At 42.6% G+C, this 57,671-nt stretch carries 49 protein-coding genes, 1 other RNA gene and 1 pseudogene (1 of these 51 running past the window's edge); 22 read left to right on the plus strand and 29 right to left on the minus strand.

Annotated elements, in window-relative coordinates; translation table 11 throughout:
• Positions 1 to 141 precede the first annotated feature (141 nt).
• Positions 142 to 807 carry an MgtC/SapB family protein gene (locus DEM91_RS03825; RefSeq protein ID WP_249858059.1) on the minus strand — a complete coding sequence of 222 codons (666 nt, stop codon included), beginning with the start codon at positions 805 to 807 and terminating at the stop codon, positions 142 to 144.
• Positions 808 to 954: 147 nt separating this feature from the next.
• Between DEM91_RS03825 and DEM91_RS03830 the strand changes: the two genes are divergently transcribed.
• Positions 955 to 2,160: an L-serine ammonia-lyase gene (locus DEM91_RS03830; RefSeq protein WP_249858060.1), complete on the plus strand. Its 1,206-nt coding sequence runs from the start codon at positions 955 to 957 to the stop codon at positions 2,158 to 2,160.
• Here the strand turns inward: DEM91_RS03830 and DEM91_RS03835 are convergent.
• From DEM91_RS03835 to DEM91_RS03845, 3 genes are read right to left on the minus strand one after another with little or no spacing between them, the layout of a single operon-like run.
• Complete coding sequence (locus tag DEM91_RS03835) at positions 2,157 to 3,707, minus strand: DUF5687 family protein (protein WP_249858061.1); 1,551 nt, start codon at positions 3,705 to 3,707, stop codon at positions 2,157 to 2,159. The two genes, DEM91_RS03830 and DEM91_RS03835, sit on opposite strands and share 4 nt — an antisense overlap.
• 45 nt (positions 3,708 to 3,752) lie before the next feature.
• Positions 3,753 to 4,388 carry a LolA-like putative outer membrane lipoprotein chaperone gene (locus DEM91_RS03840; RefSeq protein ID WP_249858062.1) on the minus strand — a complete coding sequence of 212 codons (636 nt, stop codon included), beginning with the start codon at positions 4,386 to 4,388 and terminating at the stop codon, positions 3,753 to 3,755.
• Positions 4,389 to 4,402: 14 nt separating this feature from the next.
• Positions 4,403 to 6,865: an FtsK/SpoIIIE family DNA translocase gene (locus DEM91_RS03845; RefSeq protein WP_249858095.1), complete on the minus strand. Its 2,463-nt coding sequence runs from the start codon at positions 6,863 to 6,865 to the stop codon at positions 4,403 to 4,405.
• 109 nt (positions 6,866 to 6,974) lie between these two features.
• On the opposite strand from DEM91_RS03845, the gene DEM91_RS03850 reads away from it, so the two are divergent.
• From DEM91_RS03850 to dapA, 4 genes are all read left to right on the plus strand, one after another.
• Positions 6,975 to 7,625: a 3'-5' exonuclease gene (locus DEM91_RS03850; RefSeq protein ID WP_036927251.1), complete on the plus strand. Its 651-nt coding sequence runs from the start codon at positions 6,975 to 6,977 to the stop codon at positions 7,623 to 7,625.
• Positions 7,618 to 8,802: a class I SAM-dependent rRNA methyltransferase gene (locus DEM91_RS03855; protein WP_275975243.1), complete on the plus strand. Its 1,185-nt coding sequence runs from the start codon at positions 7,618 to 7,620 to the stop codon at positions 8,800 to 8,802. Before DEM91_RS03850 ends, DEM91_RS03855 begins: the two co-directional genes overlap by 8 nt.
• A 40-nt stretch (positions 8,803 to 8,842) precedes the next feature.
• A complete protein-coding gene (gene tilS / locus DEM91_RS03860) occupies positions 8,843 to 10,207 on the plus strand; it encodes a tRNA lysidine(34) synthetase TilS (protein WP_249858063.1) in 1,365 nt (454 codons plus the stop codon).
• 165 nt (positions 10,208 to 10,372) lie between these two features.
• Positions 10,373 to 11,260 carry a 4-hydroxy-tetrahydrodipicolinate synthase gene (dapA, locus tag DEM91_RS03865; protein ID WP_249858064.1) on the plus strand — a complete coding sequence of 296 codons (888 nt, stop codon included), beginning with the start codon at positions 10,373 to 10,375 and terminating at the stop codon, positions 11,258 to 11,260.
• Positions 11,261 to 11,675: 415 nt separating this feature from the next.
• On the opposite strand, the gene DEM91_RS03870 is transcribed toward dapA, so the two are convergent.
• Entirely contained in the window at positions 11,676 to 13,127 is a 1,452-nt protein-coding gene (locus DEM91_RS03870; RefSeq protein ID WP_249858065.1) for a Do family serine endopeptidase, read from the minus strand.
• A 292-nt stretch (positions 13,128 to 13,419) separates the two neighbouring features.
• On the opposite strand from DEM91_RS03870, the gene rnpB reads away from it, so the two are divergent.
• From rnpB to DEM91_RS03890, 4 genes are all read left to right on the plus strand, one after another.
• An RNA gene (gene rnpB, locus DEM91_RS03875) (RNase P RNA component class A) lies at positions 13,420 to 13,828 on the plus strand.
• Between the two features lie 185 nt (positions 13,829 to 14,013).
• A complete protein-coding gene (locus DEM91_RS03880; RefSeq protein ID WP_249858066.1) occupies positions 14,014 to 15,369 on the plus strand; it encodes a YihY/virulence factor BrkB family protein in 1,356 nt (451 codons plus the stop codon).
• Between the two features lie 90 nt (positions 15,370 to 15,459).
• Complete coding sequence (locus tag DEM91_RS03885; protein WP_249858067.1) at positions 15,460 to 15,873, plus strand: YkvA family protein; 414 nt, start codon at positions 15,460 to 15,462, stop codon at positions 15,871 to 15,873.
• Between the two features lie 765 nt (positions 15,874 to 16,638).
• Positions 16,639 to 17,019 (plus strand): desulfoferrodoxin, encoded by a 381-nt coding sequence (locus DEM91_RS03890; protein ID WP_195253247.1) that lies wholly within the window; start codon positions 16,639 to 16,641, stop codon positions 17,017 to 17,019.
• A gap of 156 nt (positions 17,020 to 17,175) precedes the next feature.
• Here DEM91_RS03890 and DEM91_RS03895 read toward each other — a convergent pair whose 3' ends face one another.
• Entirely contained in the window at positions 17,176 to 18,888 is a 1,713-nt protein-coding gene (locus DEM91_RS03895; RefSeq protein WP_249858068.1) for an AMP-binding protein, read from the minus strand.
• 230 nt (positions 18,889 to 19,118) lie between these two features.
• Positions 19,119 to 20,366: an ABC transporter permease gene (locus DEM91_RS03900; protein ID WP_249858069.1), complete on the minus strand. Its 1,248-nt coding sequence runs from the start codon at positions 20,364 to 20,366 to the stop codon at positions 19,119 to 19,121.
• Between the two features lie 189 nt (positions 20,367 to 20,555).
• Here DEM91_RS03900 and DEM91_RS03905 point away from each other — a divergent pair, with 189 nt between their 5' ends.
• Together DEM91_RS03905 and DEM91_RS03910 are read left to right on the plus strand one after the other, a co-directional pair.
• Positions 20,556 to 21,053, plus strand: a complete 498-nt coding sequence (locus tag DEM91_RS03905) for a DUF4494 domain-containing protein (RefSeq protein WP_008122299.1) — start codon at positions 20,556 to 20,558, stop codon at positions 21,051 to 21,053.
• Positions 21,054 to 21,120: 67 nt separating this feature from the next.
• Complete coding sequence (locus DEM91_RS03910) at positions 21,121 to 21,789, plus strand: YggS family pyridoxal phosphate-dependent enzyme (RefSeq protein WP_249858070.1); 669 nt, start codon at positions 21,121 to 21,123, stop codon at positions 21,787 to 21,789.
• A gap of 93 nt (positions 21,790 to 21,882) precedes the next feature.
• Here the strand turns inward: DEM91_RS03910 and DEM91_RS03915 are convergent, their stop codons facing one another.
• Both DEM91_RS03915 and DEM91_RS03920 read right to left on the minus strand, forming a co-directional pair.
• Positions 21,883 to 23,652, minus strand: a complete 1,770-nt coding sequence (locus tag DEM91_RS03915; protein WP_249858071.1) for a M6 family metalloprotease domain-containing protein — start codon at positions 23,650 to 23,652, stop codon at positions 21,883 to 21,885.
• A 462-nt stretch (positions 23,653 to 24,114) separates the two neighbouring features.
• Complete coding sequence (locus tag DEM91_RS03920) at positions 24,115 to 24,504, minus strand: DUF1573 domain-containing protein (RefSeq protein ID WP_195254214.1); 390 nt, start codon at positions 24,502 to 24,504, stop codon at positions 24,115 to 24,117.
• A gap of 238 nt (positions 24,505 to 24,742) precedes the next feature.
• Between DEM91_RS03920 and aspS the strand changes: the two genes are divergently transcribed.
• Both aspS and DEM91_RS03930 read left to right on the plus strand, forming a co-directional pair.
• Complete coding sequence (gene aspS / locus DEM91_RS03925) at positions 24,743 to 26,503, plus strand: aspartate--tRNA ligase (protein ID WP_249858072.1); 1,761 nt, start codon at positions 24,743 to 24,745, stop codon at positions 26,501 to 26,503.
• A 147-nt stretch (positions 26,504 to 26,650) separates the two neighbouring features.
• Positions 26,651 to 26,947: a winged helix-turn-helix domain-containing protein gene (locus DEM91_RS03930; protein ID WP_249858073.1), complete on the plus strand. Its 297-nt coding sequence runs from the start codon at positions 26,651 to 26,653 to the stop codon at positions 26,945 to 26,947.
• A gap of 99 nt (positions 26,948 to 27,046) precedes the next feature.
• Here DEM91_RS03930 and DEM91_RS03935 read toward each other — a convergent pair whose 3' ends face one another.
• Entirely contained in the window at positions 27,047 to 27,442 is a 396-nt protein-coding gene (locus DEM91_RS03935) for a hypothetical protein (RefSeq protein ID WP_025072362.1), read from the minus strand.
• A 341-nt stretch (positions 27,443 to 27,783) separates the two neighbouring features.
• On the opposite strand from DEM91_RS03935, the gene lepA reads away from it, so the two are divergent.
• Both lepA and DEM91_RS03945 read left to right on the plus strand, forming a co-directional pair.
• On the plus strand, positions 27,784 to 29,565 hold the full coding sequence (gene lepA / locus DEM91_RS03940) for a translation elongation factor 4 (protein ID WP_195253239.1): 1,782 nt from the start codon (positions 27,784 to 27,786) through the stop codon (positions 29,563 to 29,565).
• 36 nt (positions 29,566 to 29,601) lie between these two features.
• Positions 29,602 to 30,201: a Crp/Fnr family transcriptional regulator gene (locus DEM91_RS03945; protein ID WP_103003663.1), complete on the plus strand. Its 600-nt coding sequence runs from the start codon at positions 29,602 to 29,604 to the stop codon at positions 30,199 to 30,201.
• Positions 30,202 to 30,299: 98 nt separating this feature from the next.
• Here the strand turns inward: DEM91_RS03945 and DEM91_RS03950 are convergent, their stop codons facing one another.
• The 5 genes from DEM91_RS03950 to dnaN all read right to left on the minus strand — a co-directional run bounded on the left by DEM91_RS03950 (position 30,300) and on the right by dnaN (position 36,660).
• Positions 30,300 to 31,937, minus strand: a complete 1,638-nt coding sequence (locus tag DEM91_RS03950) for a tetratricopeptide repeat protein (protein WP_249858074.1) — start codon at positions 31,935 to 31,937, stop codon at positions 30,300 to 30,302.
• A 57-nt stretch (positions 31,938 to 31,994) separates the two neighbouring features.
• Positions 31,995 to 33,656, minus strand: coding sequence for a DNA repair protein RecN (gene recN, locus DEM91_RS03955; RefSeq protein WP_249858075.1), 1,662 nt, complete (start codon positions 33,654 to 33,656; stop codon positions 31,995 to 31,997).
• Positions 33,657 to 34,571 carry a DUF4835 family protein gene (locus DEM91_RS03960; protein WP_249858076.1) on the minus strand — a complete coding sequence of 305 codons (915 nt, stop codon included), beginning with the start codon at positions 34,569 to 34,571 and terminating at the stop codon, positions 33,657 to 33,659.
• A 1-nt stretch (position 34,572) separates the two neighbouring features.
• Complete coding sequence (locus tag DEM91_RS03965; protein WP_249858077.1) at positions 34,573 to 35,433, minus strand: 3'-5' exonuclease; 861 nt, start codon at positions 35,431 to 35,433, stop codon at positions 34,573 to 34,575.
• A gap of 102 nt (positions 35,434 to 35,535) precedes the next feature.
• Complete coding sequence (gene dnaN / locus DEM91_RS03970) at positions 35,536 to 36,660, minus strand: DNA polymerase III subunit beta (protein WP_008122242.1); 1,125 nt, start codon at positions 36,658 to 36,660, stop codon at positions 35,536 to 35,538.
• Positions 36,661 to 36,829: 169 nt separating this feature from the next.
• On the opposite strand from dnaN, the gene DEM91_RS03975 reads away from it, so the two are divergent.
• Positions 36,830 to 37,243 (plus strand): DUF3127 domain-containing protein, encoded by a 414-nt coding sequence (locus DEM91_RS03975; RefSeq protein ID WP_195253235.1) that lies wholly within the window; start codon positions 36,830 to 36,832, stop codon positions 37,241 to 37,243.
• Between the two features lie 199 nt (positions 37,244 to 37,442).
• Here the strand turns inward: DEM91_RS03975 and hisC are convergent, their stop codons facing one another.
• A complete protein-coding gene (gene hisC, locus DEM91_RS03980; RefSeq protein ID WP_249858078.1) occupies positions 37,443 to 38,477 on the minus strand; it encodes a histidinol-phosphate transaminase in 1,035 nt (344 codons plus the stop codon).
• A 190-nt stretch (positions 38,478 to 38,667) separates the two neighbouring features.
• Here hisC and DEM91_RS03985 point away from each other — a divergent pair, with 190 nt between their 5' ends.
• A complete protein-coding gene (locus DEM91_RS03985) occupies positions 38,668 to 39,873 on the plus strand; it encodes a transglycosylase SLT domain-containing protein (protein WP_249858096.1) in 1,206 nt (401 codons plus the stop codon).
• Between the two features lie 44 nt (positions 39,874 to 39,917).
• Here DEM91_RS03985 and DEM91_RS03990 read toward each other — a convergent pair whose 3' ends face one another.
• Genes DEM91_RS03990 through DEM91_RS12650 form a run of 3 tightly spaced genes read right to left on the minus strand, consistent with a single transcriptional unit; the run spans position 39,918 to position 42,009 of the window.
• Positions 39,918 to 40,820, minus strand: coding sequence for a hypothetical protein (locus tag DEM91_RS03990; protein ID WP_249858079.1), 903 nt, complete (start codon positions 40,818 to 40,820; stop codon positions 39,918 to 39,920).
• A 23-nt stretch (positions 40,821 to 40,843) separates the two neighbouring features.
• Positions 40,844 to 41,617, minus strand: a complete 774-nt coding sequence (locus DEM91_RS03995; protein ID WP_249858080.1) for a TrmH family RNA methyltransferase — start codon at positions 41,615 to 41,617, stop codon at positions 40,844 to 40,846.
• The gene (locus DEM91_RS12650) at positions 41,614 to 42,009 is read right to left on the minus strand and encodes a transposase (RefSeq protein WP_410525620.1); all 396 of its coding nucleotides are present in this window, start codon (positions 42,007 to 42,009) and stop codon (positions 41,614 to 41,616) included. Before DEM91_RS12650 ends, DEM91_RS03995 begins: the two co-directional genes overlap by 4 nt.
• Before the next feature lie 473 nt (positions 42,010 to 42,482).
• Between DEM91_RS12650 and DEM91_RS04000 the strand changes: the two genes are divergently transcribed.
• From DEM91_RS04000 to DEM91_RS04010, 3 genes are all read left to right on the plus strand, one after another.
• Positions 42,483 to 43,097, plus strand: coding sequence for a tellurium resistance protein TerC (locus tag DEM91_RS04000; protein ID WP_249858081.1), 615 nt, complete (start codon positions 42,483 to 42,485; stop codon positions 43,095 to 43,097).
• The gene (locus tag DEM91_RS04005; protein WP_249858082.1) at positions 43,087 to 43,395 is read left to right on the plus strand and encodes a winged helix-turn-helix domain-containing protein; all 309 of its coding nucleotides are present in this window, start codon (positions 43,087 to 43,089) and stop codon (positions 43,393 to 43,395) included. Before DEM91_RS04000 ends, DEM91_RS04005 begins: the two co-directional genes overlap by 11 nt.
• 62 nt (positions 43,396 to 43,457) lie before the next feature.
• Positions 43,458 to 43,988 (plus strand): hypothetical protein, encoded by a 531-nt coding sequence (locus DEM91_RS04010; protein WP_249858083.1) that lies wholly within the window; start codon positions 43,458 to 43,460, stop codon positions 43,986 to 43,988.
• On the opposite strand, the gene DEM91_RS04015 is transcribed toward DEM91_RS04010, so the two are convergent.
• Together DEM91_RS04015 and DEM91_RS04020 are read right to left on the minus strand one after the other, a co-directional pair.
• A complete protein-coding gene (locus DEM91_RS04015; RefSeq protein WP_249858084.1) occupies positions 43,985 to 44,212 on the minus strand; it encodes a hypothetical protein in 228 nt (75 codons plus the stop codon). The two genes, DEM91_RS04010 and DEM91_RS04015, sit on opposite strands and share 4 nt — an antisense overlap.
• Positions 44,213 to 44,663: 451 nt before the next feature.
• Positions 44,664 to 47,591 carry a hypothetical protein gene (locus DEM91_RS04020; RefSeq protein WP_249858085.1) on the minus strand — a complete coding sequence of 976 codons (2,928 nt, stop codon included), beginning with the start codon at positions 47,589 to 47,591 and terminating at the stop codon, positions 44,664 to 44,666.
• Positions 47,592 to 47,625: 34 nt separating this feature from the next.
• On the opposite strand from DEM91_RS04020, the pseudogene DEM91_RS04025 reads away from it, so the two are divergent.
• A pseudogene (locus DEM91_RS04025) lies at positions 47,626 to 47,742 on the plus strand (IS982 family transposase); the annotation flags it as partial.
• A 151-nt stretch (positions 47,743 to 47,893) separates the two neighbouring features.
• On the opposite strand, the gene DEM91_RS04030 reads toward DEM91_RS04025, so the two are convergent.
• From DEM91_RS04030 to DEM91_RS04065, 8 genes are all read right to left on the minus strand, one after another.
• Positions 47,894 to 48,076, minus strand: coding sequence for a hypothetical protein (locus tag DEM91_RS04030; protein WP_249858086.1), 183 nt, complete (start codon positions 48,074 to 48,076; stop codon positions 47,894 to 47,896).
• 230 nt (positions 48,077 to 48,306) lie between these two features.
• Positions 48,307 to 51,219 carry a hypothetical protein gene (locus tag DEM91_RS04035; RefSeq protein WP_249858087.1) on the minus strand — a complete coding sequence of 971 codons (2,913 nt, stop codon included), beginning with the start codon at positions 51,217 to 51,219 and terminating at the stop codon, positions 48,307 to 48,309.
• A gap of 26 nt (positions 51,220 to 51,245) precedes the next feature.
• Positions 51,246 to 51,962, minus strand: a complete 717-nt coding sequence (locus tag DEM91_RS04040; RefSeq protein ID WP_249858088.1) for a Crp/Fnr family transcriptional regulator — start codon at positions 51,960 to 51,962, stop codon at positions 51,246 to 51,248.
• A 75-nt stretch (positions 51,963 to 52,037) separates the two neighbouring features.
• Positions 52,038 to 53,084 (minus strand): FAD:protein FMN transferase, encoded by a 1,047-nt coding sequence (locus DEM91_RS04045; RefSeq protein WP_410525621.1) that lies wholly within the window; start codon positions 53,082 to 53,084, stop codon positions 52,038 to 52,040.
• Positions 53,085 to 53,197: 113 nt separating this feature from the next.
• On the minus strand, positions 53,198 to 53,893 hold the full coding sequence (locus DEM91_RS04050) for a DUF6048 family protein (RefSeq protein WP_249858090.1): 696 nt from the start codon (positions 53,891 to 53,893) through the stop codon (positions 53,198 to 53,200).
• Entirely contained in the window at positions 53,844 to 54,323 is a 480-nt protein-coding gene (locus DEM91_RS04055; protein WP_025072346.1) for a DUF6452 family protein, read from the minus strand. Before DEM91_RS04055 ends, DEM91_RS04050 begins: the two co-directional genes overlap by 50 nt.
• Positions 54,311 to 55,273, minus strand: coding sequence for a glycosyltransferase family 2 protein (locus DEM91_RS04060; protein WP_025072345.1), 963 nt, complete (start codon positions 55,271 to 55,273; stop codon positions 54,311 to 54,313). Before DEM91_RS04060 ends, DEM91_RS04055 begins: the two co-directional genes overlap by 13 nt.
• 113 nt (positions 55,274 to 55,386) lie before the next feature.
• The gene (locus tag DEM91_RS04065) at positions 55,387 to 55,902 is read right to left on the minus strand and encodes a DUF4199 domain-containing protein (RefSeq protein WP_249858091.1); all 516 of its coding nucleotides are present in this window, start codon (positions 55,900 to 55,902) and stop codon (positions 55,387 to 55,389) included.
• Between the two features lie 174 nt (positions 55,903 to 56,076).
• Between DEM91_RS04065 and DEM91_RS04070 the strand changes: the two genes are divergently transcribed.
• Positions 56,077 to 57,671, plus strand: partial view of a sialidase family protein gene (locus DEM91_RS04070; protein ID WP_249858092.1) — the 5' portion only. The gene runs 301 nt beyond the window's last position; 1,595 of the gene's 1,896 nt are visible here — the first part of the coding sequence; it begins with the start codon at positions 56,077 to 56,079; its stop codon lies off the right edge, out of view.

Below are 57,671 nucleotides of genomic sequence, written 5' to 3' on the forward strand. Positions count from 1 at the left end.
TCTTTTAAGTTCTTTTGTCATATTATTTTACTTTTTATGAGGTTAATAATATGTCAAGCTATTTCAGTATAAGACAGTTAGTAGCGTTAAGTCAATAACTTCATTTTATAGGTGATTGCGAGTAACAAATCTGAAGATTTGTTATTCTATATTTTCAACGGTCACCCCGTCAAATTCAGAGATGAAATCAATAAAACCGTTGTCAAACTTACTTCGCTTCATCACCATTTCCATGCTGACATGGTAAGCCTCTTTGGCTTGAAAACTTTCAAGTTTTACACGGTATGAATGTAGAACAGCCTTTTCGTTTTTTAATCTTAAAAGAATTTCATCAATATGTGCTTTGTCTGGTGAGATAAAGGAAAAACTGATATGGCGTGTTCCAAAATGCTGTATCGTGTAGTTCAGAACCTCCAAACAGATAAGCACCAAAACCGTGCTGGCAACGGAAATGGTGAACAATCCCGCACCCGTAGCCAAGCCGATGGCGGAAGTAACCCACAAACCCGCAGCAGTGGTGAGGCCTCTGACTACATGTTTTTGGAAAATAATCGTTCCTGCTCCGATAAAACCAATACCGCTAACCACCTGTGAAGCAATGCGTGAAGGGTCTAAAGAGACGTTGGGTGAGGTCTCCAAAATGTGAGAAAAGCCATATTGTGAAACAACCATGAAGAGCGCACTACCAAGGGCTACCAAAAAATGGGTGCGAAAACCTGCTTCTTTGGCACGATATTCCCGTTCTATCCCAATCAGACCGCCTAAGATGCCTGCAATGAAAATCCGAATAATGAAGGTTAATTCCATAAATTACTTTTATCTTTGCGAAGATAAATAAATTTTAGTGAAAATACAAATGAGTATCGAAAAAAATCCATTATCTTTGTATAGCGTATTGAGTTGTTCATTTTTTATCGAACAATCTCAGGCTTTTTTTATAGGAATAACAGTGTTATGAAATCTCTAAAAGAACTATACAAAATAGGAAAAGGCCCTTCGAGTAGCCATACGATGGGACCGCAATTGGCTTCAAAAATCTTTTTGAATAAGTATCCTCAGGCAGACAGCTATGAAGTTACGCTCTATGGAAGTTTGGCAGCCACAGGGAAAGGTCACTTGACCGATGTGGCTATTGCTGGTGTTTTGGGCGAGCACAAGGATTTGGATATCGTTTGGAAACCGCAAATATTCCTCCCTTTTCATCCCAATGGCATGCTGTTTAAGGCTTTTGATGCGCATAAACAAGAAATAGGAGAGTGGACTGTTTATAGTGTGGGCGGTGGTGCTTTGTCCGAGGGCAAGGGCAAAGACGACATGTTCAACACAAAGAGTGTCTATGAAATGAATACCTTGGCAGAAATTATGGCGTGGTGCGAGGAGAATGGGCGCAGCTTTTGGGAGTATGTCGATGAATGCGAAGACGATGATATATGGGACTACTTGCTCGAAGTGTGGCAAGTGATGAAAGAAGCTGTGGAGAGAGGCATCAACCATGAAGGTGTCTTGCCCGGTCCTCTGAACTTGAGACGCAAGGCAGCCAGTTATTTCGTGAAAGCCAATGGTTACAAGAAATCACTTCAGTCACGGGCGTTGGTCTATGCCTATGCGCTGGCTGTGAGTGAAGAGAATGCTTCGGGAGGTACCATTGTGACCGCACCCACATGTGGATCATGTGGAGTGATGCCTGCTGTGCTTTACCATTTGTCGAAAGGACACGGCTTCAGTGATACTCGAATTGTGCATGCCATGGCAACAGCAGGCTTGTTTGGGAACATTGTCAAGTACAATGCTTCTATCTCAGGAGCTGATGTCGGTTGTCAAGGTGAGGTTGGTGTGGCTTGTGCGATGGTATCAGCAGCAGCTTGTCAACTATTTGGGGGCAGCATTGCTCAAATAGAATATGCCGCCGAAATGGGACTCGAACACCATTTGGGAATGACATGCGACCCTGTTTGTGGATTAGTTCAAATCCCTTGTATCGAGCGAAATGCCTTTGCGGCAACCAGAGCATTGGATGCAAACCTATACGCAACGTTCTCGGATGGTAAGCACCATGTGTCCTTTGATAAAGTGGTTCGGGTGATGAAAAAGACGGGTCATGATTTACCTTCCTTGTACAAAGAGACGAGTGAGGGTGGGTTGGCTGCCGAAATTTGTTAGCGAGAGGCTTGAAATCCCTCTAACAATTCGTACTTCTTGTGCATCATTCTGTTGTATATGTTGCGCAACCACCAAGGACTACTGCATACGAAAAGACTGCCAATGACGATGAGCAGGATATAAATCTGAAAATTGTTCAGGAAGATTTGCAACACCGACATGAATGACGGAGGAACTGTTACGCAGATGATGTTGATGAGCGGCTGTCGGTAGTTGTTGTGAGAGTAATTCTTATTGATAAACTTTTTGTTGAGTGGAATGCACTGTTTGTTGTACACAGCCAATTGAAAAAGCAAAAAGTATTGAAATCCTGCCGTGAAAACCGCATAAGAAATGATTTGAAGAACATCAAACTTCCCTGAAAAAAGGGTGGGAAGCATGAGTATCAACGGCATGATGAGCATTCCCACATAAAAGAGATATTTGGCTTTGAGTAAGCTGAGAATATTCTCTTTTTGTACCATGAGACAGTCGATGTAATTGCCCTCGTAGTCCATAATGCGTGAAAGCGACATCGCACCAAATACCACAAAGTTGTAAAAACTAAAGAAGTCGGTGTAAAAAGTCCCATCATAAACATCAGTGAAAGCCAACAATAAGGAAAAAAGTATGACAATTGACATGCTTCCAATGAACGTTTTGCGAGGGTTTTTATTACGAAGAATCGATTGAATTTCGAGTTGTAAATAAGTTCCTACATCCCCATAGTTTTCAAACAAAGAGAGTTTCTTAAGTGTAGACGCATTGGTTTTCTCTGTATTTTCCAGTTCGCTTGTGATATGGGTATATTGAATGTGGCGGTTCAGCACGATGAGCGCAATCAATAGTAACATGGAACCGAGGAAGGGGAGTGGGTTGTTCGCTTCTATAAGCGTTCCTATTGTGGCATAGACAGAAAGCAAATTCTCTATTCCCGCATTCTCTCCAATATACCAAGGTGACGCTAAAATGGCAAAAATGCCGATAGGTAACAGCCACCAAAATACAGAGTCTGTGGTCAAAATTCGTGTGATATCATAAACTTGTCGGTTCAGATAAATCAAGAGCGTGTAGAAGGCAAGAATCCCAAGGCTTATCCATATTCCAAAGCTAAACAGCACAGACATCAGCAAATAGGGGATGATGAAGGCGTACCAAATAAAGTTTGAGGCTTTGAAGAACGACATACCGATGAGGTTGTCTATGCAGGTGTATTTGGAAATGGGGAGGAGTATGTAGGGTTTTACTAATTGGGCAGGGGCTTCTTGGGTGGTTAAACTAAACATAAAGTCAGCCGCAAGAATGAAAGGAATGATGGAACAAATAAATTCCAACGATGTCATGGAGGTGCTGCCTTGTACAAGAAGAGAGAAAAGAATAGCCAAAAAAGCCATGTAAATCAGCCCAAAGACGATTCCTACCCACATCACAATTTGGGCAATTTTGTTTTGTTGAAAGCTCAAGCTACGCTTTTCTGCAAGTTTGCGATGCCGCCACATCATCTTAAAGAGTGCTATTCGCTGTTGGAAGTCTGTGGCAGATAAACAAAGTTTTGTTCGGTTCATCATGTTGTGGCTTGACTTAAATGGAGAAGGATGCGTTGGCTGGTTGGCTTATCTCAAATCAATCACTTCTGCAGAAGGGAAATCTCGTGATTTGAAAACAAACAAGTTGTTGGGTAAGTTCTTGGTACGGAAGTTACGAACTTGAATGGTAGACCATTGATTGCCTTGCTTGATTTTGATTTGTGCAGGGATGTAATTACCCTTATTGATTAAAATGTACATCTCGGAAATACTGCTTCGCTTGTTTTGAGCAACCATTCGTATCTGATAATTGTTTCCCACGGTTTTGCTATACAGTTGGTATCCAGATTTATACATATAGATAAAAGTATAAGGATTCATGGAAACCTGTTGCGTATGTGAAGGAGAGGAGATGTTCACTTCGTTGGTTTGCTTCAGGTAGCTCCACTGGGTTTTGCCATCGAACCACACCGTTGCCTGTGGCATACGTGCATAAAACTTTGCGCCTTTAATGGCAATAGAGCCATTGGTTTTACCCAATTTAGGATGCGAATAGGTGAAATTGGCACTCGCACCCGCCTTGTTTCCGATGATAGCAGCTGTCTTATCAAGAATTTTTCGTGCTTGTTGGTTGTTTTGAGCGTGAATTGAAATGGAAAAAACCAATGCAATAAGTACTGCTCCTGCTTTCAAAAATATATTCTGTAATTTACGTTGTTTCATATTGTTGATGTTGTTTATCCATGTATGTTACTGATGATAGCATTCAGAGACGCTTCATCTTGAACCAATACATCGCGCGGTTTACTACCTTGTGCTGGTCCTACGATTCCTGCAGCTTCTAACTGATCCATCAATCTTCCTGCACGATTGTACCCTATGGAGAAGCGTCTTTGAATCATACTTGTGGAGCCACTCTTAGAAGTGACAATGGCATGGGCAGCTTCTTCAAAGAATGGGTCGAGACTCTGAATGTCATTTCCTCCACCAGTAGTCCCCGTTTTCCCGTCAACGGCAGGTTCTGGCAGTTGCAAAGGTTCTACAGGACCGGGCTGATTTTCTATAAATTCGTTGATTCTTTCTATCTCTGGTGTGTCTACAAACGCACACTGAACACGGACAGGTTCGTTGCCATTTAAGAAGAGTAAGTCTCCACGACCCACTAATTGGTTGGCACCCGGTCTGTCTAAGATGGTTCTCGAATCAATCATCGCACTTACTTTGAATGCCATTCTGCCAGGGAAGTTCGCCTTAATATTACCCGTAATGATGTTTGCCGTAGGACGTTGTGTTGCAATAATCATGTGAATACCCACCGCACGAGCTAACTGTGCAATACGCGTGATAGGCATTTCAATCTCTCTACCAGCAGTCATAATCAAATCGCCATACTCATCAATGATGACAACGATATAAGGCATGTATTCGTGTCCTTTGGTTAAGTTGAGCTGATGATTGACAAATTTACGGTTATATTCTTTGATATTACGTGCTCCCGCTAATTTCAGCATGTCGTAACGATAGTCCATTAAGGTGCAAAGTGAATTTAACGTTCTCACCACCTTCGTTACATCGGTGATGATAGGCTCGTCATCATTCCCCGGAGCCGTTGCCATAAAATGATCTGTAATGCGGGAGTAAACACTAAATTCTACTTTCTTAGGGTCGATGAGGACAATCTTCAACTCATTGGGATGTTTCTTGTAGAGTAGTGAGGTGATGATCGCATTCAGTCCCACAGATTTACCTTGTCCTGTTGCTCCAGCCACTAAAAGGTGCGGAATCTTTGCCAAATCAACCATAAACACCTCATTGGTAATGGTTTTTCCAATGGCTAAAGGCAGTTCCATCTTTGACTCTTGGAATCTCTTGGAATTCAAGATGCTTTCCATGGACACAATGGTAGGCTTTTTGTTCGGCACTTCAATACCAATTGTCCCCTTCCCTGGAATTGGAGCGATAATACGTATGCCCAACGCAGCCAAGCTTAGCGCAATGTCATCTTCAAGGTTTCTAATCTTAGAGATACGTACACCTTCGGCTGGTGTTATTTCGTAAAGGGTGATAGTAGGACCTACGGTTGCCTTAATTTCACGAATGGCGACCCCAAAGCTGTTGAGCACTTCGACAATGCGAGCATTGTTGGCTTTTATTTCCTCCATATCCACTTGGGGTTTGTCTTCTTCGTTGTACTTCTTAAGCAAGTCCAATTGTGGATATTTGTAATTCAAGAACGGCTCTTTAGGATTGATAGGAGTCTTCAAAACCTCTTCTACTGTCAAGGTTTTACCCGTCGCTTTTTCTCCTTCTGTAGCCACCTCAACCGTTAAGTTGCCGTCATTGTCACCCTCGGCATTCGAAGATTGTGCCGATGTTTTCGGCGTTTTTTTACCTTCTTGCTTGTTTAGCATGGACACATCGGTGAGGTCTACCACTGTTGACGGTGCCTCCTCTTCAGGTTCTTCAGAAGGATTAACGTCCTCTTCTGCGTCTTCCTCGGGTTCCACTGTCGCTTCAGGTTTCGCATCGTTATGATGGGAAAGATTTGTCACCGTAAAGGGAATCTTACTTGTCAGATACTTCACGGGGTTCAAAGCCTTTCTGATGACCTCTATGGTTTCTGCACTCAGGTAGGTTAAGAACATGAGTGCCACTAACAATAACACCGCTGTTAAGCCGGGAGGACCTACCAAATTCTCTAATTGTTGGACACAAAAGACACCGTGGTTGCCGCCAGGATTGAAGACTTGGTCACCCATAATTGGAGTTGCAAACTTCGCTAAGGTGACAGAACTCCATATCATTACAACGGTACATCCAAGGAACCATTTCCAAAGATTGACATAGTAGGCTTTCATGAGCTTCAAACCAACCAAAATGAAAAATGCTGGGATGAGGAATGAAGGGATGCCAAAGTTGAGCGTGATGAGCGAGTAGGCGATGATAGCCCCTATACTTCCACAGTAATTTGCAAAGGATTGGTCGGCATTCATCCATTCTCTGGGACGCAAATCTTCAAGAATACTCTGATCTGCTTGACCCGTAGAAAAATAAGAAACCATTGCAATAATGACGTATATTGCAATGACTAATAAAATAACTCCTAAGAGGAAGTCCGTCTTCTCGTTACTCAATATATTTTGAAAGCCGACAGCTTCTCCTACATTTTTAGGCTTGCGTTCTGGCTTCTTTCTTTTCACGCCCATATTATATCCTGTGATTTGATTGCAAAAATAGTGTAAAAATGTCAGAATCCTTTATGTTTTCAGAACTTTTTTCTATTTTTGCAAAACATAAAAATAACGAACTATGATGCGAATACTTTATAGTAAATTTAACAAAGAAGCTATCCACGAACTTCCACAAGTTTTATTTACGGGTCGAATCATAGTCATCACCTCAGAGAAAAAGGCAGAAAAAGCGGTTGATTTTCTTCTCAAGCAAAGCATTTTGGGCGTTGATACAGAGACGCGCCCCGTGTTTAGAAAGGGGCAATCTTATAAGGTCTCTCTGCTTCAAGTGGCTACGCATGACACCTGTTTTCTGTTCCGATTGAATATTTTAGGCATCACTCCATCCATCAAACGATTGTTGGAAAATACAGAAACCAAGATGATTGGCTTATCTTGGCATGATGATCTCTTGGCTCTCCATAAGCGATCTGACTTTAAGAAAGGTAACTTTATTGATTTACAAGACATTATCGGAGATTTAGGAATTAAAGATTTAAGCTTGCAAAAGTTGTATGCAAACATTTTTAGGCAAAAGATTAGTAAGCGTCAACGACTCACAAATTGGAACAATGAAACGCTCTCAGAAAAGCAAAAGCAATATGCTGCCACCGATGCTTGGGCGTGTATTCAGCTGTATGAAGAAATCATGCGTCTCAAAGTGAGTGGGGATTACCAGTTAGTGCAGGTGGAGGAAGAATCTAAGAATAATGAAGTAAAGAATGATTAGTAAAACAATTCAACTGAAAAAAGGTAAAGAGGAGTCTCTCAATCGGTTTCATCCTTGGATATTTTCGGGTGCTATCCTAAAAAAAGATGATGACATTGAAGAGGGTGAAGTCGTGAAGGTTTACACGTACGACAAGCGTTTCATCGCCTTGGGGCATTACCAAATAGGCTCCATAGCGGTACGAGTGTTGTCGTTTAGTGACACAGAAATCTCGCTCTCATTTTGGGTCTCTCGTCTTCAGTCCGCATTCGACATGCGGAGAGCCATTGGACTTGCTGACCTTTCTGATAACAATACCTTCCGATTGGTGCATGGAGAGGGCGATAACCTACCGGGATTGATTATAGACTGCTATGGCACGACAGCCGTGATGCAAGCCCATAGCGTGGGAATGCATCGACAGCGGCATGAGATATGCGAAGCCTTAAAGCAGGTCATGGGCAACCGAATAGAAAGTGTGTATTACAAAAGTGAAACGACACTACCTTATAAAGCCGACTTGGGACAAGAAAATGAGTTCTTGTTAGGTGCCAGTAAAGATGATGTTGCCCTTGAAAATGGATTAAAATTTCATGTGGATTGGTTGAAAGGGCAGAAGACAGGCTTTTTCATTGACCAACGAGAGAATCGTTGCTTGCTTGAAAAATATGCGCAAGGTCGCTCGGTTCTTAACATGTTTTGCTACACTGGTGGTTTTTCTGTGTATGCCATGCGAGGCGGAGCTAAATTAGTACACTCCGTAGACAGTAGTGCCAAAGCCATTGAGTTAACCAATGCGAACATTCAAATGAATTTCCCAAATGACGAACGGCATGCTTCTTTTTGCGACGATGCCTTCAAATTCTTGGACAGTCATGATGCGCAATACGATTTAATGGTGTTGGATCCGCCTGCTTTTGCCAAACATCGAGGGGCTTTGCGCAATGCCCTAAAGGGTTACACACGCCTCAATCTGAAAGGATTTGAACGCATCAAGCCCGGTGGCATCTTGTTCACGTTCAGCTGTTCGCAAGTAGTTACCAAGGACAACTTCCGTAATGCCGTGTTTACAGCGGCTGCACAGGCAGGGAGGAATGTACGGATTCTGCACCAACTTCACCAACCTGCCGACCATCCTGTGAACATTTATCATCCTGAAGGTGAGTATCTCAAGGGATTGGTGCTATATGTAGAGTAGTGAGACGAATGGGGGTACGTGCCCTTCTCCTTGTTTCAAATTGACACAACCATCTGTAGTGAACGACTTTGAGCGACATATCGAGCAGTACATCTCCTCCTTGTCATTATTAAATAAGGAGGAGCTTTACCTCGTGGCTCTATCGGGCGGGGCAGATAGTGTGTGCTTGCTTCGATGTTTACAGAGCTTGGGTTATCGGTTGGAGGCGGTGCATTGCCATTTTCATCTGCGTGCAGAAGAGGCGGATAGGGATTTATCGTTTTGTCAAGACCTATGCGCCCAGTTGCAAATACCTTTCCATTCCACTCACTTCGATACCAAGACTTATGCCCAATCTCACGGGGTGAGCATAGAAATGGCTGCTCGAGATTTGCGCTATTCGTATTTCCGAAAAATGGTACAGGTTCGCCATGCTGCTGCTGTGTGCGTGGGGCATCACAGCGAGGACAGTGTAGAAACGATATTGCTCAATTTGGTTCGGTCGACAGGGATTCATGGATTGACGGGCATCTCACCAAAGAAAGGAATCATTGTTCGTCCACTTCTTTGTGTTAATCGTCTGAAAATCATAGATTACCTCCATTCCATTCAACAAAACTATGTAACCGATAGCACCAATTTTGTTGCCGATGTGCAGCGCAATCAAATGCGACTACAGGTCATTCCGCAATTGGAGAAAATCAATCCTGCCGCACAAGTCAACATCTTGAAGGCGGCACAACGGTTATCGGACATTGCCGACATCTTCGACAACTATTTGTCGCAGCAGGTGCGTTGGCAGCCGTCAGAGGGTTATCGTTGGTTTCCTATTGCCGAGCTGACGCACGAATATATCTTGTGGTATCTGTTAAAAGACTTTCATTTCACCTCTGTGCAGGTAGAACAGATTTGGCAAAACCTCCATGGCGAAAGTGGAAAGCAATGGCAATCGTCCACACACGCACTTTTGTTGGACCGCAAACGACTGCTCATTGCTGCCCGTTCGGCATTTCCCTCGACCGTGTTGAGCATGCCACGGATAGGCAATTACCACTATGATGACAAATGGCAATTGGCGATTTCGCAAGAACAACCCAACTTAAGTGCCGCTGACCTCAAAGATCCCCATTGTGCCTTTGTCGACAGTCACCATGTCGCTTTTCCCTTGTGCCTTCGTCCCGTCCGTTCGGCAGACCGCTTTCAGCCGTTCGGCATGAAAGGTTCACAACTGTTGAGCGACTACATGACCAATCGAAAGATGTCGGTTTTCGACAAACGTATGCAGTTGGTGTTGACCGATGCCCATGACCACATCGTGTGGGTAGTGAATCAACGGACGGCTAATTGGTGCCGTGTAACGGATGAAACCACCGAAGTGCTTAAGGTTGTGTGTACGACTGCTCCTTGTCATTCATCATCATTTTGAGTCCTCCGTGTGGCGATAAGCGGCTTCCTTCCATCAAAGCATTTTCACAAAGAACAACTACGGGCATTGCAGAAAAGAAAAGGAAAGTGCACACTTTTGTGCTTTCATTGCTTGATTATCACATTAAAACATTATATTTGCAATATCATTAAAGACAAACACAGTATGAAATATCATCAATTCAAAGGATTGGGCATTGCCGTTGTCACTCCTTTTACACAAAGTGGAGCGGTGGATTATCATGCATTAGAACGATTGGTGAAATATCAATTGGAGAGTGGAGCCGACTTTCTTTGTATCCTTGCAACGACAGGAGAAACGCCTTGTTTAAGTTGTGATGAAAAGGATGCCATCACATCGTTGGTGAAAGACGTCAATCAAGGTAAAGTTCCGATACTCAAATATTGTGGAGGAAACAACACCGCCGCTGTGATAGCAGAGATGCAATCAACAGATTGGAGCGGAATTGATGGTATCTTGAGCATTTGTCCCTATTATAATAAGCCTTCACAAGAGGGCTTGTATCAGCATTTCAAAGCCATTTCCCAAGCCAGTCCGCTGCCTATCGTGATGTATAACGTGCCAGGACGAACGGGAGTGAATATGAGTGCGGAAACAACACTTCGATTGGCGTGGGAATGTGAGAACATTGTTGGAATTAAAGAAGCATCGGGTAGCTTGGAGCATGTGGATGAAATGATCAAAGGAAAGCCCGAGAGATTTGATGTTATCAGTGGTGATGATGCCCTTACCTTTTCAATGATTGCCAGTGGTGCGGCTGGTGTAATATCGGTCATCGGTAACGCTTTGCCAAAAGAGTTCTCGCGGATGATACGACTTGAGTTTCAAGGAGAGTACGAACCAGCTCGCAAGATTCACCACATGTTTACCGAACTCTACAGCCTCTTGTTTGTAGATGGCAACCCAGCAGGTGTGAAAGCCCTGTTGAGTGATATGGGATTGATAGAGAATGTGCTGCGTTTACCTTTGGTGCCGACGACCATTAAGACAAAAGAGAAGATGGCTGCCATCTTAAAGGATATGAGGATATAAGGGGAAGTTTATCGTTTTTATCTTTTATGGTTGGATAAAGGCTGGTTCTATAAATTACCACCGCATATAGTCATTCAATTTTTATGAAATACGTTTTGTTATCTTTTGGCTTCTTTTTGGTTCAAAATGTAAGTTCGTTCAGTCGTGTAGCTCGCTACACTCCTTCACTCTCTTGCATTTTGACCTCAAAAATAAGCTCAAAATCTAACAAAGCTAATTTGTAGAACCAGCCTAAAACTTTTCCTACTCCGTGGTGTGAGTAGCCATGCTCAACCTCTTGAGTTGTCAATTTCACTTACACCGAATGTTGAACTTCAAAATAAAACCGCTGATGTTTACAAACTATTTGTGTAAACATCAGCGGTACTGTTTAATTTAATCTATCGTATAATTCGCTGATTTTGTTTTGGTGAAACTACTCGTTTACCATGACAGCGAAGTAATCTCTCTTACCTGAAGGCCAAATACCTTTGATGTAAAGTACTGGGTCCTTACTGGTGGAGGCTTTCTTTACCGCAAGTTGCAAGTCGCTTAACGATTTCATCGGTGTGTCGTTCACATCTTGAATAACGAATCCCTTTGCGATACCAACCTCTTTCAGCGGTCCGTTGCTCACCTTCATCACCTCTAATCCGTAGCTAATGCGCAGTTGTTCTTTCTGACTCTGCGTGATTTCACGGTAATTTCCGCCTAACACATCCAAGTCAGCAACTTTCACAATGTTGGTGTTTCCTTGTGCATTCTTTAAGGTAACGGTCTTATTTACCTTATTTTTATGGTGTAAGAAAGTAATCGACATCTTGTCGCCAGGACGCTTGCTGTTAATCATTTCTTGCAGTTCTGCCATTTTTGTCACTCTCTTTCCATCGATATGCGTAATGACATCGCCTTCTTTCAAGCCTGCGGCAGCACCAGCACCATCTTCTTCTACCTTTGCAACATACACACCAGAGTTAGTTCCTAAGTCCACGTCCTTGCCTTTGTCCTTTTCTGCGTTGATGTAGTTGAGCACATCTTGTCCTTGAATGCCCAACATCGCACGCTGAACATTGCCATATTTCTTCAAATCTTCTACCACCTTACTCATAATACTGGTAGGGATAGCAAAGCCATAACCAGCATACGAACCTGTTTGCGAGTAAAGCATGGCATTGATGCCTACCAGCTCGCCTTGTGCATTCACGAGTGCACCTCCTGAGTTTCCTTGGTTAATAGCAGCGTCGGTCTGGATGAAGCTCTCTACACCGTTGGCATAGAGCGAACGTGCTTTGGCACTCACAATACCAGCTGTCACCGTGTTGTTCAATCCAAAGGGGTTGCCAATAGCGATGACCCATTCGCCCACCTTCAGGTTGTCCGAGTTCCCGATGGCGAGAGTTGGCAGGTTCTTACCTTCTATTTTGATGAGTGCTAAGTCTGTCATTTTGTCTGTTCCTATGATGCGAGCCGAAAATTCTCGGTTGTCACTCAAGGTCACTGTCAACTCATCTGCTCCTTCAACAACGTGATTGTTGGTCACGATGTACCCATCGCTCGAGATAATAACGCCAGAGCCAGTAGCTCTCTTCGGTGGAGTCTGCATTTGTCGTTTTTGAGAACCACCGTCACCAAAGATGTCTCCAAAGGGGAATCCAAAGAAGTCGGAGAACGGATTGCGTTGTTGCACTTCAACGGTCTTCCCATTTTGCACATATTTAATATGCACAACGGCAGGCAGTGCCTTTTCTGAAGCGTAAGTTAAATCAACGGGTTGTCCTGCAATAGGAGCCTGATCGCCAGCCGCATTTACCTTGATAAACGAGCCAGCCGAAAAAGCTAATGCGATAACACACATGGCTGTGAGCAAATAACTTGAATACTTTTTCATGTAGTTTATAATTAAAAAATGTTTTGTAATATTTCGTTAGAAAATGTAAGCACAATGGCTACCATTCTCTTTGTTTTGTTTCTTTGCTTGCAAATTTAATGTCTAATGCGATGATTATGCCAAAATGTCTTATATCTTTATCCCAATTTAACATTTGCGTTTCGCTCCTTAACGGCTCTTAAGTACTGCATTGTTCTTTTTTACAGAATTTACTTGTTGCAGCGGTTCTATGGAATTGTATGGATTTGTTTTATGGTTCGCAATTTTTTTGTTATCTTTGCTCCCATAAAAACAAGTGCTCTGGCTCTGCCGCTGGTATCGAATGATACGAGAGGAAAGTCCGGGCAACACAGGACACTCCACTTCTGAAAGTAGAAGCTATTGGTGACAGTAGGTGTCGGTAGAAGAAAATAACCGCTCACTGGTAACAGGGAGTAAGGGTGAGAAGGTGGTGTAAGAGACCACCAGCTAACGGGTGATCGTTAGGCTGTGCCATCTGGAGGTTGCAAATTCGCGTAAACCATTGACGGAGAGTTGTCCGCTCGAACACTCGGTAGACTTGGAGCGTCATGCTACAGTAGACCGCTTGTGGCAATGGAGGGTAGAATGCTGGAGTTGGAGGGTGACCTTCAATGTAGATAAATGGTGGAGCACCAGTGCGAACTTGGTGACAGAACCCGGCTTATAGGAGCACTTGATTTTTTTTGTTCATTTGGATACCACAGCGTGCGGACGTAGTTTGAGCGGTCGGGTGGATGTTGTCCTCCTATCAGTATCGGCGAGAGACGCCCCTGTTGGAAATGCTCATGCGGCAAACACGGTATATAACGTGGCGAAAGGCGGCTTATCAAGCCCCTGCCCACCTCACTAATAAACTCACACTTCAATGAATCAATCCTTACAAAAATTGAAGAACTTTCTAACCATTGATATGTGGCGACTGAAGTCAGACGACGTTTCTAAACCGAAATATCTGCTGGTGAGTATTCTCAAAAAACTGTATTTAGCCATTACCTTCTTCTTTACCAAGGGAACGAGCGATTATGCAGCGGCTCTGACCTATTCCACCTTGTTGGCAATCGTTCCTATCTGCGCTGTTGTGTTTGCCATCGCCAGAGGATTTGGGTTCTCCAAGTACATCGAAGAATGGTTTAGACAAGCGCTGTCGGGGCAAGAACAGGCGGCTGACATCATTATCCGTTTTGTCAATTCATACTTGATACATACCCATAGCGGTGTGATACTTGGGGTGGGATTGTTATTCATGCTTTGGACCGTACTCAGACTAACGCGGACGATAGAGCAAACATTCAACAGCATTTGGCAGGTGAAACAGGAGCGTGGACTCTTTCGTACGGTGACCGATTACTTGGCGATGGTCTTCATGATGCCCATCATGATAGTGCTCATTTCGGGTATTTCTATTTTCATGACCACCTTTGTAGACAGGGCGTCCAGTTATATGCTGCTTGCTCCTATTTTGCAGATTGCGCTCAACCTGATGCCGTTCGTGATTATCTCCTGCGTATTTGTAGGCTTATACATCTTTATGCCGAATACCAAAGTGAAGTTTTCTGCGGCTTTGGCACCAGGCATCTTGGCAGGTGTTGCGATGCAGTTCTTGCAATTGTTCTATATCCACGGGCAAATGTTGCTCTCCAGTTATAATGCTATTTACGGTACTTTTGCTGCCTTACCGCTTTTTATGTTGTGGATGCAAATATCATGGACGATATGTTTGTTTGGCGCACAATTGTGCTACACCAATCAAAATTTAGAGGATTTAGCATTCATGACCAACCCTGCCGAACTGAGTCATCGCTACCGTCTCTTGTTGAGTGGGGTACTTTTGGGTAAGATTTGTAAACGATTCATTGAAGGAAAGAAACCTTATACGGCCCTCGAATTGAAGTTAGAAACCAACATTCCTATTCGTATTACTAACGATTTGTTGTACGACATGACCGTTGTTCACCTTATCAATTCAAGCTATGATGGCGACAGTGCGGAGGGAGAGTTGATTTACCAACCTGCCGAAGTGTTGGATCATCTGACGGTGGGGACTTTAGTCGACCGCTTAGAGGCGTTGGGGGCTTGGCATCTTGACTTGGATTTGCACGACCATTTGGAAACTCCGCAATGGAAAGGTGTGTTCGATCTTCGAAAGAAATACTTAGATGAATTACGAAATATTCCCGTCAGGGATTTAATTCCAGAGGACGATGAGGTTGCCTTGCAATAAGGCACCATTGACCCTTGCTTGTCCAAAAAATGGAAGCAAAGCAATCGGAATAAACAGTAAGATAGATAACGATAACAACAACAAAAGAAAATGGAAACTAAATTACCAGATTTTATCAACTACAAGGATAAATTCTCAAAAGCAGGATTTATCGATAAGATAGCAAGCATTGCTAAGCGAGCTGGTGCTAAGTTGGTGTATGCCGCTCTTGTGCTGTATTATACCCTTGAGAGTGATCAGGTGTCTGTCAAAGACAAAGCAATGATTATCGGTGCATTAGGCTATCTGATTAGTCCCCTCGATGTGGTGCCAGATGCAATTCCAATTGCTGGACTCAGTGACGACTTGGCAGTTTTGATTTATGTCTTGAAACGAGTATGGGTCGATGTTTCGGATGATGTCAAGAAGAAAGCCCAATCGAAGATGGCACAGTGGTTTGATCAGGATGAAATGATTTCGACCGATCAGCTCTTTTCGGAGCGTCCAGAGGATACTCCGGTCTAACAAGCGACAGGACTTCGAAGGGGAGGGGCATGGATGATGCTTCTTAGGCGGTAGGAGTTTTTGGGCTACTCATCGTCAAGCGCAATCTTTCCCATAAACATTTTGCACCAGACGCTTTCCACATAGGCAGATATTTTTGCAGCGAAAGGACATCCAACAAGCAGTGTAAGTACTATGGGTGGAACGTTTCGTGTGAGCGTCATTAATGCTGAATTTTCTTTACAAACAGCCTCTCATAACTCGCGTGCCAGCAACCAACGTCACACTTGATCGCAAATACGCGAGTTTTGAGTGATGTTCGTAACATTTTGTTTTTGAACATGTTACGGCTCAAACGCTTCTTTTTCTTCCTTTTTTCCACCTTTCTTTCCAGCTATCCCATTGAGATAAGCCTGCTATTTGCATGCTTTAAGCTGGTTATGTCATGTTTCTAACGCCCTTAAATGGTGTTTCCAAGCCCGTTAAGTCAATGTTTCAACCCGAACAGACGTTTTCTTTGTTCAAATCAGCATCATTTTGTTGGGTGTTTGCCTATTAAAATTTTCTATTTCGCAGATTTTCATTGACCGTTTTTTGGTAAAACAACAGGACAAAAACGTCTGAATGTTCACACCAAAAATCATCAGGATTAAAATGTAAGAACTGTGGCAACATGAATGCTGAGACAATCATTCGTCTAAAATTTAGATTTTTTACAAGTTTAAGATTGCGTTTTTGTTGTAAAATGATTATCTTTGCGATAACAACATTATAGAATACGAAATTATGACAAAAACAAAACAAATTTACAGATGTTCCGTTTGTGGAAACATCGTTGAGGTAGTGAATGCAAGTACAGGAACATTAAGCTGCTGTGGTAAGCCCATGGAGTTGTTGACAGAAAATACAACCGACGCTGCTACTGAAAAGCATGTTCCAGTGATTGAGAAGACTGACTGTGGTTACCGTGTAACTGTAGGTGAAGTGGAACATCCTATGGCAGAGGAACATTACATTCAATGGATTGATTTGATTACCGAGAATGGTGTGTTAAGAAAGTTCTTGAAACCGGGCGAAAAACCAGTAGCAGAATTTAAGACCTGTGCTAAGGAAGTAACAGCTCGTGAGTATTGCAACTTGCACGGACTGTGGAAAGCTACCAAGTAAACAGGGGGTAGAATCCTCTTTGAATATTCGTTGAACGAATCTTCGAATAGCGACCCAATAAAAAAGTCTTCACCATATGCGTGAAGACTTTTTTAATGATTGTTTTTAGAAGGGAATGCGAGCATCGAGGAAGTCTCGCTTTTGCGCTCCACTCGCTTATATTTTCGACTGATACAGATAACGCTTAATACTCCTTTTAGGCGTCTTTTCAAACTCTGTTTCGTGAATTTTAATGGCGGAAAGCTTGCTGTACGCAGGTATCAACTTATTGAGCTCTTGCCTATTTTGCTCCATGATTTTTTCCAAATCTTCATGGTCAAGTCCAAGTGTTTTCGCTTCATCAAAGTCTGGATAGACGAGCCCAACAAGTTTGTCTCCATCCTGAAGTACCACACTCTCGCTCACCAATGGCAGCGAGTTAAGCTTATCTTCTATTTCTTCGGGGTAAATATTCTGCCCACTGGCACCGAGAAGCATGTTTTTGGAGCGACCTTTGATAAAGATGTTCCCTTCACTATCCATCGTTCCCAAATCGCCTGTATGGTACCAGCCGTCTTTATCAATGGCTTGTTTTGTCGCTTCTTCATCCTTATAATAGCCCAACATCACATTTGGTCCTTTGGCTAAAATTTCTCCTGCAACGTTTTCAGGATCGGAACTGTCAATTTTCACCTCCATGAGATAGGCAGGTCTTCCGCAACTTCCTGGTGCGAAAGTCTTCCAATCCGAATAAGAAATGATGGGTGCACATTCTGTTGCACCGTATCCTACCGTATAAGGAAAACCGATGCGATGCAAGAATTTCTCCACATCTTGATTGAGCGCAGCCCCTCCAATAATAATCTGATATAGATTACCACCAAAGGCTTGATAAACTTCTTGGCATATCTTCTCTTCCACCTTTTTATTGATAACAGGCATATTGAGTAGTAGTTTCAACATATTGTTGCTCTCAATCTTTGGATAGACACGCTTTCTGATAATCTTCTCTATCACTAATGGCACTGCAATGATGAGCGACGGCTTGATGTCTGCAAATGCCTTGGCAATGATGGCTGGACTCGGTAAGCGAGTTAAGTAGAAGATATGACAGCCTGACATAAACTCGTATAGGAACTCAAACGCCATTCCGTACATGTGAGCCATAGGGAGAATACTCATCACATGATCTTCTGGGTGTATCTTATCTTTCAAGTTATGAAAAGCAAAGGCAATGTTTCCCCACAGTGCACGATAGGGAAGCATGACTCCTTTTGAGTAGCCTGTTGTGCCACTGGTATAGTTGATAAGCGCCAACTCATCAGGATTTTTTTCAATATAATATTTTACATGTTCTTGACGGAAATACTTTGGATATTTTTTCCCAAACATCTCGTTGAGATGTTCACGTGCATAAGTTAATTTCTCTGTTCTGGACTCCACCAATGAGTAGTCTGGAAGATAGATAATACCCTCTAAGTCGGGCATTTGGGCTGCATCGATGACCGTTGCTACCACATCGCCTACAAACAACAGTTTGGCTTCGCTATGATTTACAATGTTGTGAATTTGTTCTGCTGTAAACTCGTGCAGAATGGGAACAGCCACTGCTCCGTAAGTCAAAGTTGCTAAGAATGCGCATGCCCATGCAGAACTATTACGACCGCATAGCGCAATTTTATCTCCCTTTTCCACACCACTATTTTCAAACAGGATGTGCAGCTTCTCTATCTTTCGCGCTACATCGTGATACTGCAGTGTAGCACCTTGATAATCTGTCAGCGCATCAAGCGTCCAATGGTCTTTGATACTCTTTTCAATGAGCGCATTAAAACTCGGTATTTCTATCCCGTTTGCTGTATGCTTTGGGCTGTTTGTTAGTTCGTTCATGTTCGTAATATTATAATGTGAAGTTACACAGTCCGGTTCTTGCACATTTGTTCTATTTGTGTGCAAAGTTAAGATGTTCTTTGCACATTAGCAAATATAATGTGCATATTTTGCAGCTAAATGGTGATTTTATGAACGAACGAGTGCCTTCATCACTATTTTTTGGCTTTCAAAAGAGTGATGTGCTGTGTTTTATGCGCTGTGCATGAAGTTGATAAAATACGATTCCTTTATTCGTATCTCATTGATTTGGCAGGGTGGATGTGTGAGATAAGTTGACTGGGTGCTATCAACACCAACAGACTGATGACCAAAGTGCCGAGGTTGAGGAGCAGAATTATCCAAACATTGATTTCTACTGGAACCGTATTCACATAATATACTTCGGGGTCAAGCTTCACCAAACCTGTATAATGCTGTAACGCAACGAGCCCTAAGCCAATGAGATTGCCTAAAATCATGCCTCGTCCAATGATGAAAGCGGCAAACCATAGGAAGGTGCGCCTTATCATATTGTTGCGCGCTCCCATGGCTTTGAGTACCCCAATCATCTGTACTCTTTCAAGAATGATGATGAGCAAGCCTGAAATCATCGTAATGGCAGCCACTGCCAACATGAGGGCTAATATAATCCAGACATTGAGATCGAGCAAATCGAGCCATGAAAAGATTTGCGGACTAATATCTCGAATGGTTTTTGAGGAATAGGTCTCGCCATATTGATCGACGGAGCGATTGACGTTTTGAATAAGGTAGTTCGCCGTCATGTCCACCTGTTGGAAATCCTTAACCGTTATTTCTGCTCCTGAGACCTGATCTGTTTCCCACCCATTGAGCTTCACAGCGGTGTACAAATCAATGTAGCAAGTCACATCATCGTATTGGGCAAGGTTGGTTTGATAGATGCCTGCAATCTTAAATCGTCGGACACGTACACCATGGTCATCGATAAAATAGGCGAAAATACGATTGCCTAATTTGAGTTGCAGCTTTTGTGCCATGGATTTTGACAATAGAATTTGGTTGCTACTCTTCTTGTCTGAGAATGCTGGGATGTGACCTTCTATTAAATTGTGCTTGATGAAGGTGGAATCAAAATCGGGTCCTACGCCTTTGAAGACAACGCCTAAGAAGTCTGAGTCGGTCTTGAGAACCCCTTGTTTGTTTGCAAAACGCTGTACATGGTCTACCCCCGGACATTTTTTCAGCACCTGAATCATCGAGTCGCCCATTTGGATGGGATAAGATTCAGAGGTTTGCAGCGTCATGAAGTTTGCCACTTGGATGTGACTTCCAAACCCAATGACCTTGTTGCTCACGGCATGTTTGAACCCAAAGACAACGCATACGGATATCAGCATGACCGCCAAACCGATGCCCACACCGATAGTTGCAATGCGAATAGCAGGTTTGGACACCTTTTGTTTGTCTCCTTGTTCTTGGTAAATGCGTTTGGATAAAAAGAGTGGTAAGTTCATATTTCGTAATTTCCGCAACGTTGTTCGTTCGTTTCTTTGTTCGTTTCTGCACCGAGAGGGTAGACTACGGGTTGCTGAAGTCTGTCCTGTCTTCCTGCAAAGGTAGCAAATATATTGATTGCGCAAAACTTGCAGGTCTATTATTTTTTTGTACTTTTGCATTCATAATTACTAAAAAAAAAGAACAACATGAGAACAAGAAATGCCAATTGGTTTGAGACAAGTGTGCAATATGAACGACAAGGAGAGGACGGACTTTTTACCAAAGTGCGAGAAATGTATGTCATAGACGCCTTTACGTTTGGTGAAGCAGAAAAAGCAATCACACAGGAGATGTCTTCCTTTTCGAGTGGCGAGTTCGTTATCAAGAATATTACGCCTGCCACCTATGGAGAAATCTTTTTCAGTGACGGAGAGAATGATGATAAATGGTATAAGGCAAAACTGATGTTCATCACCATCGATGAAGAAAAAGGCAAGGAAAAGCGCACTGCCGTTAATTACTTGGTGCAAGCTAATTCGGTGGCTGGTGCATTGAAGAACATCGAGGAAGTGTTTTCTACCAGCGTATTGGATTTCACAGTAGCGAATATTGCGGAGACAAAAATCATGGATGTTTTCGAACATGAAATGAAAACGCAAGCTGATGATCAACCTGAAATGGATTCGGCAGACGCTACTAAATAACGAGATGCCGTTTCACTTCACTTAGCAACCACTCACCTTATTTCTTCCTACATCAACAGTCAATATCATGGTCAACGTAGTTCAAAATTTACAAAACATTCAACAGCAATTGCCTGCTCACGTTAAGTTGGTGGCAATTAGCAAGTATCATCCTGCCGAGAGCATTGCCGAGGCTTATGCTTGTGGGCAACGTGTGTTTGGAGAGAGCAGAGAACAAGAGCTAAGTAGAAAGGTGGAAATGCTGCCCAAAGATATTCAGTGGCATTTCATAGGACATCTGCAAACCAACAAAGTTCGGTTGATAGCTCCTTATATCACGATGATTGAGGCTGTTGACTCAGAGAAACTCTTGCTTGAAATCGAGAAGCAGGCGGCGCGCAATCATCGTGTCATTGATGTGTTGCTTGAGTTGCACATTGCGGAGGAAGCCACTAAATACGGCTTCTCGTTGTCCGATTGCCGCCAATGGTTGGCAAAAGGACAATGGCGGAGCTTGGAGCATGTGCGCATCTGTGGCTTGATGATGATGGCGTCCAATGTTGATGACGAAGCGCAGATACGGGAAGAGATGACGTTGGCGAGCCGTTTTTTCGATGAAGTGAAGTCACAATATTTTGCCGATGCACCTTATTTCAAGGAACGCAGTTGGGGGATGAGCCATGATTATCGCATCGCTGTGGAGTGTGGGTCAACCATGGTGAGAGTGGGGTCGGCTATCTTTGGAGAGCGAGTTTAGCGTGCTATCCCTCTTTTCCTTTTGATTGAGCGCAGCCCATAGCAGTCCCTAAAGAACAAATCCAACCAAAACGTTTGGTTGGATTTGTTCGTTTTAAGGCTTGACAAACTTCTTGTGATTTCTGATATAGATACCTTTTTCTAATACTCTGTCATTGGTTCCTACATAACGACCGTCCAGTGTGTAGATGCGCTCATCGACAGGTCGGTCTTTGTACGTAGCTTGTTCAATGCCATCGGTGGAAACTTTTCGAAGAAAATCAAAATATATCTTGCCATCTCTTTCCGAAATGTTATAAATGGGCTTATCAAGAGTCCCCCCTGTCCATGGTGCATAGTTGGGCAAGTTGTTCGCATCTGTGAGTTCTGTTACATTCTTCGTCCCGGGAAAAAGGTCGCCTTTTAAATCTTCTTTGTATTTATTTCTGTCCCCATTGTACGAGCTATACAGCAATCCATCAGCAGGAATTACTGTCATGCGAGGCTTGCCTTTCACATTGTTCACGCTGTTTGATGATAATATAAATGCTGTAGCCTCGTAATTTACATGATACATCAACAGTCCATGACTCTTCAAGCCTGCATTCCAACGCTCGGCTTGAATGTTCTGAACAATGTAATAATCTTTTGTGCTCGGATCGTTATCATTGTAAATGCGATAGGCTTTGCCCTTGTTATCAATGGTTTGCAATTCAATTTGCTGCGCAGTGGTCAAATTATCAATCGTCATCCAGCCCATGGCTTCGCGTTCCCAAGCCGTATAGGCAGTAGGCCACCAGCCATTGGCGGTATATTCGCCATCGTCCATGAGGCTCCATGCCTCCATTCCTTGGTTGTCCCCTCGGGCACTCGCCAATGTAGGATAGAAATCGGGAAGCCCCATACAGTGACTGAATTCATGACAAAAGAGTCCGATGCCTGATATCATTTTTTTCTTAGGAGTTTTAGGGTTGCCAATCAGTTCGTTGCTGATACCTGCCCTACATATCTTTTTTCCGTCAAAGGAGGGGCAGGGGTAAATCGTTCCTGCTTTGGGCCACATGGTGTTGTCGGGGGCACCCATGTTCTGTCCATAGCCTGAATAGACAACATACACCAAATCGGCATAGCCGTCGCCATTGGCATCATAGTTGGCAAAATTAAGCGAATCGTCCATCAGTCGGCAGGCATCAGTAATCAGTTCACTGAATTTTTCGCCGCCACCGTTGGGATCTGTTCCTCCATAATATGCAAGTTCGTGCGGAAGTGTCACAGGACCATAGACGTCAAATTGTGGTATAAACTTACCAAAGCTCATGTCCTTGAAATATTGCTTCACGCTCGATGCATTTCTACCTTTACTGTGTTCGTAGTCAACAGGTTCTCCTTCGCCATTGAGAAACTGTTGAAACGATTGGCGAGGATTGGTAAGTGTAAATGGGGTGTCATTGTATTGAGCCAAAATGACAATGGCTTTGGGCGAACCCATGTGTGGAAAAAAGGTATTGTCCACTTGTACAGGTTCGCGACGCATGGCACGAGTTTCTATCTGTTGTTGTGCTCTTTCAAAAAACAGGTTTCTGTTTTGCGCTGCTACGGCTCTCTTTTCAGCGTCCTGTCGTTGCGATTTCTCATGCGCCAAGAGGTTTGACGATGATATTTTCCCATATCGGTCGATATGTGCAATATAAAAGGTGTCGGCTTTGCGAATCAGTATGACACCGTCTTTGTCGGTGTACCAGTTGAAATGTTCATCTCCATGTTGGTAGGCTTGTAACACGCTACCGTCGGGTTGCGTGACCGTTAGCGGCATTTTCCACGCTTTGGCAGCCCACGACAGACTTACCATTAGGAGGGAAATCAATGTCAATAGTAACTTTTTCATATTATGACGTTGTAGTTGTAACATATTCAATCGTTTTGCAAAAATACAAAATTTATCTTTATTTTGCGATGTTTCTTACCTTTTTACGTGCATGTTTTCCAACATGGAGCGCATGCACTTTATTTCATCATATCTGTCGACAAAGTTTCATGCGTAGAACGCTTGCTGTTTCAAGGTCTCGTTGCGTTAATAACTCAATGAGTTAAAGGGCTTAAGTCTTTATTATAAGCCCCTTATCTCCATGGGTTAATGCCCTTATCTCCATGAGTTAGTAAGTACCATTTTCGTATTTTTCTATCCAATATTCATCAGGAAGAAATGTGTAGTACCATTTGGCGTACTTTGGAAGACTGACGCTCGCACTTTTTCTCAAGAGAGAGAGGGTACTTTTGGGGAAAATAAAAAAGGCAATTCAAAGAAGGATATCTTCAAATTGCCTGATATTCATAATGCTTTGTTCGTCTATTTAGCTTCTTTCATGACTCCCTCAATGTAGAGACGAGTCATTTCTGGCTGCCCATTCGTGCGAACAGTAATCGTTTTCTTAAAATGACCAGGGAACTTACCCTTACCATTATACGTTACTTTGATTTCGCCTTTCTTGCCCGGTTGAATAGGGGTCTTGGTATATGCTGGAACTGTGCAGCCGCAGCTTGCTACAGCCTGATTGATAATCAGAGGCGCATTACCCACATTGGTAAAGGTGAAAACGCAGGTTTGAACAGGTGAACTCTCACTGAACTCACCGAAACTCTGTGTTGTTTTATCAAACTTGATTTGTGCATTCTGTTGAGCATTTGCCATGGTGAAACAGGTAAAGAGCATCAACGTAAGCATCATTAATTTTTTCATTGTTTATCCTTTCTTTTACAACTATTCGCTGCAAAGATAGATATAAAATAATGATAACGGTCAAATATTAAGAAAAATTAAACTATTGTCTTCACGATACCGCACAAAGCTGGCGTAAAACTTTGAAATGCAGATTAGTGATTGCAGACTTTGCTTGTTTCAGCAATTTTACTTAATTTTGCAATGTTGTAAATGGAACCCATTGTGGGCTCCTAAAAATGAATATAATTTTCAAACTATGTATAGAACAAATACATGTGGAGAGTTAAGGCTCTCTGATGTGAACAAGGAAGTAACCTTGTCGGGATGGGTACAACGCACCCGAAAAATGGGCGGAATGACTTTTGTTGATTTGCGCGACCGTTATGGAATAACACAACTGGTTTTTAATGAAGCCGCTGATGCAAAGCTCTGTGAACAGGCGAACAAACTGGGACGTGAGTTCTGTATTCAGGTGAAGGGCAAGGTGAGCGAACGACAAAGCAAAAATGAAAAGATGCCCACAGGAGACATTGAGATTCTTGTGAGTCAATTGGTGATTTTGAGCGAGAGCCTCACACCACCTTTTAAGATAGAGGATGAGACAGATGGTGGCGATGACTTGCGTATGAAGTATCGCTATTTGGATTTGCGTCGCCCTATGGTGCGGAAGAATCTTGAATTGCGTCATCGCATGACTATCCTAATACGTAATTTCTTGGATAATGAGCAATTCATTGAGGTGGAAACGCCTGTGTTGATTGGGTCTACCCCCGAAGGCGCACGTGATTTTGTGGTACCTTCACGTATGAACCCAGGACAGTTCTATGCACTGCCACAAAGTCCTCAAACCTTGAAACAGTTGTTAATGGTGAGCGGCTTCGACCGTTACTTCCAGATAGCCAAATGTTTCAGAGATGAAGACTTGCGTGCCGACCGGCAGCCTGAGTTTACACAAATAGACTGTGAGATGAGCTTTGTCGATCAGGAAGATGTGATTGGCTTGTTTGAAAACCTTTGTCGTCATCTTTTCAAGGAAATTCGAGGAGTTGAATTGCCTGCCAAGTTGCAACAAATGACTTGGGCAGAGGCGATGAAACGCTTTGGTAGCGACAAACCCGACTTGCGGTTTGGAATGGAGTTTGTAGAACTGATGGATACCCTGAAGGGGAAAGCAGACTTCAGTGTGTTTAACGAGGCAGCTTATATTGGTGGAATCTGTGTGCCGGGCTGTGCCAACTACACGCGCAAGCAATTGGATGGCTTGACAGAGTTTGTGAAGCGTCCACAGGTAGGTGCCAAAGGATTGGTGTACATCAAATATAATGAGGACGGGAGTATCAAGAGTTCCATCGATAAATTTTACACACAGGAGCAACTGTTAGCGGTGAAAGAGCAGATGGGGGCTAAAGATGGCGACCTTGTGCTGATATTGAGCGGAAACCAACCTAACAAGACCCGCGTACAGTTGTGTGCGCTGAGACTTGAGATGGGCGAACGGCTCGGCTTGCGAGATAAGAACAAGTTTGAGTGTCTGTGGATTGTTGATTTCCCACTCTTTGAGTGGAGCGACGAGGAACAGCGATTGATGGCAACGCATCATCCGTTTACCATGCCCAATCCAGAAGATATTCCACTGCTTGACGAACATCCAGAGAAAGTTAGAGCAAAGGCTTATGACTTTGTTTGCAATGGCATCGAAGTGGGAGGTGGTAGCTTGAGAATCCATGACGGTCAGTTACAAGCAAAAATGTTTGAAATCTTGGGCTTCACTCCAGAAAAAGCCATGGCTCAATTTGGCTTCTTAATCAATGCCTTTAAGTACGGTGCGCCACCTCATGCAGGGTTAGCATTTGGCTTGGATCGCTTCGTGAGCATCATGGCTGGGCTTGACAGTATTCGTGACTGTATTGCCTTCCCAAAGAACAACAGTGGAAGGGATGTAATGTTGGATGCTCCTAATTATATTGATGATAAGCAGTTGGACGAATTGCAGATAAAACTTGATTTACATCAATAAACGACGATTTTTATGCGTTGTAGGCTGCAAATGTGTTATTTCGTTAATTGAAAATTAGTATATTTAAAAGAAAAATACTACTTTTGTATCATAAATTATAAACAAACAGCCACACGTGGCTTAATAATAATTAATAACTTAGCGATTATGACAGAAAAGAAAGTAACAACAGCAGCAGCTTCTAAGAAGGCAGCTCCAGCAAAGAAAACTACAGCATGCAAAAGAACTTCTGTGAAGAAGCCTGCTTTGGTAGTAAACGCAGAAAGTGTTGGTTTCCGTGCTGGTGATGTTTATCAAACATTGGCATCAGCTGGTAAGGCAATGAGCGTAGCTGAAATTGCCAAAGCTGCAAAAATCGGAACAGAAGAAGTTTACTTAGGAATAGGTTGGCTTTTCAAAGAAGGTAAAATAAAAGATGCTGATCATCTTTTTACCTTAGCTTAAATCGTGCAATTCTCTTAGAGAGATACAACTGCAAAAGATGAGTTTGTTTTGGATAAAAACAAACTCATCTTTTTTAAGTGCTATGCTTGCTGTCGCTGTTTACTGGTAATCCTTTACACGTATGGTTTGCTGATAAAGCACCTTGTTAGGATTTTTACTTGAATGAATGATATAGGCAAAATTATAGTTTGCTTCCTTCAGTTTCTTGATGCTTGTGTTATCTTTGATTTCCTTAATCAGAAGTGAATGTAACTTTTGCGTGTTTCGTTTGACGATTTCAGGATTATCCAATTCGTCCACAAACGAACAAAAGTATTGGTATGTTTTCGTTGCTTTGTCAAAGGTCACACTATCTGTTCTGGTACTGTTGACAACGGGAGTGGGACAGTATTTCTCGGTGTATTCTTTTGCTTCACGAACACATCTATCTTCTAAATTTTCGTGACAGCTCATCAGAGCTAAAACGGTGGTTGCGACAATAAAAATCCTTTTCATTTGTTGATGTTTGTTTCTTGCAAAGATACATATATTTTACTAATTTTATGAATAGCCCCAACGAATTATTAAAGATAAATAGCTATCTTTGCAGAAGCTTGGCATCGCCTCCACATAGAAAGTAAACTTTCTCTGTCTTCGGCTCGTGCAATCTTTGCAGAAGCTTGGCTTCGCCTCAACATAGAAAATAAATTTTCTCTGTTTTCGGCTTGCGCAATCTTTATAGAAGATTGGCTTCGCCTCAACATAGAAAGTAAACTTTCTCTGTCTTCGGCTCGTGCAATCTTTGCACAACAGGATTTATTGACGATAACTAAATTGGCAGATAACGAAACAAACCAATGAATAGAATAAGGAATTTTTGTATAATAGCTCATATTGATCACGGGAAATCAACCTTAGCAGACCGGCTATTAGAATATACGAACACGGTACAAGTAACAGGCGGTCAGATGTTGGATGATATGGATTTGGAGAAAGAGCGTGGTATAACGATTAAGAGTCATGCCATCCAAATGGAGTATCAATATGAAGGCGAAAACTATATACTCAATCTCATTGATACTCCCGGACACGTTGACTTCTCGTATGAAGTGAGCAGAAGTATTGCGGCGTGTGAGGGAGCACTCTTGGTTGTTGATGCAACACAGGGTGTGCAGGCTCAAACCATCTCAAACCTGTATATGGCAATCGATCACGATTTAGAAATTATTCCTGTCATCAACAAGATTGATATGCCTTCGGCTATGCCTGAAGAAGTGGAAGATGAAATCATTGAACTCATTGGTTGTGAACGCTCGGATATTTTACGTGCATCGGGGAAGACAGGACAAGGAATAGAAGAAATCTTGAAAGCGGTAGTGGAGCGTGTACCTCATCCGGTAGGAGATACAGATGCTCCCTTGCAGGCTTTGATTTTCGATTCCGTCTTTAATAGTTTTCGTGGTATCATCGCTTACTTCAAAATAGAAAATGGAAGTATCAAGAAAGGTGATAAAGTCAAATTCTATAATACTGGAATGGAATATGATGCCGACGAAATCGGAATTCTTAAGATGAATATGGTTCCGAAGCAGGAGCTTAGCACAGGTGAAGTGGGATATATCATTAGCGGAATTAAGGATGCCAAAGAGGTGAAGGTTGGAGATACCATTACTCATGTTGCTCGTCCTTGTGCGCAAGCTATCTCTGGTTTCCAAGAAGTGAAGCCCATGGTCTTTGCGGGTGTCTATCCAATAGATCCCAATGACTATGAAAATCTGCGCACTTCCTTGGAAAAGCTGCAACTCAACGATGCGTCGTTGTCCTTTCTCCCCGAATCGTCCATCGCTCTCGGCTTTGGTTTCAGATGTGGATTCTTAGGGTTGTTGCACATGGAGATTGTGCAAGAACGCTTGGACAGGGAATTTAATATGGAAGTGATTACCACCGTTCCCAACGTTTCTTATATGGTTTATGACAAGCATGGCGAATCGAAGGAAGTTCATAATCCATCGGGACTTCCCGAACAGACGATGATAGAACATATTGAAGAGCCTTATATTAAAGCCACGATTATCACGGACGCTAATTATATAGGTCCGATTATGACGCTTTGTTTGGACAAACGAGGGGAATTGATTAAACAGGAATTTATTTCTGGCAATAGGGTAGAGCTGCATTTTATGTTGCCATTAGGCGAAATCGTGATTGACTTTTACGATAAGCTGAAATCTATCTCTAAGGGATATGCCTCATTCGATTACCATGTGGATTCGTTCAGACCTTCTAAACTTGCAAAGTTGGATATTCTCTTGAATGGTGAGCCTGTAGATGCGCTTTCTACTTTAACACATCAAGACAATGCGGTGACCTTAGGCAGGAAGATGTGCGAAAAGTTGAAAGATTTAATTCCGAGACAGCAATTTGACATTGCGATACAGGCGGCTATTGGAGGAAAGATAGTTGCAAGAGAGACCATTAAATGTGTACGAAAAGATGTGACTGCCAAATGTTACGGTGGTGATGTGAGTCGCAAACGAAAACTCTTAGAGAAGCAGAAGAAGGGAAAGAAGCGAATGAAACAGATTGGTAATGTCGAGGTTCCGCAGAAGGCTTTCCTTGCTGTTCTGAAATTAGATTAGGAAGAAGATAATGCTAACTTTAACAATCATACAAAAATGAAAGAACCTGTCAATACACCTCGTGATATTGCGAGGGAATTAGCTCGTAAATATAGTACGATGACTCACGAAGAATTAGATGCTTTGGAGAGTATTTTGGTGCCTATGAAGTTTGCTAAAGGTGAAATGATATTGGCAGAAGGAGAAATTTGTCAATGTATTTATTACTTGGATAAAGGTCTGATACGACAGTTCTATTTTAAGAATGATAAGGAAGTGACAGAGCATCTTGGTGCCGATCACACCATATTTATGTGTATCGAGAGCTTGTTTAAGGAAGAACCGAGTCATCTGCAGGTGGAGGCTTTAGAGGCTTCTGTTATTTATGCGTTGCCGAAAGAAGAGTTAGAGAAAGTTGCCTTGCATAATGTGAATATTCAGATGATGTATAGAAAGATATTAGAAGAAAGTTTGATTATTTCACAGATACATGCCGACTTGGTTCGCTTTGAAACAGCTCAAAATAGATATAAGCGCATGTGTAAGTTATATCCACAAGTAGTTTTCAGAGCTCCGCTTACTTATGTGGCTAATTATCTTCAGATGACCCCTGAGACATTGAGTCGCGTCAGGACTTCTATGTTAATGGAAGATTAGTTATCAAAAGGTAATAGGGATGAGCAAATTTTCTTCGCTCATCCCTATTGCCTTTGTCATTTTAAGAATTACTCTTTTTCATTCGACGCTTGCGGCGGTTATTTATATTTGTCAATATAGTCTTGAGCCCGTTTATCGCCTAATTGTTTAGCTTTCTCAAACGCCTCAATGCCTAACTTCTTTTGTTTCTTCTGAATGAGCGCAAGTCCTTTGATAAGATAGATGTCAGGATAATTAGGTGCTATCCCAATGCAGAGTTCCGTAGTTTTAAGGGCATCGTCTATGTAGTTTACTTTGAGTTGCAACGAAGCCATTTCAGCCAAATAGGTTGGCTCTTGTCGATTGAGCACTGCTGCATGCGCAATATCATTCAATGCCTGTTGGTATCTTCGTAGTTTTACATTACAATTAAAGCGCGTATAATAAAATTCATGGTTTGCCCTTCCAAGCATGAGTGTGTCATAGCGGTTATAATCCATGATGGCTTTTTTGTAATCGCCCGCTTGGTCATAAGCTGCCCCACGTGCAAGTACAAATGGAGCGGCAATGGGTGTCAAGGGCTTAGGACATGCAGCGACAGCACTGTCAAGCAGACTCAGAATCTCTGCTTGGTTTGCCTTTAATTGTGCTTTTGCCTGTGCGGCTTCGTAAAAAAGTTCTCCAGAGCGTAGATTCGTTTTTGTCAATGCAATGAACATATCATACGCTTTCTGATAGTTTCCCTTGGAGTAAATAATTTGTGCTTGTTGGTGCAGATAGGCTGGCAAAGGATTTATTTCATAAGCCTTTTGTGCTTCCGCAAGAGCTTTGTCAAGCGACCAAGCTAAGTATGTAGAGTCAGGCTGAAAGAGTTGTTGATGAAAAATGATTTTTGCGTATTCAGCATGTGCCGCATCTTTCTTGTGTACATTTTGAATGGCAGTCTCCATTTCGGTTGCAGCTTTTGCAAATTCTTTTTTGTTGGCATTCTGTCTTGCCTGTGCTGCATATCCATCTACAGCGTGAGGAAACGAGTGCTTAAAATCTTGGATATATTTAAGATAGTTTTTCTTGTTTTGCTCTGAAGCCATCATCAGCGTCACCAAGGCATCTTCTTCTTTTGCAGGCAATTGTGTCCTGATAGTGGTTTGTCGTAATACAGGGTCTGCTAAAGAAAGTCCGTTGTTAATCTGCATGTCTTTCATGAAATGAGCATCCACCGCATGGGTTCCTTCCGAATGGTTCGCATGTTGTAAAATCCCAATGAGTTCGCCTTTCGCATTAACAAAAGGGCAGCCCTCCATATTTTCAGGTGTCTCTGAAGAGAATATATAATAGGTATACTTGTCCATGAAAAGTTCTGTTTTCTGGATAGGTACTTGCTTTGCTTCTTGATTTTTAATGGAATAACCCAACATCCAAACTTTCTCACCCGTCTTAGAAGGTGTACTTGCTATTTTAATAGGTGTCGTCTTTCCATTGACTTTGAATTTACAGACGTCGTACAACTCATTAGCTCCAATAATCACATCCACGGGCAAAGCATTACCGTTTGTGTCAATGACCACTGCACTGTCTGCGCCTACAAAAGGATAGAACGCACTGATAGCCTCTCCATTATCGTTGATAAAGACGCCATTGGTAGAGGCTAATAGGGTGCCGTCTGTTTTGAAAGTCGTTAGGCTAAAAATAGAAGCTGCTGCTTTCTTTACCTGTTTTGATTGACCATGGACATACGTTACGGAGAATGTAGCCATGAATAAAAGCGTTAATAAGTAAGATATTTTATTTTTTATATTCATCATGTGGTTGTCTTAGTTTACATTTAAAAGTTCACGTGCGTTAGCTAATGCTGCCTTGGTAATGTTGCTACCGCTGAGCATTTGTGCGATTTCTTCTATTCGTTGTTGCTCATTTAGCGGAGTCATATTGCTGATAGTGCCGTTGGGAGTTTCCGTCTTAGAGACTTTATAATGATTTTTCCCCATGGCGGCAATCTGTGGTAAATGCGTGATGCTGATGACCTGTCTGTGGTTATTTCCCATTTCGTCCATGATGTGCGCCATCTTTTCTGCTACACTACCACTCACTCCTGTGTCTATCTCGTCGAAGATAATGGTTGGGAGCTTTACAGCTCCACTAATCATTGCTTTTAGAGAGAGCATCACACGGGCAATCTCTCCACCTGACGCAACTTGTGATACAGGACTTAAAGGGGAGTTTGTGTTGGCACTAAACAGAAACGAGACACTATCTTTTCCGTTCGGGCTTAACTCTTTTGGTTTGATGTCTACCTTAAAGTTGATTTTAGGAATACCGAGCGGAACTAATCTTGCTTTCATCTCAGACTCGATAGTCTTTGCTGCTTTCTTTCTGATAGTCGTCAACCTTTCTGCTTGTTGCGTACAGTTGTCTAATAACTTTGCAACAATATCTTTTTGTTTCTGTATTTCCTCATCGCTATGATCAAGGAGATTGATTTGTTCTTGTATCTTTTGTTGGTATGCTATGAGTTCAGCAATCGATGCAACATGATACTTATGTTCTAACGAATTGATGGTATCTAACCTTGCTTGGCTTTGTTCGAGTTGTTGAGGATTATAAGAAACCTGCTCGCCTTGAGCTGTAATCTCTTGAAGCAAGTCTTTCATCTCAATATAACAACTCTCCATGCGTTGAGAGATTTCTTGCACTGGCGTGTATATCTGCTCTATTTTTTGCAGTTGTTGGCTCACTTGATTCAGTGTTTCTATAATGCCGTTCGATTCGTTAGAAATGAGATTTTGGGAAAGATAGAGTGCTGACTTGATTTCCTCGGCATGCTCAAGGGTTGAAATCTCTTGTTCTAATACTTCTTGTTCCCCCTCTGACAGTGCTGCGTCACTAAGTTCTTGCAGTTGAAATCGTAAATAGTCTTCATTCTCTTGGTCTTTTGACACCTTGGCTATCATCTCTTCCAATTTCGTTTGTTCTTTTTTATAGTTCTGATAGCTTTCCTGATACTTTCGTAGTGTATCTTCGTCTTTGGTCAAAATATCAACAACATGCAGTTGAAAATCCTCTTTGTTTAACAATAGATTTTGGTGTTGTGAATGAATATCAATGAGGCGTTCTCCCAAATCTTTCATCACAGAGAGCGAAGCAGGGGTGTCATTGATAAAAGCTCGGCTCTTTCCATTGATGTTGATTTCTCTTCTTAAGATGCAATCATGAGGGTCGTCGTCAAGGTCATTTTCTAAGAAGAAATCTTTGAGGTCATATTGCCGAATATCAAAATGAGCCTCAATAACGCAGCGTTCCTCTCCTTGTCTAATTTGTTTGGTATCGGCACGGTTGCCTTTTAATAATCCTAAAGCTCCTAAGATGATACTTTTTCCTGCACCCGTCTCACCCGTGATGACCGAGAATCCGGGATGAAACAATATGTTCATTTCGTCAATGAGCGTAAAGTTTTGTATATATAGTTGTTTTAGCATTTATTCTTTGATTTTTTCCCAAGCTTCATTTTGCGAGGCATTGATAGAAAACAAGATGTCGTACACTGTTTCTTTTTCCTTTTGCGTACCTTTTCCCTTATAGATATTTGCCAACTCGTCTCTTTTATAGTCGGTCCATATCTGCGGAAGCATGCTTAACGGTCTGTTCTCCCGACTTTTCTTGAGATCCTCTTGTAGGGCTGTTGTGATGTTGGTGCGTCCCCGTTCTGCATTGGTAGCCATTTCATCAAGTCCCTTTCTATAATAATCGTATTGCAGTTTTCTAAAAGGAGACATTGCGCTATCCATGTAGTCATTAATGATAGCGAAGCGATTTCGGCTATCATCAAATGATTTCCAACCTGTAAAATTCAGGTTCTGTGCATTGTTCGTGAGACGTAGACAGCGTTGTAAGATGTCGTCGCCACCCATGAGTGCAAACGAATCAAGGTTGATGCCAATAATCAGATAGGCATAATAGGCAATGAGTGCAGTCAACTGATTGTCTATGGATTCCTCGTTAAACTTGAGTTGGTCGAACTCTGCAAACTCAAAATTAAAGTCATTGTCCGTATTATTATATAAGGTGGAGGTGTAGGCAGAATTGTAAACGGGTCTGTTAGCTTGTATCAGTGCTTTGCAGGTAAACATGTTCGTTGCCTGATCGTATTTCGTTACCGTGATGTTAAAATTGCAAGATATCCGTTCTATTTTCTTGAAATGGAGGTGTGTCCACTGCCGGTCATTGATGAAGGTGTTCAGTGTTTTCTCCAAGTTCTCAAAGATGCGTTGGTCTGTTCCTTGTATCTGACTGTGGTTGATACGCACTTTAGCGTTCAATTCTTGACCGCACGCCCTCTTCGTGCAGCACGTACAGAAAAGAAGTAAACAGATAATGGTACGTATCGTTCTCATTCTACTGATTGTTCTTATTAAATTCACGCAAGCGAATTCTTGTCAACACTTGCTTGGTGTTGTTTGTAAAGTCATTTGATAACATCCAACTGTAATAGCCTGGGTCTTGGCGTAGCACCTCTGAAACAGTCTTTCCCTTGTATTTTCCAAAATTGAATACTTCTACTCTGACAGGCGAACCATCATCATGGGTCATCACTTTTCCGTTGCTGTCTTTCTGCTCACGCCATACAATGCGCCCAGCAAAGTCAACAGCGTCGTTTGTCTTGGAGAAGTTAGCCAAGTACTGCATATCATTGGGCAAGGCTCTTTCTTTTTCTTCGGCTTTGTCTGGATCGTATCTCTCAAGCTGCCCCAACAACACCCGATAGGTGGCTTCTGCATCTTCGTTGGCTTTGTGCGCTTGAAAGTCTTCCTCCATCTTTCGTCCGCAGTAAAACTTGTATGCGGCAGCAAGGTTACGGCGTTCCATCTTATGAAAGATGGTTTGCACGTCAATGAGATTACATTTGGAAAAATCAAAGTCGATACCTGCTCTTAAGAATTCTTCTGCCAAGAGTGGCACGTCAAAGTGGTTGGAGTTGAATCCCGCAATGTCGCTATCCTTAAATTGATTTTGAAGATGTGCTGCTATTTCTTTGAATTTTGGAGCGTTAGCCACGTCTTCATTCGTTATTCCTGTGAGTTCAATCACTTCATGCGGTATCGGTTTCTCTGGATTTACAAAAATACTTTCTCTTTCTTCCTCGCCGTTAGGAAGTACTTTGATGTATGATATTTGGATAATCCTGTCATTCACCAAGTCTAATCCAGTGGTTTCTAAGTCGAATATGATTAAAGGCTTCTTTAAATTTAATTTCATTTTTTGATATAGATGATAAAAAGATAAATGTATCTACAAAGTATAAATTCCCGAAGTCTCAGGCGCTCATGTAGATACATTTAGCAAGTTAATGGTGACTATTTAATCGTTCAGTAACATAGGCATGATGAGCATCAATACTTCTTGGTGTTCTGGTTGTGTAGAAGGGATGATAAGCCCTGCACGACTTGGGTCGGCTAATTGAATAGTCACTTCGTCGCTGTCTAAGTTGGTGAGAATATCTGTCAGCGAACTTCCCTTAAATCCGATGCTCATGGTTTGTCCTGTATAATCACACACGATTTGTTCCTTCGCACTTGTTGCAAAGTCGACATCTTCAGAAGACAGCTCTAACTTTCCTGTCTCAAGGTGAAGACGAATGAGTTGACTGCTCTCACTGGCAAACGGCAATACTCGTCTTAATGCGCCTAACAGTCCTTTTCTATCAACATTGAGCTGATTAGGATTATCCTGCGGAATCACAGAGTTGTAGTTAGGATATTTTCCCTCAATGAGTCTACAAGATAGTGAACCTCCTTCGTATCGTATTTCAGCATTCCTGTTGTCAAACTTAATGACAACATCTCCTTCTCCTTTCGTCAGTACTGTCCTCAAAAGTGTAGCGGGCTTCTTAGGTAAGATGAATGAAGCAGGTGTATCGCTTTTTATTTCAAAATTCTTGTTTCTCACTAATTTATGCCCATCGCTTGCCACAATTGCCAAACCCTCTGGTGTTAAATCAAAATAAATACCATTCATCACAGGCCGGAGTTCGTCTTGTGCGGTGGCAAAAAGGGAGCGGTTGATGTTGTTGTTCAGAACGTCAGCACCAATTGTCACCACTGTTGCCCCATCGGGTATTTCCGATGTTTGAGGATATTCTGCTGCATTTTGTGCCGTAAAATTATAAACTCCATTTTGGTATAGAATCTTGATGGTAAGATGTTCGGTGTCTACATCGAAAGTCAGTGGTTGCTCTGGCAACTCTTTCACAGCGTCTAAAATGGTTCTGTTGGGCACAGCGAATTTGCCGTTTCCATCGCATTCGTCAAGAGAGACAGAAGTTTGCATTACATTCTCGCTATCGCTTGCGGTGATTTTCAATTCGTTGTTGGCTACATCAAAGAGAAAACAGTCAAGAATAGGTAACGAGTTTTTTAAGTTGATGACCTTAGAAAGCGTTTGCAAACGATTGTTCAAGGCACTGCTTGATAATGTAAATCTCATGGGTATAATTTTTTAATTGTTATTCTTATAAGTAGATACAAAAATACAAAAAACCATTGTCTCAAACAAAAAAACCGTCTAAAAGTTTCGTATTTTAGAAGTATTTTACTAATTTCGCCGTTCAGAGAATCCTATTCAATTGATAAATTATTCATAAAACGTAAGATAAATGGAACTACAAGGAAAGGTGATTGCAGAAACACCTGAGAGAAGTGGCACTTCTGCAAGAGGTGATTGGAAAGCAAAAGATTTTGTGATTGAGACTCACGAACAGTATCCTCATAAGATGTCATTTTCTGTATTTGGCGAAGAACGTCTTCAAAGATTTAATATTCAGGTAGGACAAGAGGTGTTGGTGTCCTTTGATATTGATGCTCACGAACACAATGGGCGTTGGTATAATAACATTCGTGCTTATGATGTTCGTCAGGTAGATCCTGCTTCTTTAGGAGTACAAGGCGCTCCTGTGCCTCCACCAATGGGCACCACAGACACACCATCAACGGGTGCTAACCAGAGTCAAGCACCGTTCCCTCCCCAACCTGCTACGACAGAAGAGAGTACGGACGACTTACCTTTCTAAGTTCTTACAAAGGAAGTTAATTTATAAAGTGGATTTGATAAGTAATAAGTCATCAAATCCACTTTACTTTTGAGTAGGGTAGAGTGTCTTTTCTGAAAAGAGGTATGGCAACGATGAGCGTCCGATGGGCTTCCTCTTTCTTTCTTCTTAACATCTGTGAAGCATCCATTTTGTGTGGAGTGAGCGCCACCGCACGTTATTAGTACTGCCGTAAAGCAGCCAACAATAAATTGTTTTCGGTTTTAGAACCTATGGTCACTCTTATGCAGTTTTCGCAGAGTGGAAGATGACTGCAATCATATACGCTAATTCCTTTTTCTCTTAAATATTGATAGATAGCTCCTGCATCTTTCATCTTGGCTAAGAAGAAGTTTGCTTCTGAAGCATACACTTGAGCGCATTCGGGTAAGACACTGAAAGCATGAAGCATACGAGTGCGCTCTTGGACAATTGTAGAGACCCATTTGTCAATTTCAAAACTATCTTTAAGGGTTTCTATGGCTTGCTTTTGTGCCAACGAACTAATATTGAATGGATTTTTTATGTTGTTAAACAGTTCAACAATTTCCTTAGTTGCATACGCCATTCCAAGCCGTAGGGCAGCACAGCCATACGCTGTACTCATCGTATCTAATACAATTAAGTTGGGATATTTTTTCAGTTCGTGCCTGATAGAAGGTTGACGGGAGAAATCTATAAAACTTTCGTCCACAACGACTATCCCGTCAAACAAAGTCAATATTTCGTGAATTGCAGCTATCTGTATGGGCTTGCCTGTAGGGTCGTTGGGCGAACATATCCAAACTACTTTGGTGTGTTGGTCACAAGCGTGCAACAACTTGTCTGGCTGAAGCTGAAAGTCGGTATCTAACAGCACAGGCCTATATCCTATGTTGTTGATTTCTGCTAATCGCTTGTATCGCATTCGTGTGGGAGCAATTGCCACAACATTGTCCACTTTTGGCTCACAGAAAATGCGATAAATGAGGTCGATTGCTTCTTCACTTCCATTCCCTAAATAAATATTGTCGGTAGGAATTTTCTTCAGTGCGCTTAATGTTTTCTTGAGTTCTAACTGTAAAGGGTCGGGATACCGATTCAGTGGTTTGTTATAGGGATTTTCATTCGCATTTAATCTAATGACGTTTTCAGCGTGTGACGCTTGTTCATCAATAGAAGCACAAGGGTTGAGCTTACGGAGATGCGGACGAATCAGCTGCTCTAATGTTTTCATGCAAAAGGACTTTTAGTTATTTAGATTCCGGTGATGCTTTCTTTTCAACATTTTCCTTTGCGTATAGAGGTGATGCTACATCAAATGGAGCGTTTCACATATACCGCAACAATTCTTATTTGTTCTTAAAAAGCATTGCAAATATAGTGAAATGCAATGAGGTATGCAAGAATTGTCGTACTTTTGCAGCATGCGTCTATTCCGTCATACTTTTGTGACTGGGCGACTTTTGCTTCTTACCTGTTTGACAGTTGTCATGTTACTGAGTGCGTGTCGTGAAGAGAAAGTCCCTGTTGAAACTCCTTGGGGTACTACTTTAGGAGCGGATAGCTTAGCTTCAAACGAAAACTTTTTGTTAGATGACATCGTTAGAAACGGTGAACTGATTGTCCTTACCATGCGAGGACCGCAGACTTATTATGATTATCGTGGCAGAGGCATGGGACTTCAATACCTGCTCTGTGAAAAGTTTGCGCACAGCTTAGGCGTGTCTTTGCGTGTGGATCTTTGTAAAGACACGGCAGAAATGGTGAACAAACTCAAGCAGGGAGATGGCGACATCATTGCCTTTCCCTTACCCATACAAAAAAATGTTTTGGTTTCTGCGGGTCCTACTACAGATTCTGGGAAAACGAAGTGGGCAGTGCGGAAAGACAATGAAGCATTGGCAGACACTTTGAACAAGTGGTTTAAGCCTGCGTTTATTGCACAAGCGCAGCAAGAGGAGTCGTTTCTCTTGTCCACTCGAAGTGTGACACGGCGTGTTTTTTCACCCATGTTGAATCGTTCTAAAGGCATCATTTCAAATTATGATCACTATTTCCAGCAATATGCACCCATGGCTCGTTGGGATTGGCGACTGATGGCAGCACAGTGTTATCAAGAGTCTACCTTCGACCCTCGCGCTCGCTCATGGGCTGGAGCGAGAGGGCTGATGCAGATTATGCCTGGCACAGCTGCTCATTTGGGTTTACCTATGTCTCAAATAGAAAATCCTGAACAGAATATTGCGGCGGCTGCAAAATATTTGAAAGAGTTGAGCGTACATTTCAACGACGTTCGAAATGTGCAGGAACGACAATATTTTGTGTTAGCCAGTTATAACGGTGGCTTCTTCCATGTGCGCGATGCCATGGCACTCACGAAGAAATATGGCGGCAATCCGTATAGCTGGAACCATGTGTCAGCTTATATCCTAAAGCTCAGCGAACCTAAATATTACCTCGACCCAGTTGTTAAATACGGGTATATGCGTGGGGCTGAAACTTACGACTACGTCAATAAGATTCGGGCGCGTTATGCACAATATCGTGGTGTAGCAAAAGGTGGTTTAGGAGGAGGGTTTGGTCTTCAAACTCCCAGAGAAGCCAAACGCAAGCATCGCTTCCATATTTAGGCTTTTTGCTCCGAGGTTGAGCTCAGCTTTTCGCAACAGAACTGTTATCCCTCACTTGTTTTGGTTTGTATTTCTTTTCGCTGGCGACGGGCTTTCTTTTTAGCAATAATTGCGCCATACATATAGTAATTGACGTAAACGCCCACGGTCATGATAGCGATGAGGATAAACCCTGTAAGGATGGAGCAACCGTATAGTAGAATTGGGAAATACGAAGGTAACGTGTTCACATCTCCTTGCAAAACGCCTTGTTGTGAAAGCGTGTGACTAAACACCAATAGATACAAGGGCATTGCTACTACTATGGTGAGGAAAAAGACAATCACTCCAAACAAAAGCTGTGTAGAGAAGATATATCCGAAATGCCTCAATCCCGAAAAATAACCTCCAATGACGTGAGTTTTGAAACGGGCTTTGGGGGCTTGGATATAATTCATGTACGAATAACTCAACGGTAGCAAGAGAAGAGCGAAAACGAGTAAGCAGAGTGGGAAAATCCACATTTGAACAGTTGTGCCTGTCTGCTGCATCTCTTGTCCTGTTGCAATGGGTTGTAGCGTAGTGAGCTGCCAAGCAATGGCACCCACAAACAGCACGATGCAAATAAGCCCTATGAACACGGTTAGTTTTAGATTCCTCAGAAGGTTACATCTAAATCCGTTTTCATTGAGCAGGTTGGTGGTGCTGCCCATATACCAAACCATGGCGACTACATACAGCAAAGACAATAAGGAGGATAGGACAAAAAAGCTGGTGCCTCTGTTGTTTTCCAAAAGGGAATTACCATGCTGGATCAACCACGCCGTAACAACGCCTTCCATGATGGCAAAAGCAAGGAGTGGCAACCAATTTCTTCGGAGAATGGTCATTACATTTGAGCAAAATAGCAGGTAAGCCATTTTGATACAAGAGGATATACTGCGATTCTTATATAATTCTTTTTCCATTTTTTATCTTGTTATTTGTTCGTTCACTCTCTTCTTCTAAATTCACTACAAGTAATGGCTGTTGCAATGGCTACATTCAAGCTCTCCGCTCTGTTCGCACTCTTGGCGAAGTTGGGAATGTAAAGCGGCTTGTTTACAAATGTTCTTATCGCGGCTGAAATGCCATTCCCCTCGTTACCCATCACAATGAGTCCATGGCCTCCAAGATTTTCGTGGTAGATGTCTTTTCCATCTAATAGCGTTCCATACACAGGAAACATGGACGCATGTTGGCGGATATAATTTTCCAAATCCAAGTAAACAACGTTCACTCGAGCCAAACTTCCCATGGTTGCCTGCACTACCTTGGGGTTGTAAATGTCTGCCGTGTTCTCACTGCATAGAATGGTGGGTATCGCAAACCAGTCTGCAATGCGAACAATGGTGCCGAGATTGCCAGGGTCTTGTATGTCGTCAAGGGCAAGTATGAGTTGCCGAGAGGGGTCAAAGGCTAAGTGACTTTTTCTCATTTCAAACACACACAAAACGTCTTGCGGATGTTGTTGGCAACTTATCTTGGTGAGCTCGTCGTTGGTTACCGTTTCAATCGGCACGCCCATTTGCTGAAAATGAGTCAGGCGCTCTTGGTTGTGAATATCTTGTAGCCAATGAGGGGTTGCAAACATCATCGTTGGTTGAAAGGTGGAAAGGAGGTCTCCAACCACCTTAGGACCTTCTGCAATGAACGTTCCTTGTGCCACTCTTCCTTTTTTCGATTTCAGCGAATGGATGTATTTCAGTTTGGCTTTACTTATCATATATTCGTATGGATAGTGAATCTATTCGTATAGATAGTGAATCGAGATGCGTCAATCATTGCTCTCGTTTCATCAATGACGTCGTCTCGTCTTTGCAAATTTAGATAAAATTCCCCAATTAAAAGCTGTTTGTTCCCAAAAACGAAAAACTCTGGAACGAATACCGGCTTTTCCGTACACTTCTCAAGCCCAAGCAGGTACTGCATGTAGGGGTTCTCCTGAATGGCTTGGATGGTTTTCTCATCGCTCAGTTTTTGCACATGCCTCACGATTAGCGCTCCCACCACTATGCGGGCGGGCTTGTTGCCGGCACCGTTGTGACTGTTCCTCAGACGTTTGTTGTATTCCTTCTCTATCCTGTCCAGGGAAGGCGGTCGGACAGCTTGACCCAACGGTTGGATTTGTTCAATCCCGAAAGCAACTCTTGAAGTTCAACAGGTCGTGACTGCGATATTGTGAGTAGTATTTCATCTATATTCTTGAATGTTTTAACATCCAAAGGTAGTCATTTTGGGCAAATTGACTAAATCTTATACAACATAAATAGTTAATTATTAGATAGTTAAAGTTAATTAGTAGACCCTATTCAACTATTATTTGAAAATCAATAAAAGCTACATTTATTATCCAAAGACAAGGGGACGGAAAATATTCGCCCCCTTGTCTTTACCATTAATGCTGGTTGAAATTGCCACATGTAATCGTTGTTCTTATTTTATATTAAAATAGGTATAAGTCCATAGCTTTCTCTTTGAAAGGTTAAAATATATTATAGAGCATTAGTTTTTAAGCGATTTTCTTGGTTTATATTATAAACTACATTATATTCGCAATATGTTTAATTTAATAATATAAAAATATCGTCATGAAAGAAAAAGAATTAACAACAATGGAAAGTTTGAAACTCATTGAAAAAACAATTGAGCAAAGTAGAAAAGATGTTGCAAAGGCTTCAGCACAACCTTTTCTTGTTTGGGGAACATTGATAATATTTACATCACTTATCATTTGGATACTTGGGTCTAATATACCAGCAAACGAACATACCAACAAGTGGCATTTGCTTTGGATTTTGATGGCTTTTATAGGTGGAGTTTATCAATACAGATTTAATTGTTCTTGGGCTGTTCCAGAAAGTATTGTCAGCAAAGTCATTGGTTATACATGGTGTATATTTGGAATATCAGTATTTGTTTTATGGGCAATTAATATATGTGCCATAAATTGGGGAGGTATTTCTGTAAAGGAAATAATTCCAATGACACCAACCATCATTTTATTAATGGGTATATCTGTTGCTATTACAGGAAAGATTATTAACCAATTGTTCATATCGATTATTGGAGCAATGGCATGTGCGATTTGTGCTTATTTTTCACTTGTTTATCAAGGCATTAACGAATTACTATGTACTGCTGTTACTGCTGTATTTACACTATTGATTCCTGGTTTATATTTGAAGTTTAACAATGAAAAATAATTGTTTTCTTCCACTCAATCCTTTATTAAACAATGAGTTGCGATTGGCGATAGTTTCGATTTTAATGAGTGCCGATAGTGCTGATTTTAATTATATAAAGGAAACAACTAAAGCAACATCGGGAAATATAAGTGTTCAGATAGACAAATTGGAAAAGGCAAAATATATAAAGGTAAAGAAGGGATATAAAGGTAAAGTTCCTCAGACCATTTGCCGAATAACTCCACAAGGTATACAAGCATTGGCTGACCATGTTAAGGCTTTAAGGTCATATCTAAAATTAGATACGGATTTATAAAAAAGTCGTTATTTGATTCTAATTTTGTATATCTGCATCTTAGTAATTTAAACTAATTTTATATGAAATGCTTATTTCTTTTTATCACTTTACTACAATTGGTTGTCTGCCATATAAAAGCAGACAACCAAAATAATGGAAAAATTAGCAAAGAGCAAGCTATTGAAGATGTTGATAGTTTGGTTTATAGGCTTTGCGAAATTCACCCTAATGTTTTCTCAGTAGTTACCCCAACAAATTTTCTGATGCAGGTTCATGCTATCAAGCAATCTTTTCCTGATAGTTTAACCACATTAGAATTCTATAAAAAGGTAGCTCCTTTGGTAGCGTCTATTGGCGATGGGCATACATCTTTAACCTTCCCTGTCAACGATGTTTCCAAAAAAGATACGCCACGTTTTCCCTTAATGGTTTCTGTCAATTCTAACGACTCTACTATAACCACTCGTGGAACTTTATTTGGCATTCCAGAAGGTGTGAAAATTATTTCAATCAATGGAATAAGCAGTAAAGAAATTATACAGAATACGATGAAGTATGTTTCAGGCGAACGAACTTTCTTCAAATTGACTTGTGTAATTAGGGTCTGCTAATTTATTTCTTTCATACAACCTTGTGGTGTGGGTAATACAGCCTCCATGCTGTCAGAAATGCTCATATTTCTCTTTTGGAAGGTCTTCAAGTCCGATTTTTCGAAAATGAGACAAAGAAATCCCCTTAGGAACTTCATGATGTTCTTAGCGAAGAAGCAAGCTCCTATCCAAGTGTCAGCCGTTTGGTCAAGTTTCTCTCGGATGACGTCGTCTCGTCTTTGCAAATTTAGATAAAATTCCCCAATTAAAAGCGATTGTTCCCAAAAACGATGAAGATAAAGTGAAGAGGCACGACTCTTTCAGTGAAGACAGGTTGTTGATAGCCACGGTTTTTTCATTGAAGTGCAATATTGTTAAACATCGAATGTGACCAACGAAACAAATACAACGCAACAAGTCCATGGACACCTGCGTTCAGCCAATGGAGCAATGCCTATGGGGAGTTTTTCCTAACTCAATGAGATTGAGGTGTTAACTCACGGAGATTGAGGTGTTAACTCACGGAGATTGGAGGCTTAACTCACGGAGATTGGCGGTCAAAGTCAATGAGATAGATGCCCAAAGTCAATGAGATTGGTGCGGGTGTCTGGCTGACGTACGTTTTTGTCGTTATTTTATAGGTTTCTTACCCGCCATCCTTAGACTTTTCACGGATGCGCTATTGCTTGTCGAAGCTTATTTTTTCTTTCCGCTGATGTTCAGCTTGTACATCAGGTGCAGCATGACGTAATTTGGAATAGCATTAAAACGTTTCTCGGTTTTCCCTTGCCCGTTTATCTCATAATTAATGCTCTTGAGTTGATGAAATATATCGTACCCTTCAAGTTTGGCTGCCAGTTTCCCCCTAAAGAAACTCTTACTAACGTATGCGTTACAAATTAAATCATTAGTATTTATAAGAGGATCTGAATAACCACTGCGACTAAACATCTTAAGATCCATACCTGTTTCTAATCCTAATTTAAATTTGTATGAACCAAGAATACCATAATTAAAATCCAAGGTACGAATAGATGAGAATTTTTCACGTCTACTGTTAGCGTATCTCCATTTCATTTCACCAACTAAGCTACAGGTCAATCCTCCTTTTTGATAATTTAAAGATAGGTTATCCTCTAACCAATGGTTATTCACTTTGCTCAGCATACTTTCTGTTTGACCTGTTACTCCCGTTAAGTCTACATTGTGGTTGTAACTATAGACAATAGCATTTATTAATGTGAAGTAGTTTTTATTATCTAATGGAAAAGTATCATATAATCCAATATTGCCAGACCAGTTCCCCCTAACATTCTGTGGCTTGTATGTATATATACCCGTTATCGGATTGTAAGTAAATCCATTAGCAATAGCATTCTGATGAATATTGATATTTATAAATGCCATCGGCAGCTTAAATCGCCTATTGTTGTTATCACTAAAGCTTAAATTTACATTTGTATTTCTACTATTTTTCAAATTCGGATTACCTAAAGAGATAGCTAAAGGATTGGAATCGTCAGATCGGGTAATTTTTGAGTAAAGGTTTGGAGTTTCCACTTTCGAAGTCAAAGTTCCGTAAAAACCGTATTTATTTATTGTAAACCCCATATTTAAAGACAATTCTGAAATCCAATTATATTGTTGGACAGAAGTGTTTAGTAGTGAATTGCGAAAGTCAAGTTTTTCACGTTTGTAACCAACAGACACGTTTGTATTGAAGAACACATTGTTGTGATTCTTAGATTTTGAATAACCAAATCCGAGTGAAGCAGAATTTTGCTTACTTATATAATATCCCTTGTAGCTATTGTTGGCATCTAAAGAGAGTAGGAGAGAATCACGTGAAGATGGTAAACTGCCAAGAGGGCGATTCTCTTTCTGCCATCCGTCAAGTTTGTCTAATCTGTATTTTTGGTTGTTTCGGTAACTTCCTTTTTGCTGATATTGATACCCTGTGAAAAGTCTAAAACCATTAGGAATCACGAATGTATATTGTGGTCCTAAACGATAATTGTAAGAATAAGATGGAGTGTCGTCATATCGATTGCGATAGTCATCAATAGCATTGTTTTTTAAGTACTTCAACTGGTAATTGTTGAACATTGAATTCTTGGTATTTAGATAGTTACCTTCTATCAATGCTGATATACGATCACCAGATGGCAACTGTTTATATGCATTAACATTGGCGAAAGTTTTGAGTGAATGACCAAATCCATATGTTTTTGTAGACAATCGGTTTACACCAAAATCATTTATAAGCCTATTTCTTGAAGAGGAAAATATCGTATCTAATATTGCTTCTGTGCAACCTATTGATGATGGGTCTGCATTGAAGCGTGCTGAACGGGCAGATTCCCAATTATCAAATTTATTGTAATTTAAGTTTATGGTTGATTTTAGGTAAATTGGGGTTGAAATCTTTAAATTATTTTGAAAGTCATAAATAAAGTTCTTGGATTTAACCTCTGAGATGCTACGATTAAAGTTGTTTCCCCCATTTAAGAAAGATTCAGCTATCATTTGACTATTGTTATGTGTATCTCTCCACGAGAAACTTGTTGACATACTGTTTTCCAATGTGTTTTTTTCATTGCTAACAGCAGCGTTTAGACCTACTGTTTTTTGTATAACCTGACCGTTTGGCAGCTTAGTTGGATCCCAATCTCCCTTTTCTCCAGGTTTGCGGTCTTCATTCACATTATTACTATTTGAGAAAACAGATAACTGCAATCGTGGTGTGAAGTATAATCCGAACGCTTTGGCTGCATACCTGCTATTTGTACCTCCGGCTATGTCGGTGTTGGCAATGAAGTTTTTCTCATACTCTTTCTTTAGTTGGATGTCCATAACGTAGTCTTTCTTCTCAACGTCCACGCCCAAGGCCTTGCTCTTTTCGGTGCTTTTCTCAAACACCTGCAAGTCTTTCACGGTGTAGCTGGGCAGGTTTTCTATCAGTGTTTTGTTGTCTTTCTTGAAGAAATCTTTTCCGTTGAGCGTCAGATAATCTAATTTTCGCCCATTGATGAAAATCTCTCCGTGGCTGTTGAGCGTGGCTCCCGGCAGCTGCCTGATCAGTGCGTCGAGCATGCTTCCCTGGGGAAGGTTGAAGGCTTCGGCGTTGAAGACCAAGGTGTCGCCTTTCATCACCATCTTGATTTTGGTGCTTTTCACCACCACTTCGTCCAGCGTATGTTCTTTATCTTCCATTCCTTTTTTCTTGATGGTAATGTCTTGCATGTCAATGTTTGTATTTCTACCTTTGAATAGTATCTCTTTGTTGACAAAAGTTGTAAAATAATCAGGATGTTCTATCTTAAAGATGTATTTTCCTTCACTCAAATTCTTTTGCATATAGAAATAGGAGTCGGGATGAACAGCTTTGTCGTTCCATATAAAGGTGCGACATGTATCTATTACTGTACTATCTGCCGATAGTAAAGTTAGTTTGACATTTGATATAGGGAGGTTTGTAAACGAGTCTACAATACGACCATGGATAGTATAATTTCGCGTTGAGGGAAGCATTATCGTTGTTTGATAAGCTAATATTTGTTTCGGCAGTAATGTTAATAAAGAAAGTAAGACAAATAGTGTCCATTTTGGCATTTTTATATTCATAACCCGTTGACGGAATTTATTTAAATTGATAAATATGAGTAAACAGTGGCACATGTCTTTAATTTTTAGTAATTTAGTGGTGGTCAAAATATTAAGTTCAAACTATCGTATGTACAACCGTTATGCAAAATTCGTCAAAATCCTTGATTTATAAGAGCAATTCTATGAAAATTTCGTTAATGAATCACGGCTCTTTCGTTAAAAAGTCTTGGTTCTTTTTATATACCATTATTTTATAGCGCACCAGTGACATAGTGTAGACAGTTCTTTTCTAAAGATACGAGCATAATCATATGGAGTTGTCACAAATTGAGCGACATCATCATGTTACTGATATTAGGACGAGTGTCAAGTTGTGTCAGCAGAATAGAATTTTGTCCTGTTATTTTACCGTAAATCGACCGTTGAAAATCTCCAAAATAGAAAAAATCAATAGGCAGACGATAGACAAAAATACGCTGATTTTCCCCAAAAAACCGTCTCATCTCGTTGGAACATTGTTTTAACGCCCTTGTAAACACTCTTTAAGGGTGTTATCTTCATGTCACAATCGCATTAAAGCATGCAGTCTGGCAGTCAAAGTCAATGAGATAGATGCCCAAAGTCAATGAGATTGGTGCGGGTGTCTGGCTGAGGTACGTTTTTGTCGTTATTTTATAGGTTTCTTACCCGCCATCCTTAGACTTTTTACGGATGCTCTATTGCTTGCCGAAGCTTATTTTTTCTTTCCGCTGATGTTCAGCTTGTACATCAGGTGCAGCATGACGTAATGGGGAATGGTGTTGAAGCGTGTCTCGGTCTTGCCTTGTCCGTTGACCTCGTACGACACGCTCTTCAGTTGCTGGAAAAGGTCGTAGGCTTCGAGTTTGGCGCTTAACTTTCCCTTGCAGAACGACTGACTGAGGTAGGCGTTGCACACCCAATCATCGGTGTTGAACGAGGGGTCGTCGTATCCTCTGCGGCTGAACATCTTCAGATCCATGCCCGTTTCCAGTCCGAAGCCGAAATGATAAGAGCCCACGATGCCGTAGTTAAAGTCGTAAGCGTTGATGGTGTGGAAGTTCTCCCGCTTGCTGTTGACGTTGCGCCAGCCCAAAGAGCCTACCAAACTACAGGTGGCACCTTCTTTTTGGTAGTTCAGCGAGAGTTCGTTTCGCGTCCAGTGGTTGTTCACTTTGCTCAGTACGCTCTCTGTATGTCCCTCTACAGCCGTGAGGTCTACGTTGCGACTGTAACGGTATTCCAATTTATTGTCCAGTGTGAAGTATTTGGCACTGTCTAACGGGCAGTTGTAATAGATGTCTGCCGTGCCAGCCCAGTTGCCTTTCACATTCTGCGGTTTGTAGGTGTAGACGCCCGTCGTAGGGTTGAAGGTGAAGCCGTTGGCAATGGCGTTTTGTTCCACATTGAGTGTAAAATCCAAAGTTGGCCACTTATATCGCCTGTTGTGTTGGTCCGCAATGTGAATTATGGTAAAGTAGGTCGTGATGTTTTTGAGGTTTGGGTTGCCCAACGAGATCGCCAAGGGGTTAGAGTCGTCGCGCCTGTCGATTTTCGAATACAGGTCAGGCATGTGGATTCTCATGTGGCCATAAGCCCAGATTTTGTATTGATTGTAGGTGGCGCCCATGTTCAGGTTATATGATGTCTTCCATGTCTGTTGACTGATGTTGGTGTTGAGAGCCATACTCCTGTAGTCCAGACGTTGTTTTTCGTGTTGAACGGGGATGTAGAGACCCATATAGAATGAGTTCTTGCCACTTTCTTTACGGTAGGTGATGTTCAAAGACAATTCCTGTGTCTGTGTCTTCAAATATCCTTGATAACTGTTGTTGGAGTCCAATGCTCGCCGAAGAGCGTCACGTGACGAGGGCAGGGTTCCCAATTCGTGTGCTTGCTGTTGCCAGTCTTGCAGCTGATCCAGTCGGTATTTTGAGTTGTTGGTGTATTTCATTTGTTGGTTGAAAGAGAATTCTGGAAGGAAAGTCCAGCCACTTGGAAGTTGGTATCTATAGCTTACGGATGCGTTATACACGTAGCTGTGCGAGGGTGTGTCATCGTATCTGTCGCGTTGATCTTTGGCTGTCGCACTCTGGAGATATTCTAATCGATATTGTTCGAATGCCGTTCGTTTGGTGTTGTCATAGCTGAAAGAACCTTGGAAGAAGATGTTGTCTCCCGATTTCAATGGGTAGGAACCATATAGGCGATTGGATGTTTGGAACGAATGACCTTCTCCAAGACTTTGATTTTGCTGTCTGTTGAGGGCTGCGTCTTGCACCCGACGGCTCCATGGCATGGTGAACAAGGTGTCAAGAACGGCTTGGGTGTCGCCCCAGGGCGCCGGGTCTTGTTTGAAGGAGCCGGCACGTAGGTTGCTCCAGTTGTCACTTTTGCGGTAAGTGAGGCTGTTCTCAACATGCAGCCAGAAGGGTTTACTCATCTGAAATTGGTGTTCGAGCTGGGTCTCGAAGTTTTTCGAGCTGCTCTCTGACACGCTTCTTGAATAGCTGTTGTTGCCCGTGTTGAGGAACGATTCGGTGGCTGTTTGGCTCACATTGTGGCTGTTTTGCCAGGAAACACTGGTCGACACGTTGTCGGTGATGGTGTTTTTGTCGTTGCTGGTAGCAAGGTTCAGCCCCACTGTCTTCTGCGTTACCTGTCCGTAGGGCATCTTAGTTGGGTCCCAGTCGCCTTTCTCTCCGGGCTTACGGTCTTCGTTCACGTTGTTGAGGTTGGCGAAGACAGACATCTGTAGCCGTGGGTTGAAATACAGACCGAAAAGCTTTGTGGCGTATCGGCTGTTGGTACCTCCGGCTATGTCGGTGTTGGCAATGAAGTTTTTCTCATACTCTTTTTTTAGTTGGATGTCCATGACGTAGTCTTTCTTCTCCACATCCACGCCCAAGGCTTTGCTCTTTTCGGTGCTTTTCTCAAACACCTGCAAGTCTTTGACGGTATAGCTGGGCAGGTTTTCTATCAGTGTTTTGTTGTCTTTCTTGAAGAAATCTTTTCCGTTGAGCGTCAGATAATCTAATTTTCGCCCATTGATGAAAATCTCTCCATGGCTGTTGAGCGTGGCTCCCGGCAGCTGCCTAATCAGCGCGTCGAGCATACTTCCCTGGGGAAGGTTAAAGGCTTCGGCGTTGAAGACCAAGGTGTCGCCTTTCATCACCATCTTGATTTTGGTGCTTTTCACTACCACTTCGTCCAGCGTATGCTCTTTGTCTTCCATGCGTTTGCGCTGGATGGGCATGTCATCCAAGGTCATGCTGCTCTGTCTACCTTTGAAAAGTAGTTCGTGGTTGATGTAGGTAGTTTGGTAATCGGGGTGCTCTATCTTGAAGATGTAGGTGTCTTCGCTCAGCTTCTTTCGTAGGTAGAAGTAGGCATCGGGGTGTATGGCTTCTTTATTCCATGTGACAGTTCGGCAGGTGTCCACCATCACGCTGTCGGAAGTCATGATGGTAATCTTGGCATCAAGCACGCAGAGATGGGTGAAAGAGTCGACCACACGGCCGAGGATGTCAACGGAGCGTTCTTTCTTGTGGTGTGTTGTCTGTGGTAAGGCTTGTGTGAAAAACAGCAACAAAGCCCAACATAGGAGAGATAGTCTTTTCAGTTTCATGTATGATTGATTTATATTTTTGTCCGTTAGGTGAGTCGCTCCAGTGCCGGCACCGTGATGTACCCTCTGGTAAGTTGTATCAGACCGTCGGTCTGCATGGCGTTCAAAGCAATGGATATATCTAAGCGACTGGCGTTGAGTTCGGTGGCAAGTCTCACCATCTTGATTTTGAAAACCTTTTCTCCCGCGGGTCGAAGCGAGCGGTCTTTGAAGAAGTAGATGATGCGTTGCCGGAGGTCAGTAGGTTGTGGATGCCAAGGCTGTCGCTGTAAACGCTGACTCTGCGTACAAATGATGTTGAGGAGATTGAGCCTGAACACCATGAAGTCTTGGGTAAGAGTAATGACGTGCTGCTTACTGATAGACAACGTGTTGCATGCTTCTGCTGTAGTATAGGTTCGGCGATAGTGTTGGTGCAAACCAAAGAGATGCTCTGGCTCGATGACAAGGGGTGCTTTCAGGGTTTCTGTAAGCGAATAGCCATGGTCATCCGCCTCTGCCATCACCTCGACACTGCCTTTGAAGAGCACTGTTAGCTGTCGACAGGCTTCACTCTCCTTTGCAATACATTCGCCTTGTGGGTGCTGTGCAAAGGACAGCGGTGTGGTTTCGGCAATACGCAGCAAGTCCGACTGACTGAGACCTTGAAACAGTGGCAGCGACAGAAGATGAAATGCTTCTGCATCTTCTGTGTGATAGTCCAAGGGGAGGGGAGTGTTAGATGTGCTTGTGCGGTGAGCCATGAGGATAATGTCTTAGGGTGTGCGGTAAAAGGATGCGTGTACAGTGTGTCCGAGAGAGGAACTTTAGTGCTTTCCTTATTTCTTGTCAGACAGGTTCTCTGCGCCTTGAATAGCTTTCTTCAGCGAGGGGGAGTACCACACCTTGTTTTTCCCCTGTCCGTCGGCATATATCAGATACACCATGAGGTCGGGATGATGTTGCAACACCTGTTGCGTTTTTTCCAATCCTAACACCATAAACGATGTGGCATAAGCGTCGGCTTTGGCACAAGTATTTGCCAAAACGGTGGCAGAGAGGATGTTGTGCTGTACTGGATAGCCTGTCTTTGGGTCGATGGTGTGGGCATATTTCTTTCCATTCTTATAATAGAATCGGCGGTAATTTCCGCTCGTAGCCATGGCAGTGTTCGTCACATTGAGCACCGTTTGCAGTTCGTTGTTCGTCTGTGTGGAGTCGTCCGTGGGCTTCGTGACGCCAATCTTCCACGGCAACCGTTTGTCGCTGTTGCCCTGTACCACTATCTCGCCCCCGATTTCTATCATGAAGTTCTCAACATCTTGCGAACGCAAATATTGCGCCACCACATCACTTCCGTACCCTTTGGCAATCGCCGAGCAGTCGAGCATGATGCGTGGGTCTTGTTTGCGCACCTTACTTCCGATGAGTTTTACTTTCTCGTAGCCAGTCAGATGGCGCAAACTGTCTATCACTGCCTTTGTGGGAGGCGTGCCCGACTTAAATCCGAAACCCCATACATTGACCAATGGGGCAACTGTGATGTCGAAAGCACCGTGCGTATCTTTAGAAACCGTCTTCGCCAAGTCGAAAACTTCGATGAACATTTGGTTGAGCTTAACGGGTTCGTTGCGATTGATTTTGGAAATAATCGACTCGTCATTGAAGGTCGAAAACGTTTGATCTACCAACTGAAGTCGTTGTAGAATCTCTCGGTGTAAGTCCTTGTCCGACTGATAAGTAATGTGATACGTTGTACCAAATATTTGCCCTGTATTGTGTTGGTACGGCATGGTGTTTTGTTGGCGAATAATGTAAATCGAGCCAACGATTAAGAAAAGAAGAAAAACAATCCGAAATATAGAAGATTTTGTTATTTTCATCATTCAATTATTTTTAGTTCCAACCTTGATTTTTTTTATTTGTTCGCACACTTCCTCTCATTCCATACGTAAGGTAGAGCATCCCATTCTTCATCCTTCTGGGTTCACTCCGCCTGCTAAATTTCCACCGTAACGAGGAATGTCCCACCTATGGGTGTTGCTTTGGGCTTGCCAAAGCCCGGCACGTACCAAGGGTCGCCTGCCTCGGTGTTGGCACTACTGGCAATGCGGTGTTTGTATCTCACGCTCCAGCCCATGCGAAGAGGTCCCCAAAGCTTCACATCCACGCCCATCACGGCTTCCAACCAGTGGTATTGGTTGCTAATATCGTTCAGATTGAAGGGGAGCTGGGTGCCATACACGGGGTCGGTAATGCCAGGGTGGTTCACCGTATATTTGAAAGAAGTGTAGCCATAGCGTGCCCCCACGTACAGCCGATAGTCGTCGTCTTTGTTCTTCAGCATGTTTACATCTAAACCGATACGACCATACGGAGCTTTGCAAGTGTAGTGCAAGTGGGTTGTGACATCCTCGCTGTCGGCTTGTCCGTAACCCAATTCCACGACAGGAAAATATTTGTTGCGCAAACTCACTCGGGCGGCAGCTTCGTATTGTCCATAGTCGGAGAGCAGCAGTTGGAGCGGTCCCACCAAGTCGGCAGATACTGCCACATGTCGTAGAAAGCGTGTCGAGTCTTTGGGTTGCTCAAATATCTTCTTCGGTATTTGCGCCTGTATTGTTGTGCCCAATAGGAGCAGCACACTAATACAGATATTTTTTGAAATAGAGGTATAGGTGTGGATTCGTTGCATCGTAATTCACGTTTTCGTTGTTAATGACTACCGAGTCGAGCGTTTGATGTGTACACGTCACCGATTTGAGGCGGTGGAACATGGCAGGCGGACAGTCAATCGATTCAAAATGCGGCTGGTCGTCTTTGGCTATGCGCAGCGTGTCACGAAACACTTGGCCGTCCTTGTTCGCAATTTTGAAGAAAAACACATCCTCTGGCTGTGCATAACTGATGGGCAAGATAAAGCTGTCGATGCCCACTGCCCGATTTAGCAACACCGTGTCCGTCCCCATGCTACGCGCAGCGATGATGGTCAGCGTGTCTTCCAACTTCGGTTGTGAACCCATGAGCTTGTACGATGTTACCACGGTGTTGTTCAAAGGGCAATCAATAGACGAGCATGCGGTGAAGCCCAAGGCGACAGACAGCAAAAAGATTATTCTTCGCATCGAATGGTTTTTTCTATTTGGTAATCGTTTCGAGTTGGATTTGACCTACTAATCAAGTCGCCCACAAACCCAGCCAAGAACAGTTGGGTGCCGATGAGCATCGTGGTAAGGGCGATGTAGAAGTAAGGCGAATCGGTAATCAAGCGCATGGGGATGCCGTTGGAAAGGGCGTAGAGCTTTTCTGCTCCCAATATCATCACAGCGATGAGCCCAACTAAAAACATCAAGGAGCCTAAAAATCCAAAGACATGCATGGGCTTTTTACCGAAGTTGGACAAGAACCACAGTGTGATGAGGTCTAAATAACCGTTGAAGAAACGGTTGAGTCCAAACTTAGAAGAGCCGTATTTGCGTGCTTGATGCTGCACTACCTTTTCGCCAATCTTGCAGAATCCTGCCTCTTTCGCCAAGTAAGGGATGTAGCGGTGCATCTCGCCATACACCTCGATGTTCTTCACCACTTCTTGCCGATAAGCTTTCAGTCCGCAGTTGAAGTCGTGCAGGTTGCTGATGCCACTAATTTTGCGAGCCGTAGCGTTGAAGAGTTTGGTAGGAAGTGTCTTGCTCAGTGGGTCGTATCGCTTCTGTTTATAGCCCGACACAAGGTCGTAGCCCTCTTTCGTAATCATGCGATAGAGTGCAGGAATCTCTTCGGGCGAATCTTGTAAATCGGCATCCATGGTAATCACCACCTTGCCCTGTGCTTCCTTAAAGCCACAATACAGGGCTGGACTCTTGCCGTAGTTACGTCTAAAACAGATACCTCGCACAGCCTCCGACTGCTTACTGAGTCGTTGGATGACCTCCCATGAATGGTCGGTAGAGCCGTCGTTTACAAAAATTACTTCAAACGAATAAGCGTTTGCTTGCATCACCCGCTCTATCCATGAGAAGAGTTCGGGCAACGATTCTTCCTCGTTGTACAAGGGAATTACTACAGATATGTCCATACTATTCTATTCATCATTCACAACGTTGCCCTCACTCTTTTGTCCGCCTCTCCTCATCTGCATAGGAGAGAGGGTAGAGGACGGCGTGTGGGTAGGGCGAAGTTGTGAGGTGTTTATTTCTTCTTTTTGCCAAAAATCGCCACAATGGTACTGGTCAATGTTCCAATGAAAAGGTTTTGCATCATGAACATAAATGCCAGTTCAATGGGCGAAACGCTTCGCATCATTTCAATGGATTGCTGGAGGTTGCTCCAGTAGTCGGTGTTTCTCGTATCTATCGCTTTCAGCTCTTCTACCGACTGGTTGAGTAGCTGCACAAAGTGGCCGTTGTCCAAGAACTGGAAATACAGACACTGCACCATGGCAAATATCAGCGAGGCATAAAATGTCATGTAACAGCCGTAGGCAAAGGCGCGCCGATAAGAGATACTACCGTCGAGCGCATAGTTGCGAAACTTGATGACACGCCACGTCATCAGCACTGGCGTCATCAAGAGGAGCAGGTTGCCCAAGATATTCAGCGGTGGATACATCAAACAGGCAAAGCTGGAGGTCCACTGCAGAGCGAGCCAAAGACCGTCAATGCGAGCAAAGGCTTTGAGTTGGATAAGTGTTTGTACGTTTATCATAACTAATGTGCAAAAGTAAGCAAATAATCTAATAAACAGAGAATTGTTTCTTATTATCTTTCCTCTTTCTGAATAATTCGACATTTTGTACCATTATTTCAAATAAATTTAGTATTTTTGTAAACGAAACAATAGAATTATTATTTATTTACACATTAAAAGACGCTATTAGCTATGAATCTAAAATCGCTACGATTATTATGGACCTTTGCACTGCTCCTTTCTTTGGGGTGGAGTACCGCAAATGCAGCGGACAAAGTAATCCGCATTCAGAAGTCAACAGGTACATGGACCAAGTCCAATCCTGCCAAAACATGGGCTGCGCAATGGACCAGTAACGACGTTGATCCCATGCTCACCCTGACTTGTGCTGCCAACAATATGGCGTACTACGACGGGAACGAGATAAAGCTTTTTACAGGAAACGGCTCGGTGCAGTTCAGTGCTGATTACACCTTAGCTGTTACTCCTGGCTACGAAATCGTGAGTTACGAATTTTCTTTCTCGTCCGAGAATGCAGGGCGGAAGATTGTGGTGACACCAAAAGGCGCTGCCGAATTTTCGTCCGATGACCCCACACAGTGGCAAGCTGTGCAGGTGACAGATATCCACGCCGCTACGGCAACGTTCAATGTAAAGCATGCGACACGAACTACCGCAGGTTTTGCACGCTTGAAGAATGTGCTGGTAACCGTGGCAAAGGCTGCAGCTCCAGCGAATTTTCATCCGCTCTATATCACTCGTCCCAACCAACATCCTTACCGCATACCAGCCTTGGCTTGCATGAAAGACGGTAAGTTACTGGCTTTCTCTGATTATCGCCCGGGTGGCTCTGACATTGGTTATGGCGAGGTAGATATTCAATTGCGAACCTCTACCGACCACGGTGCTACTTGGACCGTTGCACGTACCATTGCCGATGGCAAAGGAACGGGCAGCGGACTCGATTATGGCTTTGGCGATGCTGCCGTAGTAGCCGACCGCGAAAGCAATGAGGTGCTGATGATGTGTGTGGCAGGACATGTTCCCTACCAAACAGCGAACTATCAAAATGGGCATCCACTGCCCATGGTGCGTTATCTGAGTACCGATGGAGGTGAGACTTGGGGCAATTATACCGATGTTACCGCTGCCGTTTATGGACTCTTTGACGGAAGTAAAGACGGCGCAGTGAAAAGTATGTTTGCTGGTTCGGGGAAGCTATGCCAGAGCAGTATTGTGAAGCATGGAACGCACTACCGTGTGTATATGCCTGTTTGTGCCCGTGACGGTGGCAACCGCGTGCTGTATTCTGATGACTTCGGAGCAACTTGGAAAGTGTTGGGAGGGAAAGATGCACGTCCTGCTCCCGGAGGTGATGAGCCTAAGTGTGAAGAATTGCCCGACGGTAGAGTGTTGCTGTCGAGCCGCGCCAATGGGGGACGACTGTTCAACATCTATACCTATACTAACAATGAGACGGGCGAAGGCTCGTGGGGCGAGGTGGCTAAGTCGGATGCGAACAACCACGGAACGGCAGCACAAAGCAATTCGTGCAATGGCGAAATCATGATACTTCCTGTGAAGCGCAACAGCGATGGCAAGCAAATGTTCTTGGCACTGCAAAGTGTTCCCTTTGGTCCGAACCGTGCCAATGTGGGCATCTACTTCAAGGCATTAGAGAGCTTGAACGATTATTTCACGCCAAAAGCGTTTGCAAGCAATTGGACAGGAAAGAAACAAATATCACAAATGGGTTCGGCTTATAGCACCATGGTGTGGCAAAAGGA

It is taken from the genome of Prevotella sp. TCVGH (assembly GCF_023522295.1).
In the GTDB taxonomy this organism is placed as follows: domain Bacteria; phylum Bacteroidota; class Bacteroidia; order Bacteroidales; family Bacteroidaceae; genus Prevotella; species Prevotella timonensis.

Bases quoted from the DNA above. Each gene is read 5' to 3' on its own strand.
- DEM91_RS03825 (WP_249858059.1), bottom strand. From the start codon at position 807: ATGGAATTAACCTTCATTATTCGGATTTTCATTGCAGGCATCTTAGGC.
- DEM91_RS03830 (WP_249858060.1), top strand. From the start codon at position 955: ATGAAATCTCTAAAAGAACTATACAAAATAGGAAAAGGCCCTTCGAGT.
- DEM91_RS03835 (WP_249858061.1), bottom strand. From the start codon at position 3,707: ATGATGAACCGAACAAAACTTTGTTTATCTGCCACAGACTTCCAACAG.
- DEM91_RS03840 (WP_249858062.1), bottom strand. From the start codon at position 4,388: ATGAAACAACGTAAATTACAGAATATATTTTTGAAAGCAGGAGCAGTA.
- DEM91_RS03850 (WP_036927251.1), top strand. From the start codon at position 6,975: ATGATGCGAATACTTTATAGTAAATTTAACAAAGAAGCTATCCACGAA.
- DEM91_RS03855 (WP_275975243.1), top strand. From the start codon at position 7,618: ATGATTAGTAAAACAATTCAACTGAAAAAAGGTAAAGAGGAGTCTCTC.
- dapA (WP_249858064.1), top strand. From the start codon at position 10,373: ATGAAATATCATCAATTCAAAGGATTGGGCATTGCCGTTGTCACTCCT.
- DEM91_RS03870 (WP_249858065.1), bottom strand. From the start codon at position 13,127: ATGAAAAAGTATTCAAGTTATTTGCTCACAGCCATGTGTGTTATCGCA.
- DEM91_RS03880 (WP_249858066.1), top strand. From the start codon at position 14,014: ATGAATCAATCCTTACAAAAATTGAAGAACTTTCTAACCATTGATATG.
- DEM91_RS03885 (WP_249858067.1), top strand. From the start codon at position 15,460: ATGGAAACTAAATTACCAGATTTTATCAACTACAAGGATAAATTCTCA.
- DEM91_RS03890 (WP_195253247.1), top strand. From the start codon at position 16,639: ATGACAAAAACAAAACAAATTTACAGATGTTCCGTTTGTGGAAACATC.
- DEM91_RS03895 (WP_249858068.1), bottom strand. From the start codon at position 18,888: ATGAACGAACTAACAAACAGCCCAAAGCATACAGCAAACGGGATAGAA.
- DEM91_RS03900 (WP_249858069.1), bottom strand. From the start codon at position 20,366: ATGAACTTACCACTCTTTTTATCCAAACGCATTTACCAAGAACAAGGA.
- DEM91_RS03905 (WP_008122299.1), top strand. From the start codon at position 20,556: ATGAGAACAAGAAATGCCAATTGGTTTGAGACAAGTGTGCAATATGAA.
- DEM91_RS03910 (WP_249858070.1), top strand. From the start codon at position 21,121: ATGGTCAACGTAGTTCAAAATTTACAAAACATTCAACAGCAATTGCCT.
- DEM91_RS03915 (WP_249858071.1), bottom strand. From the start codon at position 23,652: ATGAAAAAGTTACTATTGACATTGATTTCCCTCCTAATGGTAAGTCTG.
- DEM91_RS03920 (WP_195254214.1), bottom strand. From the start codon at position 24,504: ATGAAAAAATTAATGATGCTTACGTTGATGCTCTTTACCTGTTTCACC.
- aspS (WP_249858072.1), top strand. From the start codon at position 24,743: ATGTATAGAACAAATACATGTGGAGAGTTAAGGCTCTCTGATGTGAAC.
- DEM91_RS03930 (WP_249858073.1), top strand. From the start codon at position 26,651: ATGACAGAAAAGAAAGTAACAACAGCAGCAGCTTCTAAGAAGGCAGCT.
- DEM91_RS03935 (WP_025072362.1), bottom strand. From the start codon at position 27,442: ATGAAAAGGATTTTTATTGTCGCAACCACCGTTTTAGCTCTGATGAGC.
- lepA (WP_195253239.1), top strand. From the start codon at position 27,784: ATGAATAGAATAAGGAATTTTTGTATAATAGCTCATATTGATCACGGG.
- DEM91_RS03945 (WP_103003663.1), top strand. From the start codon at position 29,602: ATGAAAGAACCTGTCAATACACCTCGTGATATTGCGAGGGAATTAGCT.
- DEM91_RS03950 (WP_249858074.1), bottom strand. From the start codon at position 31,937: ATGGCTACATTCTCCGTAACGTATGTCCATGGTCAATCAAAACAGGTA.
- recN (WP_249858075.1), bottom strand. From the start codon at position 33,656: ATGCTAAAACAACTATATATACAAAACTTTACGCTCATTGACGAAATG.
- DEM91_RS03960 (WP_249858076.1), bottom strand. From the start codon at position 34,571: ATGAGAACGATACGTACCATTATCTGTTTACTTCTTTTCTGTACGTGC.
- DEM91_RS03965 (WP_249858077.1), bottom strand. From the start codon at position 35,433: ATGAAATTAAATTTAAAGAAGCCTTTAATCATATTCGACTTAGAAACC.
- dnaN (WP_008122242.1), bottom strand. From the start codon at position 36,660: ATGAGATTTACATTATCAAGCAGTGCCTTGAACAATCGTTTGCAAACG.
- DEM91_RS03975 (WP_195253235.1), top strand. From the start codon at position 36,830: ATGGAACTACAAGGAAAGGTGATTGCAGAAACACCTGAGAGAAGTGGC.
- hisC (WP_249858078.1), bottom strand. From the start codon at position 38,477: ATGAAAACATTAGAGCAGCTGATTCGTCCGCATCTCCGTAAGCTCAAC.
- DEM91_RS03985 (WP_249858096.1), top strand. From the start codon at position 38,668: ATGCGTCTATTCCGTCATACTTTTGTGACTGGGCGACTTTTGCTTCTT.
- DEM91_RS03990 (WP_249858079.1), bottom strand. From the start codon at position 40,820: ATGGAAAAAGAATTATATAAGAATCGCAGTATATCCTCTTGTATCAAA.
- DEM91_RS03995 (WP_249858080.1), bottom strand. From the start codon at position 41,617: ATGATAAGTAAAGCCAAACTGAAATACATCCATTCGCTGAAATCGAAA.
- DEM91_RS04000 (WP_249858081.1), top strand. From the start codon at position 42,483: ATGAAAGAAAAAGAATTAACAACAATGGAAAGTTTGAAACTCATTGAA.
- DEM91_RS04005 (WP_249858082.1), top strand. From the start codon at position 43,087: ATGAAAAATAATTGTTTTCTTCCACTCAATCCTTTATTAAACAATGAG.
- DEM91_RS04010 (WP_249858083.1), top strand. From the start codon at position 43,458: ATGAAATGCTTATTTCTTTTTATCACTTTACTACAATTGGTTGTCTGC.
- DEM91_RS04020 (WP_249858085.1), bottom strand. From the start codon at position 47,591: ATGAATATAAAAATGCCAAAATGGACACTATTTGTCTTACTTTCTTTA.
- DEM91_RS04030 (WP_249858086.1), bottom strand. From the start codon at position 48,076: ATGAGACGGTTTTTTGGGGAAAATCAGCGTATTTTTGTCTATCGTCTG.
- DEM91_RS04035 (WP_249858087.1), bottom strand. From the start codon at position 51,219: ATGAAACTGAAAAGACTATCTCTCCTATGTTGGGCTTTGTTGCTGTTT.
- DEM91_RS04040 (WP_249858088.1), bottom strand. From the start codon at position 51,962: ATGGCTCACCGCACAAGCACATCTAACACTCCCCTCCCCTTGGACTAT.
- DEM91_RS04045 (WP_410525621.1), bottom strand. From the start codon at position 53,084: ATGATGAAAATAACAAAATCTTCTATATTTCGGATTGTTTTTCTTCTT.
- DEM91_RS04050 (WP_249858090.1), bottom strand. From the start codon at position 53,893: ATGCAACGAATCCACACCTATACCTCTATTTCAAAAAATATCTGTATT.
- DEM91_RS04055 (WP_025072346.1), bottom strand. From the start codon at position 54,323: ATGCGAAGAATAATCTTTTTGCTGTCTGTCGCCTTGGGCTTCACCGCA.
- DEM91_RS04060 (WP_025072345.1), bottom strand. From the start codon at position 55,273: ATGGACATATCTGTAGTAATTCCCTTGTACAACGAGGAAGAATCGTTG.
- DEM91_RS04065 (WP_249858091.1), bottom strand. From the start codon at position 55,902: ATGATAAACGTACAAACACTTATCCAACTCAAAGCCTTTGCTCGCATT.